Origin of the sequence: Pseudomonas sp. NPDC089996 (genome assembly GCF_044748405.1) — a bacterium.
Lineage (GTDB): Bacteria > Pseudomonadota > Gammaproteobacteria > Pseudomonadales > Pseudomonadaceae > Aquipseudomonas.
In genome coordinates this window covers 1-44,086 of sequence record NZ_JBIVGA010000026.1, presented here as the reverse complement: position 1 = coordinate 44,086, position 44,086 = coordinate 1, and the positions used below count along the sequence as shown (strand labels likewise).

Sequence of the window (44,086 nt, the reverse complement as noted above, 5' to 3'; positions counted from 1 at the left end):
CACCTGATCCCATCCCGAACTCAGCAGTGAAACGATGCATCGCCGATGGTAGTGTGGGGTTTCCCCATGTGAGAGTAGGTCATCGTCAAGATTCAAACAAAAAGCCCCTGTCTGCAGCGCAGACAGGGGCTTTTTCTTTTCCGGCTACAGCACCGCTGCCGTAGCCTTCATTGAGCGCTATCGGGTGACCTGGTTGTCCAGGTAGTGCCTGATCACTCGCGATCCATTGTTCAGGTGCTGCTCCAGCACCCTGACAGCCTCGTCGACCCGTTTATCAGCAGCGGCATCCACCAGGGCGGTATGGTCATCCTGAGTCAACTTGCCGAGCCCCATGGACGATAAATGGAAACGCAGGAAGCGCTCTTCCTCGTTCAGCTCGTTCTCGATCAGGCGCAGTAGTTTCTGATTGGATGCCTTGCCATAGAGCGCCATGTGGAACAGCCGGTTGAGGCGGCCGATTTCCGTATGGCTGGTTTCGTTCTCCAGCTGCTGGATGTAACCACGGGCGCTGGCAATGTCGTCGGCATCAAGCAATGGAATCGACTGGCGCAGCGCTTCGCTTTCGAGGAGCACGCGTAACGCATAAGTGTCGACCGCGTCCTCGCCAATCAACGGTGCGACCACCGCGCCCTTGTGCATTTCCACTTTCAGCAGCGATTGCGCCTCCAGTTGGCGCAGGGCCTCGCGCACCGGCATGCGGCTGACACCGAACAAGTCGGCGATTTCCTGCTGGCGTACGGCAGTGCCAGGCGGCAGGCGGCCATCGAGAATGGCGCTGCGCAGGCGTTCTTCGATGACGCCACGGGCCAGGTGTGCCGGCAACTGTTCGCTGGCCAGCAGATTACTCAATTTGATTTTTTTTTCGGCCAAGCGGGATGTGCCTCGACGACGAAGTTGGATCCAATAAAGCTAGTAACAGGCAAGGGGCCTTGTCAAACCGGCGATCACTCTGTGGCAAGCGCAGCAAAACCTCGATCATGGTGGATCAAGTCGCGTGTCAAAGGAAGTGATAGCCCATAGGGCTTAACCGGAAAGCGATAGCGAGCCGACCATCGGTGCCGTGATTGCAGGGTGCCATTGTCTTTTAAAGCGCCAGGCCGCACCATCGCTGCTTTCGGACGACCTGAACAGGGCTTCGCAGTGGCGATTACCTGGCTGCTCAAAACCGCCGTGCGACGTATTGGCCTTGCCCTGCTGCTGGGCAGCTTGCTGCTGGGTGCGTTGCACGCGAATTGGGACTTCGCCGAGATAAGTCGCAAGTCCCAGGCCCTGTATGGCCCGCTCGGAGCAGGCAAGGGCCGTATCGATGCCTGGCAGAACCTGATGGCCACCCAGAACCAAGGCAGCGACCTGCAGCGCCTGCAGGTCGTCAACCTGTTCTTCAATCAGCAATTGCGTTATGTCGAGGATATCGATCTGTGGCACGAGGTCGATTACTGGGCCACACCGATCCAGGCGTTGATCAAAGGAGCTGGCGACTGCGAGGACTACGCCATTGCCAAATACTTCAGCCTGCGCCGCATGGGTATACCCAGCGAGAAGCTGCGCATCACCTACGTCAAGGCCCTGCGCCAGAACCGCGCGCACATGGTCCTGACCTATTATTCAAGCCCACAGGCACAACCTCTGGTGCTCGATAGCCTAATGGATGCAATCAAGCCGGCCAGCCAGCGGACCGACCTGCTGCCGGTCTATGCCTTCAACGGTGAAGGCCTTTGGCTGACCGGTGCTGCGGGCAACAAGAAGGTCGGCGACACCAAGCGCCTGTCCCGCTGGCAGGACTTGCTGAAGAAAATGCAGGCCGAAGGGTTCCCGGGCGAACCGGTTTACTGAAGGAGCACAGATGTCACTGTTCAAACAATTGCTGTTGGCCATTTGCCTGTTCCTGGTGGTCGCGTTCAGCGGCAGCTTCATGGTCAGCCTGGAAAGCTCGCGCAGCCAGTACGTCAACCAGCTGCGTTCACACGCCCAGGATGCGGCCACTGCACTGGCATTGTCGTTGACGCCGAATATCGATGACCCGGCGATGGTCGAGTTGATGGTCAGTTCGATCTTCGACAGTGGTTATTACTCCAGCATCAAAGTTGTCGACCTTGGCTCAAACGCCGTGCTGGTTGAGCGCCATGCCGAGCCAGACCCAGGCAGCGTGCCCGCCTGGTTCATCCACCTGATTGGCCTGGGAGCCGCGGGTGGCGATGCCATCGTCAGCCGCGGCTGGCAGCAGGCTGCGCGGGTAGAGGTGATCAGCCACCCGATGTTCGCTATCGCCAAGCTCTGGCAGAGCGCGTTGGGCAGCCTGGGCTGGCTGTTGTTGTGCGGGGCGGCCAGTGCCGTGCTCGGTGCCTTGCTGTTGCGCCGCCAGCTGCGGCCGCTGGACTACATGGTTGAGCAGTCCCACGCCATTGCTCGCCGTGAGTTCCTCAGCCTGCCAGAGCTGCCACGCACGCCAGAGCTGCGCCGCGTGGTGCAGGCGATGAACCAGATGGTCGAGAAGCTCAAGGCCTTGTTCACCGAACAGGCCGAGCGCAGTGAGCGGTTGCGGGCGGAGTCGTATCAGGACAGCCTCACCGGGTTATCCAACCGGCGGTACTTCGAAATGCAATTGACAGCCCGTGTCAGCAACCTGGAAGAAGCCCGCGCCGGTTATCTGCTGCTACTGCGTGTACAGGGCCTGGCAGGCCTCAACGCACGTCTGGGTGGCCAGCGCACCGACCAGCTGCTACAGGCAGTGGGCGAGCAGCTACGGCGTACCTGCGCCAGCTTCCCGGAGACCAACGACCTGATTTCCCGCAGCCGTGGTGGTGAGTTCGCCGTGCTGGCACCGGGCATGGTCCACGAAGAGGCGGTACAGCTCGCCCAGGCACTGGAGGCGACCCTGCAGAGCCTGCACGTGACCGGTGCCAGTGATGTCGACCCGGTCGCTTGCATCGGCCTTGCGCCGTTCAGTCCCGGCGATGCACCGCAGGCTTTGCTCAAGCTGGCTGACGAGGCTCTGGCGCGTGCAGAGAATCAACCAACGCCAGGCTGGGTATGCCTTGAGCAAGGCGTGGCTGCGGTGGCTGGCGACAGCCAGCATGCCTGGCACACGCGGTTGGACGACGCCTTTGCAAAAGGGCAGTTCGAGCTGTTCTTCCAGCCTGTGGTGGATGCCAGGCAGACCCAACGGATTCTCCATCACAAAGTCATTTCACGCCTGCACGATGACCAGGGCGAGGCGTTGCCTGCGGGTCGTTTCCTGCCGTGGCTCGAGCGTTTTGGCTGGATGTCGCGGCTGGATGTGCTGGTACTGGAGAAGGTGCTGGAACACCTGCGTGGCCATGACCAGGTGCTGGCGTTCAACCTGTCGGCGGCAACGCTGGCCGACCCCAAGGCCTTGCAACGAGTTTACGAATTGCTGAGTCAGAACCCAGTGCTGGGCCCGAGGCTGATCTTCGAGATCGCCGAGGAACAGTTGCCAGACCAGGCTTCGCTGGAAAAACTGAACCGACGCCTGCACGCGCTGGGCTTCGGCCTGGCACTGCAGCGTTTTGGCGGCCGCTTCAGCATGATCGGCAACCTGGCGCATCTGGGCCTGGCGTACTTGAAAATCGATGGCAGCTATATCCGCAATATTGACCAGGAGCAGCACAAGCGGCTGTTCATCGAAGCGATCCAGCGTGCTGCGCACAGTATCGATCTGCCGCTGATCGCCGAGCGAGTGGAGACCGAAGGCGAGCACGGGGTACTGGTTGAGATGGGCGTAGGGGGTATTCAGGGGCAGCTGGTAGGTGAGCCAGCGCCCTGGCGTTGACTTCAGGCGGGCAGGGGTGCTGAGCACTGCACGGTCAGATCAGCCCACCTTCCTCTTCTTCCTCGATCAGGTTGTTCAGGCTGCCCAGTGCCTTGCGCGCGCTGGAGCGGTTGAGTAGCTTGGCCTGCGCCCCCGGCGGCAGGTCGGTGATGCTGAATACGCCCTTCGCCGTCAGCACCTCGATCAGGTCCTCAAGCACGCGGATCATGTCCAGGTCGCTCTGCTTGAGTTGCTTGAGGCTGTTTTCGACGACATCGTCGGCGAACCATTCCTGAATTTCCGCATGGTCGGCGGGCAGGATTTCCGTGTACTCGGCATAGGGCGCGGCTTCCACCCGCGCCAACTGCCCCTCGCTGTCGCGTTGCACATAGAACATGGCGTTCATCCTCGTCACGTTGAATCCTCAGGATCGACTCTGGCGCAGCATAGGCAACTTTGCCCGGCTGCGCCTGCCCGTCAGCTGTTGTTGTTGTCGATCTTGATGGTCGGGTCGGCGCCGCTGATCAATGAGTTGATCGTGGTGTTCGACCAGTTCACACCTTCCAGCTTGATCGATACGTCGGCATTGGCCAGCCCGCCGGCCGCGTTGAGCTTGCCTTCGGTACTGATCTGCAGGGTCGATTCGCCGCCCACGGTGGTGATCTTCAGGTAATTGTCGATGGTCGTGCCGCGCTCCCCCTGCAGCAGGTCGGTGAGGTCGAGGCGGTCACCTTCGCTCAGCTTGAAGTCCTTGATCACGTCCTGGCCAATGTCGCCGGCTTTCCATACGAAGGTATCGGCGCCGCTGCCACCGCTGAGGATGTCGTTGCCCTTGCCGCCGATCAGCGTGTCATTGCCGGCCCCGCCGAACAACAGGTCGTTGCCTTCGCCACCCAGCAGCGTGTCGTTGCCGGTGCCGCCGAGCAGGATGTCATTGCCCTTGCCGCCATCGATGTAGTCGTTGCCACCCTGGCCAAAGATGATGTCGTTGCCGCCCCCACCCATCAGAGTGTCGGCACCGTCGTTGGTGCGCGACAGGTCGAAATCGGTGTAATGCTCGCTGATGTACTGGTGCATCACCTTCGCATCCACCAGGCTCGCATCCACGCCCATTTTGGTCGCGACGAAGGCCTGCACCGCCTCGATGCCGCTGCCGGGTATCGAATCGAAGCTGACCAGGTCGCCGAAGATGATGTCGTGGCCATCGCCACCGTTGATCGTGTCGGCGCCGGCAATGGTCTGGTCGGTGTGGCCGAGGATCGCATCGCTGATCTTGCTCGGGTCGACATTGACCTGCGGTACGCCGTCGCTGTCGAACGGCTTCAGGTCAGTGCTACTGATGCCCGTGCCGACGCCGACTGCTTCGACCGCCGACAGTGCCGACAGCAGGGCAAAGCTGGAGGTGGCGTTGCTCAGGGTATCGCTGGATGTACTGCTGCCGGTGCCGGCCAGTTTCGATAGCTCGTAGCCGCCGTTGCCTTCGGCGTGGATCAGGCCGGTGGTCACGGCGCTCCATTTGTAGCTCAGGCTCAGCAGGTCGAAGCTGCGGGTTTCGGCAGTAAGCTTGCCGGTGGCGTCGATCGTCACCCGGTTGCTGGTATCCAGTTGGTAGTTGGTGATGGTGTCGCCCATCTTGTAGCTGATGTTCGAGAGCAAGGTGTCGAGCTTGACCGAACTGTTGGCCAGGGCCGGGTTGGTCTGCTCGCCGGTCTGGTAGTAGGTCGGCTGGCCGTCGGTGAGGAAATAGGTCTGGTTGGTGCCGGTGACGCCGGCATTCTTCAGGTTCTGGAACCAGTTGGCCGTGGTCTTGAAGGCATCCTCATAGTTGGTACCGCCGTCTGCGCTCATGCCACTCAGGGCATTGAGCAGGGTCTTGAGGCCGGCATCGTTGAGGGTGACCGCGACTGTGCTCTTGACCTGCGTGGCGAAGTCCACCAGCAGCACGTTCACCGTGCCTACCCCGGTGCCCTTGGCATCCGCCAGCAACGCCTGGAACGTGGTGGCCAGTGACGTCTTGGTCGCCTCGATGCCGGTGCTGCTCATGCTGCCCGAGGTGTCGACGATGAAGGCAAGGTTGTAGTTGGTGCCGGCGGCCATATGCAGGCCCGCGCTGTCGGCAATGATGATGTCATCGCCGTAGGTGCCGGTTGTGCTGTCGCTGGCGGTGGTCAACTGGGAAGCGGTGTAGGTGTCCGGGTACACCGTGACCTTGAGCGTACCCTCGGTGGTGGCGAAGCTGCCGCCGACCGACTCGGTGGATGTCGAGGTGACCTTCACGTCGAACTGGCCGCTGTAGTAAGACGGCGTCTTGATCGTCAGGCTGCTCAGGGACCAGCCGCTGACGTCGACCGCGGTGGCCCCCACGGTAGCGCTATGCCCGGCGCTGTCGCTTATCACCGAGCCCGCCGGGATGCCACCTAGCTTGACGCTCAGGGCCTCGGAGCCGTCGGTATCGGTCAGGCTGCTGCTGATGCCCACCAGCTTGACGCTGCCGTTCTCCGGCCCCTCGTTGAGCTTGTAACCATCGTAGTAGCCCTGGCCGCTGCTGCCGTGCAGGTCGGACAGCGTCACGCCGGCGTTGGCCAGGGCGGTGACGCTCGGGTACATCGCGATGCTGGTGCTGTTGAAGTCGCCCACCGCGCCGCTGCCAACTTTGATATTGACGTCGTAGCTGCCTGGGCCTGATTGGTTGGCGTGGTAGATCTCCAGGGTGTAGTAGCCGCTGGTGGTGGGCATGAAGCTGCCCGAAACGGCTCCCGAGCCCGTGCCCCAGGTGGCGGTGACCACGGTCTTGCCGCCGATGTTCACCAGCAGGCTGTCGTCGGCGCTGCCGCTGAAGGTGTAGGTCTTGCCGGCTTCCAGGTACACCAGGCCGGACGTCTTCGAGCCGCTCTGGGCGGCAACGCTGGCGTCGGACTGCACGTTGGTGATGGTGGTGGAAGAGGCGGCGGTGCCCGAGTTGGTGAACACCGTCTTCAGTGCGTCGCCGGTAATACCGTTGCCGTTGGTGCCCAGGCCGGTGAGGGTGGTCCAGGTTTCCTTGGTCAGGCCCAGCGAGTTGACGCTAGTGCTGCCGATGGCCAGGGTTGGCGCGTCGGCGACCGGGGTGATGTCCACTTTCAACGTGGTTTCGCTGCCCGGGGTGATGCCATCGGTGGGCTTGAACTTGATCTGCGCGTAGTCGGCCTGGTTGTTGCCCACGCCCGTGCCACCATAGCCATCGACACCCGACTGGTTGGCCAGCGGCACGAACTTGAGCTTGCCGGCGGCGATGTCGGCCTGGCTCACGGTCTGATTGAGCGTCACGTTCACCCAGGCGCTGCCGTTGTTGTATTGCAGGGTGCCGAGGGTCGGCAGTTGGGTGATGGTGATGCCCAGGCTCGAGGCCGGGCTGTCGACGTCGGTGACGTTGAAGTTGCTCCAGTTCAGCACCAGCGCGGTGTCCTCGACACCTGTGACGGCACCTCCGGTGGAAACCGGGGCATCGTTGACCGCCACCACGTTGACCGTGGTAGTGGCGGTGTTGGACACATTGACCCCGTCGGTGACCGTGACCGTGATGATTCGCGGCATGGTGCTCGGGTCTTCGCTGGTGTTGACGAACGTGATGTTCTTGATCGCCTGCAGGTAGTCGGCCAGCGAAGCGTTGCCCGTCAGGGTCAGCACCACCTTGCCGGCGGTCACGCTGGAGGTGATGGAGATGCCGTTGATGCTGCTGCCCAGGTTCAGGGCATCGCCGGCCTGGGCGTTGGTCAGGGTGACGGTAGCACCGGCCATCTGCGGGCTGTCGAAGTCGGTGATGGAGATGTCCAGGTCACTGATCGAATTGCCGCTGCCGTTTTCGGTAAAGGTGGTCTGGAAGTCGGCGCCGGTCTTGCCGCTGGAGTCGTTGGCGTCCAGGTCCAGCACTGGCGCGGGTTCGAACAGTTGGGTGGTAATGCTGCCCGCAGTGTTGCTGACCACCAGGCCTTCGAAGTTGCCGCCTGTGGCCGAGTCGATCTTGATGGTGAAGGTCTCGGTGCCCTCGGTGATGTTGTCCTTGATGGTCGGGATGCTGAAGGTTGCCGTGTTGCTGTTGGCCTTGATGGTCACGGTGGCTACGCCGGTGTAGTCGACGCCGTTGGTTGCGGTACCGCTGTAGCTCAGCTTGACCACCACGTCGGTTTGCGGCGGATTGCTCAGCGTCAGGGTGTAGGTGGCGCTGTTGCCTTCGGCCACCGCGGCCGAACCGGTGATACCGAGGGAGGTGTTGTTCAGCGTGTCGGTGACTGCAGTGACTGCTGGCACCGTGTTCACCACCAGGCTTTCGAAGTTGCCGCCGGTGGCGTTGGTGATGGTGGCGCTGACCGTGGTGGCGTCGATATAGACGTCGTCGGTCGGCGCGGCCACGGTGACGCTGCCGGAAGACTGGTTGGCGCCGATGGTGATGGTCTGGCCGTTGCTCAAGGTTACGGTCACTGCGGTCTGCGCAGGGTTGGTCAGGCTTGCGGTGTAAACGATCTGGCCGCCCTCGGTCACGCTGGGTGTGGCGGACAGGGTGACGGTAGTGGTGTCCGTCACATCGGTGACGCTGGTGCTGAGCACGGCCTTGTTGGCCACCAGGTTCTCGTAGCTGCCACCGGCAACACTGCTGATGCTGTTGGTGACGGCAGCATGGCCCTGATACACGTCGTTGGTCACGGCGCCGGTGGCGGTGCCGGAGCTCTGGCCGACCGGAATGGTGATGGTCTGGCCATTGGTCAGGGTTACGATCACTGGGGTCACGGTGACCGCAGCACTGACGGTGGCGGTGTAGATGATGGTGCCACCTTCGGCCACGGATGGCGTGGCGCTCAGGGTCACGGTGGTGGTGTCTTGCACATCGGTGACCGAGGTGCTGACGCTGGCGGTGTTCGCCACCAGGTTTTCGTAGCTGCCACCGGAGACGCTGGTGATGCTGTTGGTGACCGGTGCGTGGCCCAGATAGACGTCGTTGGTCACGCTGCCTGTCGCCGTGCCTGAACTCTGACCGACCGGAATGGTGATGGTCTGGCCGTTGGCCAGGGTCACGGTCACGGCACTGCCAGTGACCGGCGCGCCGACGGTTGCCGTGTAGGTGATCGTGCCGCCCTCGGCCACGGATGGCGTGGCGGTCAGGGTGACGGTTGTAGTGTCCTGCACATCGGTGACGGTGGTGCTGACGGCCGTCTTGTTGGCCACCAGATTCTCGTAATTGCCTCCGCTGACGGCGGTGATGCTGTTGGTGACTGGCGCATGGCCCAGATAGACGTCGTTGGTCACGGTGCCGGTTGCGGTGCCGGCGCTTTGGCCGACCGGGATGGTGATGGTCTGACCGTTGGCCAATGTCACCGTGACCGGGCTGCCCGTCACGGCGGCACTGACGGTCGCTGTGTAAACGATAGTGCCACCCTCGGCTACCGATGGTGTGGCGGTCAGCGTGACCGTCGCGGTGTCGATGGTATCGGTGACGTTCGTTACCGCAGCCGTGCCATTGATCGCCAGGTTCTCGAAGTTGCCCCCGCTGGCGCTGGTGATGCGCGCGCTGACCTGCGCGGCATCGATGTACGGGTCGTCGCCTGGTGCGGCGATAGTGATACTGCCGGTGGTCTGGTTGGCGCCGATGGTGATGCTCTGGCCGTTGCTGAGCGTGACCGTCACGGCCGTTTGCGCAGCGTTGGTCAAGGTGGCGGTGTAAGTGATCTGACCGCCTTCGGCCACGCTCGGTGTTGCCGACAGTGAGACCGTGGTGGTGTCCTGCACGTCGGTGATGCTGGTGCTGATCTGGGTCTTGTCGGCCACTAGGTTCTCGTAATTGCCGCCGGTGACGTTGCTGATGCTGTTGGTGACGGCGGTGTGACCCTGGTAGACATCATTGCTGGCAGATCCGGTTGCGGTGCCGGAGCTCTGGCCGACCGGGATGGTGATGGTCTGGCCATTAGCCAGGGTGACCACCACAGCGCTGCCGGTGACCGGCGCACCGACGGTGGCGGTGTAGAGGATGGTCCCGCCCTCGGCCACGATTGGCGTGGCGGTCAGGGTGACGGTAGTGGTGTCTTGAACATCGGTCACCGTGGTGCTGACTGGCGCCTTGTTGGCCACCAGGTTCTCGTAGTTGCCGCCCGACACATTGCTGATGCTGTTGGTGACAGCCGGATGACCTTGGTAGACGTCGTTGTTGACCGCCGCCGTAGCGGTACCGGAACTCTGCCCGACCGGAATGGTGATGGTTTGGCCGTTGGCCAGAGTCACCACTACGGCAGAGCCGGTGACGGGGGCTGTCACCGTGGCGGTGTAGACGATGGTGCCGCCTTCGGCCACCGATGGGGTGGCCGTCAGGCTCACTGTCGAAGTGTCGACCGTGTCGGAGATATTGGTCACCGCTGGCGTGCTGTTGATCGCCAGACTCTCGAAATTGCCACCGGATGCACTGGTGATGCGCGCACTGACCTGGCCGGCATCGAGGTAGGGATCATCGGCTGGCGCTGCAACAGTGATGCTGCCGGAGGTCTGGTTGGCGGCGATGGTGATGCTCTGGCCATTACTGAGCGTGACGGTCACCGCCGACTGCGCGGCATTGGTCAGGGTGGCGGTGTAAACGATCTGGCCGCCTTCGGCCACCGACGGCGTGGCTGACAGCGAGACGGTGGTGGTGTCCTGCACGTCCGTGACCGAGGTGCTGACCTGGGACTTGTTGGCCACCAGGTTCTCGTAATTGCCACCCGAGACATTGCTGATGCTGTTGGTGACCGGGGCATGGCCTTGATAGACATCGTTAGTGACTGCACCGGTTGCGGTGCCCGAACTCTGTCCGACCGCGATGTTGATGGTCTGCCCGTTGGCCAGCGTGACCACGACCGGGCTGCCGGTGACGGGGGCGCCCACAGTGGCGGTGTAGAGGATGGTGCCGCCTTCGGCCACGGACGGCGTGGCGGTCAGCGTGACGGTGGTGGTGTCCTGTACGTCCGTAACCGAGGTGCTGACTTGGGACTTGTCGGCCACCAGATTCTCGTAATTGCCACCGGTTACGTTGCTGATGCTGTTGGTGACGGTAGCGTGGCCCTGATAGACGTCGTTGCTCACCGCACCGGTTGCGGTGCCAGAACTCTGGCCAATTGGGATGGTGATGGTTTGCCCATTGGCAAGGGTGACCACGACCGGGTTGCCGGTGACGGGGGCGTCCACTGTGGCGGTATAGAGGATGGTCCCGCCTTCGGCCACACTTGGCGTGGCGGTCAGGGTAACGGTGCTGGTGTCTTGAACATCGGTCACCGTGGTGCTGACTGGCGCCTTGTTCGCCACCATGTTCTCGTAGTTGCCGCCCGACACATTACTGATGCTGTTGCTGACAGCCGGATGCCCCTGGTAGACATCGTTGGACACGGTAGCCGTAGCAGTACCGGAGCTTTGCCCGACAGGAATGGTAATGGTCTGGCCGTTGGCCAGGTTTACCACCACGGCAGAGCCGGTGACAGGTGCCGTCACTGTGGCGGTATAGACAATGGTGCCACCTTCGGCCACCGATGGCGTGGTCGTCAGGCTTACGGTCGAGGTATCGATAGTGTCGGTGACATTGGTCACCGCAGGCGTGCTGTTGACCGCCAGATTCTCGAAGTTGCCCCCCGATGCATTGGTAATACGTGCGCTGACCTGGCCGGCATCGAGGTACGGATCATCAGCTGGCGCGGCCACGGTAATGCTGCCGGAGGTCTGGTTGGCAGCGATGATGATGCTTTGGCCATTGCTCAGGGTAACAGTCACCGCCGACTGCGCAGCATTGGTCAGGGTGGCGGTGTAAACGATCTGGCCACCCTCGGCCACGCTCGGAGTAGCCGACAGCGATACGGTGGTGGTGTCTTGTACGTCCGTGACCGAGGTGCTGACCTGGGACTTGTCGGCCACCAGGTTCTCGTAATTGCCACCGGTTACGTTGCTGATGCTGTTGGTGACGGCAGCGTGGCCCTGATAGACGTCGTTGCTGACAGCGCCCGCAGCGGTGCCGGAGCTTTGGCCGACCGGGATGGTGATGGTCTGGCCGTTGGCGAGGTTCACCACGACTGCGGAACCCGTGACAGGCGCCGTCACCGTGGCGGTGTAGACAATTGTGCCGCCTTCGGCCACCGAAGGCGTGGCCGTCAGGCTCACGGTCGAGGTATCGACGGTGTCGGTGACGTTGGTCACTGCAGGCGTGCTGTTGATCGCCAGGTTCTCGAAGTTGCCGCCGGATGCATTGGTGATGCGCGCGCTGACCTGGCCAGCATCAAGGTACGGATCATCGGCTGGCGCGGCCACGGTGATGCTGCCGGAGGTCTGGTTGGCGGCGATAGTAATGCTCTGGCCATTGCTGAGCGTGACAGTTACCGCCGACTGCGCGGCATTGGTCAGGGTCGCGATGTACACGATCTGGCCGCCTTCGGCCACGCTCGGCGTAGCCGACAGCGACACGGTAGTGGTGTCCTGAACGTCAGTGACGCTGGTGCTGACTTGGGTTTTGTCGGCGACCAGGTTCTCGTAGTTGCCACCGGTGACGTTGCTGATGCTGTTGGTGACGGCAGAGTGGCCCTGATAGACGTCGTTGCTCACGGCACCGGTTGCGGTGCCAGAACTCTGGCCGACCGGGATGGTGATGGTCTGGCCGTTGGTCAGGCTGACCATCACCGGGCTGCCGGTGACTGGCGCACCCACTGTGGCGGTGTAGAGGATGGTCCCGCCTTCGGCCACGCTTGGCGTGGCGGTCAGGGTGACGGTGGTGGTGTCCTGTACGTCCGTAACCGAGGTGCTGACTTGGGACTTGTCGGCCACCAGATTCTCGTAGTTGCCGCCCGACACATTACTGATGCTGTTGCTGACAGCCGGATGGCCTTGGTAAACGTCGTTGGATACGGTAGCCGTAGCGGTACCGGAGCTTTGCCCGACAGGAATGGTAATGGTCTGGCCGTTGGCCAGGTTTACCATCAGGGCAGAGCCGGTGACAGGTGCCGTCACCGTGGCGGTATAGACAATGGTGCCTCCTTCGGCCGCCGATGGGGTGGCCGTCAGGCTCACGGTCGAGGTGTCGACCGTGTCGGAGACATTAGTCACCGCTGGCGTGCTGTTGACCGCCAGGTTTTCGAAGTTACCCCCCGATGTATTGGTGATGCGGGCACTGACCTGGCCGGCATCGAGGTACGGATTATCAGCTGGGGCCGCGAGGGTGATGCTGCCGGAGGTCTGGTTGGCAGCGATGGTGATGCTCTGACCATTGCTCAGCGTGACGGTCACTGCGGATTGCGCAGCGTTGGTCAGGGTCGCGGTGTAAACGATCTGGCCACCTTCGGCCACGCTTGGCGTAGCCGACAGCGACACAGTAGTAGTGTCCTGAACGTCAGTGACGCTGGTACTGACCTGGGTCTTGTCGGCGACCAGATTCTCATAGTTGCCGCCTGTGACGTTGCTGATGCTGTTGGTGACGGCAGCGTGGCCCTGATAGACGTCGTTGCTGACAGCGCCCGTAGCGGTGCCGGAGCTTTGCCCTACAGGAATGGTGATGGTCTGGCCGTTGGTTAGAGTGACCACCACCGGGCTGCCTGTGACAGGAGCGCCGACCGTTGCGGTGTAGATAATGGTGCCGCCTTCGGCCACCGATGGGGTGGCGGTCAGGCTCACGGTCGAGGTGTCGAGCGTGTCGGTAACGTTGGTCACCGCGGGAGTGGAATTGACCGCCAGGTTTTCGAAGTTACCCCCCGATGCATTGGTGATGCGGGCGCTGACCTGTCCAGCGTCGAGGTATGGATCATCGGCAGGCGCGGCGACGGTGATGCTGCCGGAGGTCTGGTTGGCGGCAATGGTGATGTTCTGGCCATTGCTCAGGGTAACAGTCACCGCCGACTGCGCGGCATTGGTCAGGGTCGCGGTGTAAACGATCTGGCCACCTTCAGCCACGGACGGCGTGGCCGACAGAGAGACGGTAGTGGTGTCCTGAACGTCTGTGACGCTGGTACTTACCTGGGACTTGTCGGCGACAAGATTCTCGTAATTGCCGCCGGTGACGTTGCTGATGCTGTTGGTGACGGCAGCGTGGCCCTGATAGACGTCGTTGCTGACAGCGCCCGCAGCGGTGCCGGAACTCTGGCCGACCGGGATGGTGATGGTCTGGCCGTTGGTCAGAGTGACCACCACCGGGCTGCCAGTGACTGGAGCACCCACGCTTGCCGTGTAGAGGATAGTGCCGCCTTCGGCCACGGACGGTGTGGCGGTCAGGGTGACGATGGTGGTGTCCTGTACATCATTAACGCTGGTGCTGACCTGGGTTTTGTCGGCTACCAGGTTTTCGTAATTGCCCCCGCTGACGGCGGTGATGCTGTTGGTGACTGGCGCATGGCCCAGATAGACGTCGTTGGTCACGGTGCCGGTTGCGGTGCTGGAGCTTTGACCGACCGGGATGGTGATGGTCTGGCCATTGGCCAATGTCACCGTTACCGGGCTGCCCGTCACGGCGGCACTGACGGTAGCCGTGTAGACGATAGTGCCACCCTCGGCTACAGAGGGTGTTGCGGTCAGCGTGACAGTCGCGGTGTCGATGGTATCGGTGACGTTGGTTACCGCAGCCGTGCTATTGATCGCCAGGTTCTCGAAGTTGCCCCCGCTGGCGCTGGTGATGTGCGCGCTGACCTGCGCGGCATCGATGTACGGGTCGTCGCCTGGGGCGGCGATAGTGACGCTGCCGGATGTCTGGTTGGCACCGATGGTGATGGTCTGGCCATTGCTCAGCGTGACCGTCACGGCCGTTTGCGCAGCGTTGGTCAAGGTGGCGGTGTAAGTGATCTGACCGCCTTCGGCCACGCTCGGTGTTGCCGACAGTGAGACCGTGGTGGTGTCCTGCACGTCGGTGATGCTGGTGCTGATCTGGGTCTTGTCGGCCACCAGATTCTCGTAATTGCCGCCGGTGACGTTGCTGATGCTATTGGTGACTAGTGCGTGGCCCTGATAGATGTCGTTGCTCACCGTACCGGTTGCGGTGCCGGAGTTCTGGCCGACCGGAATGGTGATGGTCTGGCCGTTGGTCAGAGTGACCACTACCGCGCTGCCGGTGACCGGCGCCCCGACGGTGGCGGTGTAGAGGATGGTGCCGCCTTCGGCTACGGAAGGGGAGGCGGTCAGGGTCACGGTGGTGGTGTCCTGAACATCGGTCACCGTGGTGCTGACAGCTGCCTTGTTCGCGACCAGGTTTTCATAGTTGCCACCACTGACGTTGGAAATGCTGTTGGTGACGGCAAGATGCCCCTGGTAGACGTCATTGGACACGGCAGCCGTGGCGGTGCCGGAACTTTGCCCGACCGGAATGGTGATGGTCTGGCCGTTGGCCAGGGTCACGACTACGGCAGAGCCTGTGACTGGGGCCGTTACCGTCGCGGTGTAGACGATGGTGCCGCCCTCGGCCACCGATGGCGTGGCCGTCAGGCTCACGGTCGAGGTGTCTAGTGTGTCGGTGACGTTGGTCACCGCAGGCGTGCTGTTGACCGCCAGATTTTCGAAGTTGCCACCCGAAGCACTGGTGATGCGTGCGCTGACCTGACCGGCATCGAGGTAGGGATCATCGGCTGGCGCGGCCACGGTGATGCTGCCGGAGGTCTGGTTGGCAGCGATGGTGATGGTCTGACCATTGCTCAGGGTGACAGTCACCGCAGTTTGCGCGGCATTGGTCAGGGTGGCGGTGTAAACGATCTGGCCGCCTTCGGCCACGCTCGGTGTAGCCGACAGCGACACGGTGGTGGTGTCCTGTACGTCCGTGACCGAGGTGCTGACCTGGGTCTTGTCGGCCACCAGGTTCTCGTAATTGCCACCGGTGACATTGCTGATGCTGTTGGTGACAGCAGCGTGGCCCTGGTAGACGTCGTTGCTCACCGCACCGGTTGCACTACCGGAGCTCTGTCCGACCGGAATGGTGATGGTTTGCCCATTGGCCAGGGTGACCACGACCGGGTTGCCGGTGACCGGCGCACCAACGGTGGCGGTGTAGAGGATGGTCCCGCCCTCGGCTACCGAAGGGGTGGCGGTCAGTGTGACGGTGGTGGTGTCCTGCACATCAGTGACGCTGGTGCTGACTTGGGTCTTGTCGGCCACCAGATTCTCGTAATTGCCGCCGGAGACATTACTGATGCTGTTGGTGACAGCCGGATGGCCCTGGTAGACGTCATTGGACACGACAGCCGTGGCGGTGGCGGAACTTTGCCCAACCGGGATAGTGATGGTCTGGCCGTTGGCCAGGGTCACGATTACGGCGGAGCCAGTTACAGGGGCCGTCACGGTGGCGGTGTAGACGATGTTGCCGCCTTCGGCCACCGATGGCGTGGCAGTCAGGCTCACGGTCGAGGTGTCGACCGTGTCGGTGACATTGGTCACCGCCGACGCACTGTTGATCGCCAGGTTCTCGAAATTGCCGCCGGATGCATTGGTTATGCGCGCACTGACCTGGCCGGCATCGAGGTACGGATCATCGGCAGGCGCTGCAACAGTGATGCTGCCGGAGGTCTGGTTGGCAGCGATGGTGATGCTCTGACCATTGCTCAGGGTGACAGTCACGGCGGTCTGCGCAGCATTGGTCAGGGTCGCGGTGTAAACGATTTGCCCGCCTTCGGCCACGCTTGGCGTGGCTGACAGCGACACGGTAGTGGTGTCCTGCACGTCAGTGACGCTGGTGCTGACCTGGGATTTGTCAGCCACCAGATTCTCGTAACTGCCGCCGGTGACATTGCTGATGCTGTTGGTGACGGCAGCGTGACCCTGATAGACGTCGTTGCTCACGGCACCTGTAGCGGTGCCAGAACTCTGGCCAACCGGGATGGTGATGTTTTGCCCGTTGGCCAAGGTGACGACCACCGGGCTGCCGGTGACCGGGGCGCCGACCGTGGCGGTGTAGAGGATGGTGCCGCCTTCGGCTACGGAAGGCGTGGCAGTCAGCGTAACGGTGGTGGTGTCCTGCACATCAGTGACGCTTGTGCTGACCTGAGTCTTGTCAGCTACCAGATTCTCGTAATTGCCCCCGCTGACATTGGAGATGCTGTTGGTGACGGCAGCGTGACCCTGGTAGACATCATTGCTGGCAGATCCGGTTGCGGTGCCGGAGCTCTGGCCGACCGGGATGGTGATGGTCTGGCCATTAGCCAGGGTGACCACCACCGGGCTGCCGGTGACCGGGTCGCCGACGGTGGCGGTGTAGAGGATGGTCCCGCCCTCGGCTACCGAAGGCGTGGCAGTCAGCGTGACGGTGGTGGTGTCCTGCACATCAGTGACGCTGGTGCTGACCTGAGTCTTGTCAGCCACCAAGCTCTCGTAATTGCCCCCGCTGACACTGGATATGCTGTTGCTGATAGCGGGATGGCCTTGGTAAACGTCGTTGCTGACCGCCGCTGTTGCGGTGCCGGAACTTTGCCCGACCGGAATGGTGATGGTCTGGCCGTTGGCCAGGGTCACGACTACGGCAGAGCCTGTGACGGGGGCGGTCACGGTGGCGGTGTAGATGATGGTCCCGCCTTCGGCCACAGACGGCGTGGCGGTCAGCGTGACCGTCGTGGTGTCCTGCACATCGGTGACGCTGGTGCTGACAGCCGTCTTGTCCGCGACCAGGTTTTCGTAATTGCCACCCGTGACATTGCTGATGCTGTTGGTGACGGCAGCGTGGCCCTGGTAGACGTCGTTGCTCACCGCACCGGTTGCGGTGCCAGAACTCTGGCCGACCGGGATGGTGATGGTTTGCCCGTTGGCCAAGGTGACGACCACCGGGTTGCCGGTGACCGGGGCGCCGACCGTGGCGGTGTAGAGGATGATGCCGCCTTCGGCCACCGATGGTGTGGCGGTCAGCGTGACCGTCGTGGTGTCCTGCACATCAGTGACGCTGGTGCTGACCTGGGTCTTGTCGGCCACCAGATTCTCGTAATTGCCACCGGTGACATTGCTGATGCTGTTGGTGACGGCAGCGTGGCCCTGATAGACGTCGTCGCTCACCGCACCGGTTGCAGTGCCGGAGCTCTGGCCGACTGGAATGGTGATGGTCTGGCCGTTGGCCAGGGTCACGACTACGGCAGAGCCTGTGACGGGGGCGGTCACGGTGGCGGTGTAGATGATGGTGCCGCCTTCGGCCACAGACGGCGTGGCGGTCAGGCTCACGGTCGATGTATCGACAGTGTCGGTGACGTTGGTCACCGCAGGCGTGCTGTTGACCGCCAGATTCTCGAAATTGCCGCCGGAGGCACTGGTAATTCGAGTGCTGACCTGGCCGGCATCGAGGTAAGGATCATCGGCTGGCGCGGCCACGGTGATGCTGCCGGAGGTCTGGTTGGCGGCGATAGTGATGCTCTGGCCGTTGCTGAGCGTGACGGTTACCGCCGACTGCGCGGCATTGGTCAGGGTGGCGGTGTAAACGATCTGGCCGCCCTCGGCCACGCTCGGCGAAGCCGACAGCGAGACGGTAGTGGTGTCTTGTACGTCCGTGACCGAGGTGCTGACCTGGGTCTTGTCGGCCACCAGGTTCTCGTAATTGCCACCGGTGACATTGCTGATGCTGTTGGTGACGGCGGCATGGCCCTCGTAGATGTCGTTGCTCACCGCACCGGTCGCAGTGCCAGAGCTCTGGCCGACCGGGATGGTGATGGTCTGCCCGTTGGCCAATGTCACTACCACGTCAGAGCCTGTGACGGGGGCCGTCACTGTCGCGGTGTAGACGATGGTGCCGCCTTCGGCCACCGATGGCGTGGCCGTTAGGCTCACGGTCGAGGTATCGGCAGTGTCGGTAACGTTGCTCACCGCGGGAGTGGAATTGACCGCCAGGTTTTCGAAGTTGCCACCCGATGCATTAGTGATGCGGGCACTGACCTGGCCGGCATCGAGGTACGGATCATTGGCCGGCGCGGCCACGGTAATGCTGCCGGAGGTCTGGTTGGCAGCGATGGTGATGCTTTGACCATTGCTCAGGGTGACGGTCACGGCGGTTTGCGCGGCATTGGTCAGGGTGGCGGTGTAAACGATCTGGCCACCCTCGGCCACGCTAGGAGTAGCCGACAGCGATACGGTGGTGGTGTCCTGTACGTCCGTGACCGAGGTGCTGACCTGGGTCTTGTCGGCCACCAGATTTTCGTAATTGCCGCCGGTGACATTGCTGATGCTATTGGTGACGGCAGCATGGCCCTCGTAGACGTCGTTGCTCACCGTACCGGTTGCGGTGCCAGAGCTCTGGCCGACCGGGATGGTGATGGTTTGCCCATTGGCAAGGGTGACCACGACTGGGCTGCCGGTGACTGGCGCACCCACAGTGGCGGTGTAGAGGATGGTCTCGCCTTCGGCCACCGATGGTGTGGCAGTCAGTGTGACGCTGGTGGTGTCCTGAACATCGGTGACGCTGGTGCTGACCTGAGACTTGTCGGCCACCAGGTTCTCGTAATTGCCACCGGTTACGTTGCTGATGCTGTTGGTGACGGCAGCGTGGCCCTGGTAAACATCATTGCTGAGAGCTTCGGTGGCGGTGCCCGAGCTTTGACCGACTGCAATGGTGATGGTCTGCCCATTGGCCAGGGTGACCACCACCGGGCTGCCGGTGACCGGGTCGCCGACGGTGGCGGTGTAGAGGATGGTGCCGCCTTCGGCCACCGATGGTGTGGCGGTCAGCGTGACGGTGGTGGTGTCCTGCACATCAGTGACGCTGGTGCTGACCTGGGTCTTGTCGGCCACCAGATTCTCGTAATTGCCACCGGTGACATTGCTGATGCTGTTGGTGACGGCAGCGTGGCCCTGATAAACGTCGTTGGTCACGGAGCCCGTGGCGGTTCCGGAACTCTGTCCGACCTCGATGGTGATGGTCTGCCCGTTGGTCAGGGTGACCACGACCGGGCTGCCGGTGACCGGTGCCCCGACGGTGGCGGTGTAGAGGATGGTCCCACCCTCGGACACGGATGGTGTAGCCGTCAGTGTGACGATGGTGGTGTCTTGCACATCAGTGACGCTGGTGCTGACCTCGGTCTTGTCAACCACCAGATTCTCGTAATTACCACCGGACACGTTGCTGATGCTGTTGGTAACCGGGGCATGGCCCTGATAGACGTCGTTGCTGACGGCGCCCGTGGCGGTGCCAGAGCTCTGGCCGACCGGGATAGTGATGGTCTGGCCGTTGGCCAGGTTCACCACGACTGCGGAACCGGTAACAGGTGCCGTCACTGTGGCGGTGTAGACAATGGTGCCGCCTTCGGTTACGGAAGGCGTGGCGGTCAGCGTGACGGTGGTGGTGTCCTGCACATCGGTGACGCTGGTGATGACTGCCGTCTTGTTCGCGACCAGGTTTTCATAATTGCCGCCACTGACGTTGGAGATGCTGTTGGTGACGGCAGGGTGCCCCTGGTAGACGTCATTGGACACGGCAGCCGTGGCGGTGCCGGAACTTTGCCCGACCGGAATGGTGATGGTCTGGCCGTTGGCCAATGTCACCACCACGGCAGAGCCTGTGACTGGGGCCGTTACCGTCGCGGTGTAGACGATGGTGCCGCCCTCGGCCACCGATGGCGTGGCCGTCAGGCTCACGGTCGAGGTGTCTAGCGTGTCGGTGACGTTGGTCACCGCAGGCGTGCTGTTGACCGCCAGATTTTCGAAGTTGCCACCCGAAGCACTGGTGATGCGTGCGCTGACCTGACCGGCATCGAGGTAGGGATCATCGGCTGGCGCGGCCACGGTGATGCTGCCGGAGGTCTGGTTGGCAGCGATGGTGATGGTCTGACCATTGCTCAGGGTGACAGTCACCGCAGTTTGCGCGGCATTGGTCAGGGTGGCGGTGTAAACGATCTGGCCGCCTTCGGCCACGCTCGGCGTAGCCGACAGCGACACGGTGGTGGTGTCCTGTACGTCCGTGACCGAGGTGCTGACCTGGGTCTTGTCGGCCACCAGGTTCTCGTAATTGCCACCGGTGACATTGCTGATGCTGTTGGTGACAGCAGCGTGGCCTTGGTAGACGTCGTTGCTCACCGCACCGGTTGCACTACCGGAGCTCTGTCCGACCGGAATGGTGATGGTTTGCCCATTGGCCAGGGTGACCACGACCGGGTTGCCGGTGACCGGCGCACCAACGGTGGCGGTGTAGAGGATGGTCCCGCCTTCGGCCACGGAAGGGGTGGCGGTCAGCGTGACGGTGGTGGTGTCCTGCACATCAGTGACGCTGGTGCTGACTTGGGTCTTGTCGGCCACCAGATTCTCGTAATTGCCGCCGGAGACATTGCTGATGCTGTTGGTGACAGCAGCGTGGCCCTGGTAGACGTCGTTGCTCACCGCACCGGTCGCGGTGCCGGAACTCTGTCCGACCGGGATAGTGATGGTCTGGCCGTTGGCCAGGGTGACCATGACCGGGCTGCCGGTGACTGGTGCGCCCACTGTGGCGGTGTAGAGAATGGTGCCGCCTTCGGCTACGGAAGGTGTGGCGGTCAGGGTAACGGTGGTGGTGTCCTGAACATCGGTCACCGTGGTACTGACGGCCGCCTTGTTCGCCACCAAGTTCTCGTAGTTGCCGCCCGACACATTACTGATGCTGTTGGTGACAGCCGGATGGCCCTGGTAGACGTCATTGGACACGGCAGCCGTGGCGGTGCCGGAACTTTGGCCGACCGGGATAGTGATGGTCTGGCCGTTGGCCAAGGTCACGATTACGGCGGAGCCAGTTACAGGGGCCGTCACGGTGGCGGTGTAGACGATGGTGCCGCCTTCGGCCACCGATGGCGTGGCAGTCAGGTTCACGGTCGAGGTGTCGACCGTGTCGGTGACATTGGTCACCGCCGACGCACTGTTGATCGCCAGATTCTCGAAATTGCCGCCGGATGCATTGGTTATACGCGCACTGATCTGGCCGGCATCGAGGTACGGATCATCGGCAGGCGCGGCCACGGTAATGCTGCCGGAAGTCTGGTTGACGGCGATGATGATGCTCTGACCATTGCTGAGCGTGACGGTTACCGCCGACTGCGCGGCATTGGTCAGGGTGGCGGTGTAAACGATCTGCCCACCTTCGGCCACGCTCGGCGAAGCCGACAGCGACACGGTGGTGGTGTCCTGTGCGTCCGTGACCGAGGTGCTGACCTGGGACTTGTCGGCGACCAGATTCTCGTAATTGCCGCCGGTGACATTGCTGATGCTGTTGGTGACAGCAGCGTGGCCCTGGTAGACGTCATTGCTCACCGCGCCCGTAGCGGTGCCGGAACTCTGGCCGACCGGGATGGTGATGGTCTGGCCGTTAGTCAAGGTGACCACCACCGGGCTGCCGGTGACCGGTGCCCCGACGGTGGCGGTGTAGAGGATGGTCCCGCCCTCGGCCACGGACGGCGTGGCGGTCAGTGTGACCGTTGTGGTGTCCTGCACATCGGTAACTGTGGTGCTGACGGTGGCCGTATTTGCCACCAGGTTCTCGTAGTTGCCGCCCGAGACATTGCTGATGCTGTTGGTGACGGCAGCGTGACCCTGATAGACGTCGTTGGACACCGCACCGTTAGCGGTGCCTGAACTCTGCCCGACCGGGATGGTGATGGTCTGCCCATTGGCCAGGCTGACCACGACCGGGCTACCAGTGACTGGCGCTCCAACGTTTGCGGTGTAGAGGATGGTCCCGCCCTCGGCCACGGATGGCGTGGCGGTCAGTGTGACCGTTGTGGTGTCCTGCACATCAGTAACGCTGGTACTGACCTGGGTTTTGTCGGCTACCAGGTTTTCATAGTTGCCGCCCGACACATTGCTGATGCTGTTGCTGACAGCCGGATGGCCCTGGTAGACGTCGTTGCTGACGACCTCAGTGACGGTACCGGCGCTCTGGCCCACCGGAATAGTGATGGTCTGTCCATTGGCCAGGTTCACCACGACTGCGGAACCAGTGACAGGCGCCGTCACGGTGGCGGTATAGACAATGGTGCCGCCTTCGGCCACCGATGGCGTGGCCGTCAGGCTCAGGGTCGAGGTATCGACGGTGTCGGTGACGTTGGTCACTGCAGGCGCACTGTTGATCGCCAGATTCTCGAAATTGCCGCCGGATGCATTGGTGATGCGCGCACTGACCTGGCCGGCATCGAGGTAGGGATCATCGGCGGGGGCGGCCACGGTAATGCTGCCGGAGGTCTGGTTGGCAGCGATGGTGATGCTCTGGCCATTGTTGAGCGTGACCGTTACCGCCGACTGCGCGGCATTGGTCAGGGTGGCGGTGTAAACGATCTGGCCGCCTTCGGCCACCGACGGCGTGGCTGACAGCGAGACGGTAGTGGTGTCCTGAACGTCAGTAACGCTGGTGCTGACCTGGGATTTGTCGGCCACCAGGTTCTCGTAATTGCCACCCGTGACATTGCTGATGCTGTTGGTGACGGCGGCGTGGCCTTGGTAGACATCGTTGGATGCCGCACCGGTTGCGGTGCCGGAGCTCTGACCGACCGGGATAGTGATGGTCTGCCCGTTGGTCAGGGTGACCACGACCGGGCTGCCGGTGACGGGCGCATCCACTGTGGCGGTATAGAGGATGGTCCCGCCTTCGGCCACGCTTGGTGTGGCAGTCAGGGTGACGGAGGTGGTGTCCTGAACATCGGTCACCGTAGTGCTGACCGGCGCCTTGTTCGCGACCAGGCTTTCATAGTTGCCGCCCGACACGTTACTGATGCTGTTGCTGACAGCCGGATGGCCCTCGTAGACATCGTTGGACACGATAGCCGTAGCGGTACCGGAGCTTTGCCCGACTGGAATGGTGATGCTCTGCCCGTTGGCCAGGTTCACCACGACTGCGGAACCATTGACCGGCGCCGTCACGGTTGCGGTGTAGACGATGGTGCCGCCCTCGGCCACGGATGGGGTAGCCGTCAGGCTCACGGTCGAAGTGTCGACCGTGTCCGAGATACTGGTCACCGCAGGCGTGCTGTTGACCGCCAGATTTTCGAAATTACCGCCCGAAGCACTGGTAATTCGCGCACTGACCTGGCCGGCGTCGAGGTATGGATCATCGGCGGGCGCGGCAACGGTGATGCTGCCGGAGGTCTGGTTGGCGGCAATGGTGATGCTCTGGCCGTTGCTGAGCGTGACGGTTACCGCCGACTGCGCGGCATTGGTCAGGGTCGCGGTGTAAACGATCTGGCCACCTTCGGCCACGCTCGGAGTAGCCGACAGCGACACGGTGGTGGTGTCGTGTACGTCCGTGACCGAGGTGCTGACCTGAGTCTTGTCGGCCACCAGGTTCTCGTAATTGCCCCCGGTGACGTTGCTGATGCTGTTGGTGACGGCGGCGTGGCCCTGGTAGACGTCGTTGGTCACGGCACCGGTTGCAGTGCCAGAGCTCTGCCCGACCGGGATGGTGATGGTTTGGCCGTTGGTCAGGGTGACCACGACCGGGCTGCCGGTGACCGGGGAGCCGACCGTGGCGGTGTAGAGGATGGTACCGCCTTCGGCCATCGATGGTGTGGCGGTCAGGGTGACGGTGGTGGTGTCGGTCACATCGGTGACGCTGGTGCTGACCTGGGTCTTGTCAGCCACCAGGTGCTCGTAATTGCCCCCGCTGACATCGGTGATGCTGTTGGTGACGGCAGCGTGGCCTTGGTAGGCGTCGTTACTCACCGCACCGGTTGCGGTGCCGGAGCTCTGGCCGACCGGGATGGTGATGGTTTGCCCATTGGCAAGGGTGACCACGACCGGAGTACCGGTAACAGGGGCCGTCACGGTTGCGGTGTAGATGATGGTGCCGCCTTCGGCCACCGATGGCGTGGCTGTGAGGCTCACGGTCGAAGTGTCGACGGTATCGTTGACATTGGTCACCGCCGGCGTGCTGTTGACCGCCAGATTCTCGAAGTTGCCGCCTGAAGCACCGGTAATACGTGTGCTGACCTGGCCGGCGTCTAGGTATGGATCATCGGATGGTGCCGCAACAGTGATACTGCCGGAGGTCTGGTTGGCGGCAATGGTGATGCTCTGGCCGTTGCTCAGCGTGACCGTCACGGCGGTTTGTGCGGCGTTGGTCAGAGTCGCGGTGTACACGATCTGGCCACCTTCGGCCACGCTCGGGGTCGCCGACAGCGACACGGTGGTGGTGTCCTGAACGTCAGTAACGCTGGTGCTGACCTGGGTCTTGTCGGCCACCAGGTTCTCGTAATTGCCACCCGTGACATTGCTGATGCTGTTGGTGACAGCGGCGTGGCCCTGATAGACATCGTTGCTCACCGCACCGGTTGCAGTGCCAGAGCTCTGCCCGACCGGGATGGTGATGGTTTGCCCATTGGCAAGGGTAATCACGACCGGAGTACCGGTAACAGGGGCCGTCACGGTTGCGGTGTAGATGATGGTTCCGCCTTCGGCCACCGATGGCGTGGCCGTCAGGCTCACGGTCGAAGTGTCAACGGTATCGGTGACATTGGTCACCGCCGGCGTGCTGTTGACCGCCAGATTCTCGAAGTTGCCGCCTGAAGCACCGGTAATGCGTGCGCTGATCTGGCCGGCGTCTAGGTAGGGATCATCGGCTGGTGCCGCAACAGTGATACTGCCGGAGGTCTGGTTGGCAGCGATGGTGATGCTCTGGCCATTGCTCAGGGTAACAGTCACCGCCGACTGCGCGGCATTGGTCAGGGTCGCGGTGTAAACGATCTGGCCACCTTCAGCCACGGACGGCGTGGCCGACAGCGACACGGTAGTGGTGTCCTGAACGTCAGTGACGCTGGTGCTGACCTGGGATTTGTCGGCCACCAGGTTCTCGTAATTGCCGCCGGTGACGCTGCTGATGCTGTTGGTGACGGCGGCATGGCCCTGATAGACATCGTTGGTTACGGCGCCGGTTGCGGTGCCAGAACTTTGCCCGACCGGGATTGTGATGGTTTGGCCGTTAGCCAGGGTCACCACTACCGCGGAGCCTGTGACGGGGGCCGTTACCGTGGCGGTGTAGACGATGGTGCCACCTTCGGCCACAGATGGCGTGGCCGTAAGGCTCACGGTCGAAGTGTCGACGGTATCGGTGACATTGGTCACCGCTGAGGTGCTGTTGATCGCCAGATTCTCGAAGTTGCCACCCGAAGCACTGGTAATGCGTGCGCTGACCTGGCCGGCATCGAGGTACGGATCATCGGCTGGTGCCGCAACGGTGATGCTGCCGGAGGTCTGGTTGGCGGCGATAGTGATGCTCTGGCCATTACTGAGCGTGACAGTTACTGCCGACTGCGCGGCATTGGTCAGCGTGGCGGTGTAAACGATCTGGCCGCCTTCGGCCACGCTTGGCGTGGCGGTCAGGCTGACAGTTGTGGTGTCCTGCACATCGGTGACGGTGGTGCTGACGGCCTTCTTGTCGGCTACCAGATTTTCGTAATTGCCGCCGGTGACGTTGTTGATGCTGTTGGTGATAGCAGCGTGGCCTTGGTAGACGTCGTTGTTGACCGTCGCCGTTGCGGTACCGGAACTTTGCCCGACCGGAATGGTGATGGTCTGGCCGTTGGCCAGGGTCACGACTACGGCGGAGCCAGTGACAGGGGCCGTCACGGCGGCGGTGTAGACGATGGTGCCACCTTCGGCCACAGATGGCGTGGCCGTCAGGCTCACGGTCGAAGTGTCGACCGTGTCGGTGACATTGGTCACCGCTGGGGTGCTGTTGACCGCCAGGTTTTCGAAGTTACCCCCCGATGCATTGGTGATGCGTGCGCTGACCTGGCCGGCATCGAGGTATGGATCATCGGCAGGCGCGGCCACGGTGATGCTGCCGGAGGTTTGGTTGGCAGCGATGGTGATGCTCTGACCATTGCTCAGCGTGACCGTCACGGCGGTTTGTGCGGCGTTGGTCAGAGTCGCGGTGTACACGATCTGGCCGCCTTCGGCCACGCTGGGTGTCGCCGACAGCGACACGGTGGTGGTGTCCTGTGCGTCCGTGACCGAGGTGCTGACCTGGGACTTGTCGGCGACCAGATTCTCGTAATTGCCGCCGGTGACATTGCTGATGCTGTTGATGACGGCAGCGTGGCCCTGGTAGACGTCATTGCTCACCGCACCGGTAGCGGTGCCAGAACTCTGACCGACCGGGATGGTAATGGACTGGCCATTGGTCAAGGTGACCACCACCGCGCTACCGGTGACAGGGGCGCCGACGGTGGCGGTGTAGAGGATGGTCCCGCCCTCGGACACGGATGGTGTGGCCGTCAGCGTGACAGTGGTGCTGTCTTGGACATCGGTCACCGTGGTGCTGACGGCCGCCTTGTTCGCCACCAGGTTTTCGTAGTTGCCGCCTGACACGTTGCTGATGCTGTTGGAGACGGCCGGATGCCCCTGATAGACGTCATTGGACACGGCAGCCGTGGCCGTGCCTGAACTTTGCCCTACCGGGATGGTGATGGTCTGGCCGTTAGCCAGAGTCACCACGACCGCGGAACCGGTGACGGGGGCCGTCACGGCGGCGGTGTAGACGATGGTGCCGCCTTCGGCCACCGATGGGGTAGCCGTCAGGCTCACGGTCGAGGTGTCGACCGTGTCGGAGACATTGGTCACCGCCGGCGTGCTGTTGACCGCCAGATTCTCGAAATTGCCACCGGATGCATTGGTGATGCGCGCACTGACCTGGCCAGCATCAAGGTATGGATCATCGGCTGGCGCGGCCACAGTGATGCTGCCGGAGGACTGGTTGGCGGCGATGGTGATGCTCTGGCCGTTGCTGAGCGTGACGGTTACCGCCGACTGCGCGGCATTGGTCAGCGTGGCGGTGTAAACGATCTGCCCACCCTCGGCCACGCTCGGCGTAGCCGACAGCGACACGGTGGTGGTGTCGTGTACGTCCGTGACCGAGGTGCTGACCTGAGTCTTGTCGGCCACCAGGTTCTCGTAATTGCCCCCGGTGACGTTGCTGATGCTGTTGGTGACGGCAGCGTGACCCTGGTAGACGTCGTTGGTCACGGCACCGGTTGCAGTGCCAGAGCTCTGCCCGACCGGGATGGTGATGGTTTGGCCGTTGGTCAGGGTGACCACGACCGGGCTGCCGGTGACCGGGGAGCCGACCGTGGCGGTGTAGAGGATGGTACCGCCTTCGGCCATCGATGGTGTGGCGGTCAGGGTGACGGTGGTGGTGTCGGTCACATCGGTGACGCTGGTGCTTACCTGGGTCTTGTCGGCCACCAGGTGCTCGTAATTGCCCCCGCTGACATCGGTGATGCTGTTGGTGACGGCAGCGTGGCCCTGATAGACATCGTTGGTGACGGCGCCGGTAGCGGTGCCAGAGCTCTGCCCGACTGGGATGGTAATGGTCTGGCCGTTAGCCAGGCTGACCACGACCGGGCTGCCAGTGACTGGCGCCCCTACGGTGGCGGTGTAGAGAATGGTGCCGCCTTCGGCTACGGAAGGCGTGGCGGTCAGCGTGACGGTGGTGGTGTCTTGAGTATCGGTCACTGTGGTGCTGACTGCCGCCTTGTTCGCCACCAAGTTCTCGTAGTTGCCGCCCGACACATTACTGATGCTGTTGCTGACAGCGGGATGGCCTTGGTAAACGTCGTTGGATACGTCAGCCGTAGCGGTACCGGAACTCTGCCCGACCGGGATTGTGATGGTCTGGCCGTTAGCCAGGGTCACCACGACGGCGGAGCCTGTGACGGGGGCCGTTACCGTGGCGGTGTAGATAATGGTGCCGCCTTCGGCCACCGATGGGGTGGCGGTCAGGCTCACGGTCGAGGTGTCGAGCGTGTCGGTAACGTTGGTCACCGCGGGAGTGGAATTGACCGCCAGGTTTTCGAAGTTACCCCCCGATGCATTGGTGATGCGTGCGCTGACCTGGCCGGCATCGAGGTATGGATCATCGGCAGGCGCGGCCACGGTGATGCTGCCGGAGGTTTGGTTGGCAGCGATGGTGATGCTCTGACCATTGCTCAGCGTGACCGTCACGGCGGTTTGTGCGGCGTTGGTCAGAGTCGCGGTGTACACGATCTGGCCACCTTCAGCCACGGACGGCGTGGCCGACAGAGAGACGGTAGTGGTGTCCTGAACGTCTGTGACGCTGGTACTTACCTGGGACTTGTCGGCGACCAGATTCTCGTAATTGCCGCCGGTGACGTTGCTGATGCTGTTGGTGACGGCAGCGTGGCCCTGATAGACGTCGTTGCTGACAGCGCACGCAGCGGTACCGGAACTCTGGCCGACCGGGATGGTGATGGTCTGCCCGTTGGTCAGGGTGACCACGACCGGGCTGCCGGTGACTGGCGCACCCACTGTGGCGGTGTAGAGGATGGTCCCGCCTTCGGCTACCGACGGCGTGGCGGTCAGCGTGACTGTGGTGGTGTCCTGTACATCGGTAACGCTGGTGCTGACCTGAGTTTTGTCAGCTACCAGATTCTCGTAATTGCCACCCGTGACATCACTGATGCTGTTGGTGACGGCAGCGTGGCCTTGGTAGACGTCGTTGCTGACCGCCGCCGTTGCGGTACCGGAACTTTGCCCGACCGGAATGGTGATGGTCTGGCCGTTGGCCAGGTTCACCACCACGGCAGAGCCAGTGACCGGCGCCGTCACCGTGGCGGTGTAGACGATGGTGCCGCCTTCGGCCACCGATGGCGTGGCCGTCAGGCTTACGGTCGAGGTATCAATGGTGTCGGTGACATTGGTCACCGCAGGTGTACTGTTGACCGCCAGATTCTCGAAGTTGCCACCGGATGCATTGGTGATGCGTGCACTGACCTGGCCGGCGTCGAGGTATGTATCATCAGTTGGCGCCGCAACGGCGATGCTGCCGGAGGTCTGGTTGGCAGCGATGGTGATGCTTTGACCATTGCTCAGGGAGACGGTCACTGCGGATTGCGCGGCATTGGTCAGCGTGGCGGTGTACACAATCTGGCCACCCTCGGCCACGCTTGGCGTCGCCGACAGCGACACGGTAGTGGTGTCCTGAACGTCAGTGACGCTGGTGCTGACTGGGTTTTTGTCGGCTACCAGGTTTTCGTAGTTACCGCCGGAGACATTGCTGATGCTGTTGGTGACGGCGGCATGGCCCTGATAGACATCGTTGGTTACGGCGCCGGTTGCGGTGCTAGAGCTCTGGCCGACCGGGATGGTGATGGTCTGGCCGTTGGCCAATGTCACCACCACGGCAGAGCCGGTGACGGGGGCCGTCACCGTGGCGGTGTAGACGATGGTGCCGCCTTCGGCCACCGATGGGGTGGCAGTCAGGCTCACGGTCGAAGTATCGACCGTGTCGGAAATATTAGTCACCGCTGGCGTGCTGTTGATCGCCAGATTCTCGAAATTACCGCCCGAAGCGCTGGTAATTCGAGTGCTGACCTGACCGGCGTCGAGGTATGGATCGTCGGCTGGTGCCGCAACAGTGATACTGCCGGAGGTCTGGTTGGCAGCGATGGTGATGCTCTGGCCATTGCTCAGGGTAACAGTCACCGCCGACTGCGCGGCATTGGTCAGGGTCGCGGTGTAAACGATCTGGCCACCTTCAGCCACGGACGGCGTGGCCGACAGCGATACGGTAGTGGTGTCCTGAACGTCAGTGACGCTGGTGCTGACCTGGGTCTTGTCCGCTACAAGGTTCTCGTAATTGCCGCCGGTGACGTTACTGATGCTGTTGGTGACGGCAGCGTGGCCCTGATAGACGTCGTTGGTCACGGAGCCCGTGGCAGTGCCGGAACTCTGACCGATTGGGATGGTGATGGTCTGGCCGTTAGTCAGAGTGACCACGACCGGGCTGTCGGTGACGGGGGCACCGACCGTGGCGGTGTAGAGGATGGTCCCGCCTTCGGTCTCGGACGCTGTGGCGGCCAGTGTTACCGTGGTGGTGTCCTGCACATCGCTGACGGTGGTGCTGACTGTGGCCGTATTGGCGACCAGGTTTTCGTAGTTCCCCCCGCTGAACCCGGTGATGCTGTTGTCGATCGGCGCATGCCCTTGGTAGGCGTCGTTATCCACAGCTGCAGTGACCGTTCCCGAACTTTGCCCGACCGGGATGGTGACGGTCTGGCCATTGGCCAGGCTGACGACCAGCGGCGCGCCAGTCACTGGTGCATTGACGGTCACGGTGTAGACGATGGTGCCGCCCTCGGCGACGTTGGGGGTTGCGGTCAACGACAGGTCGATGCTTTCCGGCACATTGGTCACACGGGTACTGACCGGCGCCTGGTCCGCAATCAGGTTTTCGAAGCTGCCGCCGCTGATGTCGGCGATGCTGTTGCTGATCGATGCATGCCCCTGGTAGGGCTCGTCGCTCACCGTGGCCGTGGCCGTGCCGACGCTTTGCCCGATGGCGATGCTGATGGTCTGCCCATTGCTGAGGGTGACCACCACCGGAGCCCCCGTCACCGGCGCGTCGAGGGTCACGGTGTAGACAATGCTTCCACCCTCGGCCACCGAAGGCGTCGCGCTCAAGGTTGCCCGCACGCTGTCCTGCACGTCGGTCACGCTGGTGCTGACCGGCGCAGGGTTGGCCACCAGGTTCTCGTAGTTGCCGCCACTGACCCCGGCAATGCTGTTGGTCACCGGGGCGTGCCCTTGGTACACGTCGTTGCTGGCGGTTCCTGTGGCTGTGCCGGCGCTCTGGCCGACCGCGATGGTGATGGTCTGCCCGTTGGCCAAGGTGATGAGCAAGGGTGAACCGGTCACCGGCGCATTCACGGTGGCGGTGTAGACGATGGTGCCGCCCTCGGCCACCGAAGGCGTCGCGCTGAGCGTCACGGTCGAAGTGTCGAGGGTATCAGTGATCGTGGTTGCCGCCGGCGTGCTGTTGATCGCCAGGTTCTCGAAGTTGCCGCCGCTGGCACTGGTGATGCGCGCGCTGACCAGCCCGCCGTCGACGTAGCGATCGTCACCCGGTGCGGCCACGCTGATGCTGCCGGACGTCTGGTTGGCCGCGATGGTGATGGTCTGGCCGCTGCTCAGGGTCACAGTGACGGCGGTCTGGCCGGGGTTGCTGAGGGTCGCGGTGTAGATGATCTGGCCACCCTCGGTCACGCTCGGGGTCGCGCTCAGGGTCACCGTGGTGGTGTCCTGCGCATCGGTGATCGAGGTGCTGACCGGGGTCGGGTTGGCGACCAGGTTTTCGAAGTTGCCACCGCTGACCGCACTGATGCTGTTATTGATGTGCCCCTCACCCTGATACACATCGTTGCCCACCGGCACGCTGACCGAGCCGACGCTTTGGCCCACTGCCACGGTGATGGTCTGGCCGTTGGCCAGGGTCACTACCACTGGCGTGCCGGTGACCGGTGCCGAGAGGCTGGCGGTGTACACGATGGTGCCGCTTTCGCTCACCGAAGGGGTGCCCGTCAGGGTAACCGTGGTGATATCGGCCGAGTCGCTGATTACCGTCAGAACGGGGGCAGGGTTGGCCTCCAGGTGCTCGAAGTTACCTCCGGTCACGGACGTGATGCTGGCGCTGAGCGTGCTCGTGCCCTTGTACACATCACTGGCCGTCTGCAGCGCCACGCTGCCGCTGGTCTGGCCCGCTGCAATGCTGATGACCTGGCCATTGGACAGGCTGACCGTGACGGCGGTCTGCGCCGGGTTGCTCAGGGTCACGGTGTAGATGATCGCTCCGCCTTCGGCCACTGTTGTGCTGGCGCTGAGGGTGGCGGTGGTGGTGTCGATGCTATCGACCACACGGGTGCTGGCCGGGGTGCCGTCGATGCTGACGGGGAGGCCGCCTCCGCTGGTGCCGGTGATGTTCACCGAGAGCTCCCGGCCATCGATGTACACCGTGTCGTTGGCGGGTACCGCGACATTCACCGAGCCACTGGTCTGCCCGGCGGCGATCACGATCACGGCACCATTGGACAAAGTCACGCTCAGTTCGCTGAGCGGGGCCTGGCCAACCGTTGCCACATAGACGATGGTGCCGCCGTTCTCGCTGATCGACGGCGTTGCGCTCAATGTCACGGCCGTGCCCGTGTCTGCAGCCACGGTGGTGTCCAGGCCGGCGAACTGCTCGAAGCGCAGGCCCTCACTGAAATTCAGCGGCCCGGTCTGGTAGCCGATTGTGGGGTCGACCCGCGCTGCAGTTTCCTCAAGCATGACGAAACTGTGCCCGCCACCGAGCGCGCCACTGCCGCTGCCAGAAGATGTCGGGCCCGCTGCCGTCGCTTCCAGTGCCGTAGTCGGGTCGACACCCGCCTGGATCGCCTGCTGCAACTGCTCCACCGACGGCGCCGCCTGGGCAGTGGCCATGCACATGTCGGTGCTGCTGTCTGGCGTGCCGGCGCTCCACTGGCTGTCGCGGCCCAGGTCCAGATAGCGCCCATCAGTCAGCTGCAGGGTGATGGCTCCCCCCACACCGGTCAGCACCTGCTCGCCTGCGTACAGGCGGTCGCCTTCTATGAGCACGCGGCGGATGCCTTCTGGGGATACCGCAATGACTTGGCCAACAATGCTTTTGACGATGGCTACTACAGTGCTCATGGGACTCTCCAGATAACTCGACCAGTGCCTTCCATACCCCTCGACAGGGCGAGCGAAATGATTTCAAAGTGCCTCTATCTTTGCAGTGTCAAACTTTCGATCGGTTGATTTGATTGCATTTTGCAAATGACGAAATATTGACTTGCGTCGACGATTTGCAAATGAGGGGCAATCTAAATTCATAACGTGAAAATCAAGATTGCCAATTCTTACTTTCGTATTAATTGAAATGTAGTTAAACGATGAAAGCTGTGGTTGTCTGCTTGTAAGCCTCGTGGCGCTTGGCTTGTTGCGTGATTTGGCAAACGCGTCATGTGGTGGTGTTTAACTTGGACATGCACGAGTAGCATCTGTCGTTAGACGTTTGTTATAGGTGTTGAGGGTGACCTGTAATTGGAAGGTCGTTACAGGCGGCAGGCATGAAACCTTCACGCGTTGTTGCCGTCTGCTACAAAGAACAACGGGCCGATGTTGATGGGGCTTTGCCTCCAACTACCGCAAGGAAGAGAGCGCCACGTGGAATCCGAAGTCAGTCGAGTTCAAGTCAGTCACGATCCGCGCAGCCAGCACGACGATCCCCTGCTGGACTGCCTGCTCACCCTCTGTGTGCTGCACCAGAAGCCCGCCAGCCGAGTGATGCTGACCACCGGGTTGCCCCTGCCCGCCCAGCGCCTCAGCCCCGAGTTGCTGCCCCGCGCAGCGGCTCGCGCCGGCCTGCAGGGCCGCTTGCTGCAACGCAAGCTGGAGCAGATCCCGAGCATCGCCATGCCGGCCATGCTGTTGCTCAAGGACGGCCGCGCCGCTGTGCTGCTCGGGTGGGAAAACGCAGACACCGCACGCATGCTGCTCAGCGAGAGCGATGGCGGTGAGGTGCTGATCAGTCGCGAGGCGCTGCTCAGCGACTACAGTGGCCGGGTGTTTTTCGCCCAGCCGCAGCACAAGTACGACGTCAACCACGGCAACCTCATTCCGCGCACCCGCTCGTGGTTCCGCGATACCTTGCTGCGCAGCAAATGGCTGTATGTCGACGCCATCGCCGCCAGCCTGGTGATCAACCTGATCGCCCTGGCCGCGCCGCTGTTCGTGATGAACGTGTATGACCGCGTGGTACCGAACCAGGCCACGGCGACCCTGTGGGTGCTAGCGGTGGGCATCACTGGCGCATATGTGTTCGATTTGATTCTCAAGGGCTTACGCAGCCTGTGCCTGGACTTGGCGGGCAAGAAGACCGACCTGATCGTGTCGGCCACGCTGTTCGAACGCATCGTCGGCATGTCGATGAAGTACCGCCCGGCGAGGGTCGGCAGCTATGCGCAGAACATCCATGAGTTCCAGGGCCTGCGCGACTTCCTTGCCTCGCTGACCCTGACCAGCCTGATCGACCTGCCATTCACCCTCATCATTCTCATGGTGATCGCCATCATCGGCGGGCACCTGGTGTGGATCCCGATCCTGGCCTTCCCGCTGGCGCTGGGTATCGGTTACGCATTGCAGAAACCGCTGATGGCGACCATGGAACGCACCATGGCACTGGCATCCGAACGCCAGTCCAGCCTGATCGAAACCCTAGCTGGCCTGGACGCGGTAAAGGTCAACAACGCCGAGAGCGAACGCCAGTACATGTGGGAGCAGACCCTCGGCACCCTCAGCCGCCTGGAGCTGCGGGTCAAGGTGCTTTCCGGGCTGGCCATGAACATCACGATGCTGATCCAGCAACTGGCCGGCGTGGCGATGATCTGCGTAGGGGTGTATCTGATCATCGATGGCAGCCTGACCATGGGCGGCCTGGTCGCCTGCTACATGCTCAGCGGCCGTGCCCTCGGCCCACTGAGCCAGCTCAATGGCCTGCTGGCGCGGTATCAACAGGCCAAGGTGACCATGGCTTCCACCGACCAGATGATGGAGCTGCCGCAGGAGCGCAACTTTGAAGAGCGCCCGCTGAGCCGCCAGGTGTTGCAGGGCGCAATCGAATTCCGTGGCGTCGACTTCACCTACCCCAATCAGCAGAACCAGGCCCTCAAGGGCATCAACCTGGTGGTCAAACCGGGCGAGAAGATCGGCATTATCGGCCGCAGCGGCTCGGGCAAGAGCTCGCTGGCCAAACTGCTGGTCGGGTTGTACGAGGCGGACAAGGGCTCGTTGCTGGTGGACGGCGTGGACATCCGCCAGATCGACGTCAGCGAACTGCGCCACAACATCGGCTACGTGCCGCAGGACATCCAGCTGCTGGCCGGCACCCTGCGTGACAACCTGGTCAGCGGTGCGCGCTACATCGAAGACGAGCTGATCCTCCAGGCAGCCGAACTGTCAGGTGTGCACGAGTTTGCCCGGCTGCACCCGGACGGCTACGAGTTGCAGGTAGGTGAGCGTGGGCAGAACCTGTCCGGTGGCCAGCGGCAGAACGTGGCCCTGGGGCGAGCGCTGCTGCTCAACCCGCAGATCCTGCTGCTGGACGAACCGACCAGCGCCATGGACAACACCGGCGAAGAGCGTCTCAAGCAGCGCCTGCAGGCGGTGATCGAGGGCAAGACCGTGTTGCTGGTCACCCACCGTGCTTCGCTGTTGTCATTGGTGGACCGCCTGATTGTCATCGATCGGGGCCAGGTGGTTGCGGACGGCCCGAAAGCCGCTGTCATGGATGCGCTGAAGAAGGGGCAGATCAGTGTCGCGTAAGCTGGATTTCGCGCAGGTCAAAGACAACCTGCGCCGCTATTTCAAAGGCTCCGAATCGCTCGCCGGCCAGCCCCTGCCCGAGGTTGGCAAGTCGCTGATCGAGGATGCGCCGCGCGTGGTGCGGCTGACCATCTGGGGTGTGATCGCGTTTTTCGTGTTCCTGATCCTCTGGGCCAGCTTCGCCGAAGTCGACGAAGTCACCCGGGGCGAGGGCAAGGCTATCCCGTCTTCCAAGGTGCAGAAGGTCCAGAACCTGGAAGGCGGCATCGTCGCGCAAATCTACGCCAAGGAAGGGGAGGTGGTCGAAGTCGGCCAGCCGCTGCTGCGCCTGGACGAAACGCGCTTTGCCTCCAACAGGGGCGAAACCGAGGCTGATCGCCAGGCCATGGCACTGCGGGTCGAGCGCTTGAGCGCCGAGGTGGAAGACCGCCCACTCAACATCGACCCCGAGTTGCGCAAGGCCGCACCAAGCCAGGCGGTTAGCGAGGCCTCCTTGTACGAGAGCCGCAAGCAGCAGTTGCATGATGAAGTTGCCGGGCTTGAAGAGCAGCTGGTGCAGCGTCAGCAGGAGCTGCGCGAGTTCAATTCCAAGCGCGCCCAGTACAGCAACAGCCTGCAGTTGTTACGCCAGGAAATCGCCATGTCCGAGCCTTTGGTGGCCAAAGGTGCGGTGTCCCAGGTAGAGATCCTGCGTTTGCGCCGTTCGGAAGTGGAAACCCGAGGTGAAGTGGATGCTACCTCGCTGGCCATCCCCCGTGCCGAAGCAGCCGTGCGCGAGGTGCAGAGCAAGATCGAAGAAACCCGTGGCAAGTTCCGCAGTGACGCCCTGACCCAGCTCAACGAGGCCCGTGCCGACCTGAACAAGGCCAATGCCACCAGCAAGGCGCTGGACGACCGCGTGCACCGCACCCTCGTCACCTCGCCGGTGCGCGGCATTGTCAAGCAGCTGCTGGTGAATACAGTCGGTGGTGTGATCCAGCCTGGCAGCGACATCGTCGAGATCGTGCCGCTGGACGACACGCTGGTGATCGAGGCGAAGATCCTGCCCAAGGACATCGCCTTCCTGCACCCGGGTCAGGAGGCTACGGTCAAGTTCACGGCCTACGACTACACCATTTATGGCGGGCTCAAGGCCAAGCTGGAGCAGATCGGCGCAGACACCATCACCGATGAAGACAAGAAGACCACGTATTACCCGATCCGGTTACGCACCGAGAGCAGCCATCTGGGCAGCGATGAAAAGCCCTTGCAGATCATTCCGGGGATGGTGGCCACGGTGGACATCATGACCGGTGAAAAGACGATCATGAGTTATCTGCTCAAACCCATCATCAAGGCGCGCACCGAAGCCCTGCGCGAGAGATAACGGCCTTGCGCAGAATATGAAAAGCCTGCGCGGTTCCTGTGGGAGCACTCGGGCTTGCCCCGCGAACACCGGCAAAGCCGGTGCCATCCACTGCATCGCCTGCTTCGCGGCTAAAGCCGCTCCCACAGGGATCACGTAGGCCTTTAAAAGCTACCGCTCGCGCAACGCCTCACTGCGGGCTTTCATGATCGGCTTGAGCAGGTAGCTCATGATGGTTTTCTCGCCGGTCATGATGTCCACCGTGGCCACCATCCCAGGGATGATCAGCAAGGGCTTTTCATCGCTGCCGAGGTGGCTGCGGTCGGTGCGCAGGCGGATGAGGTAGTAGGTGGTTTTCTTGTCCTCATCGGTGATGGTGTCGGCGCCGATCTGTTCCAGCTTGGCCTTCAGCCCGCCATAAATGGTGTAGTCGTAGGCACTGAACTTGACCGTGGCTTCCTGGCCCGGGTGCAGGAAGGCGATGTCCTTGGGCAGGATCTTCGCCTCGATCACCAGCGTATCGTCCAGCGGTACGATTTCGACGATGTCGCTACCGGGCTGGATCACGCCGCCAATGGTGTTGACCAGCAGTTGCTTGATGATGCCGCGTACCGGCGATGTCACCAGGGTACGGCTGACCCGGTCATCCAGCGCCTTGCCGGTGGCGGTGGCCTTGTTCAGTTCGGTGCGCGCCTCGTTGAGCTGGGTCAGGGCGTCACTGCGGAACTTGCCTCGGGTTTCCTCGATCTTGCTTTGCACCTCGCGGATCGCGGCCTCGGCACGGGGTATCGCCAGTGCCGTGGCGTCCATCTGGCCTCGGTTTTCCACTTCGGAACGGCGCAGGCGCAGGATCTCTACCTGGGAGACCGCACCTTGCGCCACCAGCGGCTCGGACATGGCGATTTCCTGGCGTAGCAGCTGCAGGCTATTGGCGTACTGGGCGCGCTTGGAGTTGAACTCGCGCAGCTCCTGCTGGCGCTGCACCAACTGCTGTTCGAGGCCGGCGATTTCGTCATGCAACTGCTGTTTGCGGCTCTGGTAGAGCGACTCTTCACTGGCTGTCTGGTTCGGCGCAGCCTTGCGCAATTCAGGGTCGATGTTCAGTGCGCGGTCTTCCACCTCGGCGCTCAGGCGCTCGACCCGCAGCGCCATGGCCTGTCGATCGGCCTCGGTCTCGCCAACGTTGGAGGCGAAGCGCGTTTCATCCAGGCGCAGCAACGGCTGGCCGATTTCGACGATCTGCCCTTCCTTGGCATAGATCTCGGCAACGATCCCACCTTCCAGGTTCTGGATCTTCTGCAGTTTGGACGACGGAATGGCCTTGCCCTCGCCCCGGGTGACTTCATCGACCTTGGCGAAGCTGGCCCAGAGGATCAGGAACATGAAAAACGCGATCACGCCCCAGATGGTCAGCCGCACCACGCGCGGCGCATCCTCGATCAGCGACTTGCCGACTTCGGGCAGGGGCTGGCCGGCGAACGACTCGGAGCCTTTGAAATAACGGCGCAGGTTGTCTTTGACCTGCGCGAAATCCAGCTTATGCGACACTGATCTGCCCCTTCTTCAGCGCATCCATGACAGCGGCTTTCGGGCCATCTGCGACGATCTGCCCGCGATCGATGACGATCAGGCGGTCTACCAGCGACAGCAGCGAGGCACGGTGGGTGACCAGCAACACGGTCTTGCCCTCGATGATCGGCTGCAGGCGCTGCTTGAGGCGTTCTTCACCGGTGTTGTCCATGGCGCTGGTCGGTTCGTCCAGCAGCAGGATCTGTGGGTTGAGCAGCAGCGCTCGCCCCAGGGCCACGTTCTGCCGCTGGCCACCGGACAGGTTCTGCCCACGCTCGCCAACCTGCAGCTCATAGCCATCCGGGTGCAACCGGGCAAATTCGTGCACGCCGGACAGCTCGGCGGCCTGGAGGATCAGCTCGTCTTCGATGTAACGCGCGCCGCTGACCAGGTTGTCACGCAGGGTGCCGGCCAGCAGCTGGATGTCCTGCGGTACGTAGCCGATGTTGTGGCGCAGTTCGCTGACGTCGATCTGGCGAATGTCCACGCCGTCCACCAGCAGCGAGCCTTTATCTGCCTCGTAGAGCCCCACGATCAGTTTGGCCAGCGAGCTTTTGCCCGAGCCGCTGCGGCCGATGATGCCGATCTTCTCGCCCGGCTTGACCACCAGGTTGATGCCTTTGAGGGCCTGGTTCTGCTGATTGGGGTAGGTGAACTCGACGCCGCGGAATTCGATGGCACCTTGCAGCACCTGGCGGCTCAGCGGGCGCTCTTCGAAGTTGCGTTCCTGCGGCAGTTCCATCATCTGGTCGGTGGAGACCATGGTCACCTTGGCGTGCTGGTAGCGCGCAAGCAGGCCGTTGAGCTGACCCAGCGGGCCGAGGGCACGGCCGCTGAGCATGTAGCAGGCGACCAGGCCGCCCATGGTCAGGCTGCCATCAATGATGAGGTATACCCCCACACAGATCATCGCCACACCGGCCAGTTGCTGGATCAGCATCGTGATGTTCATGGCCAGGCTCGACAGCATCTTGACCCGCAGCTCCAGGCGGCTGAGGGTGCCGAGGGTCTGCTCCCACATGTACTGGCGTTCGCTCTCGGCGTTGTTGACCTTTACCGCGTCCAGGCCAGCCAGAGTCTCGATCAGGCTCGACTGGCGCTCCGAGGCCAGTGCCATGGTGCGTTCCATGGTCGCCATCAGCGGTTTCTGCAGGGCATAGCCGATGGTCAGCGCCAACGGGAAGGCCAGCACCGGGATCCACACCAGGTGCCCGCCGATGATGGCGATCACCAGCAGAACCAGCAAGGTAAAGGGCAAGTCAATCAGGCTGGTCAGGGTCAGCGAGGCGAGGAAGTCGCGCAGGCCCTGGAATTCATGGATGTTCTGCGCGTAGCTGCCGACCCTCGCCGGGCGATACTTCATCGACATGCCGACGATGCGTTCGAACAGCGTCGCCGACACGATCAGGTCGGTCTTCTTGCCCGCCAGGTCCAGGCACAGGCTGCGCAAACCTTTGAGAATCAGGTCGAACACATACGCGCCGGTGATGCCCAGCGCGAGCACCCACAGGGTCGAGGTGGCCTGGTTGGGTACCACGCGGTCATACACGTTCATCACGAACAGCGGCGCGGCCAGGGCGATCAGGTTGATCACCAGGCTGGCGGCGATGGCGTCGACATACAGCCATTTGCTGCGCAGCAAGGTATCGCGGAACCACGAGCGGGTGCGCGGAATGAGGTTGCCGTGGTTGACGTCGTACTTGTGCTGCGGCTGGGCGAAGAACACCTTGCCGCTGTAGTCGCCCTCCAGTGCCTCCCGGCTGACCAGCACCTCGCCACCATCACTCTCGCTGAGCAGCAGGCGGGCGCTACCGTCGGTGTCCCAGCCCAGCAGAACGGCGGCGCGGCCCTCCTTGAGCAGCAGCATGGCCGGCATGGCGATACCCGGGATCTGCTCCAGCTTGCGCTGCAGCAAGCGGCCCTGCAGGCCGGCCCGGGCAGCGGCGCGTGGTAGCAGCTCCATGGTCAGGCGCTGGGCTTCCAGCGGCAGCCCGGTGGTGAGCATGGCCCGGCTGGCGGGTTTCTGATGCAGGACACACAGGGTCAGCAGGCTATCCAGTAGCGGATCGTCATGCTGACTGCGTGGATCGTTGTTGAGCTGGATTCGGCTGACTTCGGATTCCACGCGGTGCTCTCTTCAAACCAGGCGGGTGATCAGGGGGCGAGCGCCTCAGTTCATGCCTGGGAGGCTCACATTGGGTTTCATGTCATTCTGCACGACGGTTGCCATCGGGGCGACCACGCCTTGGCTCTTCAGCAGCTGGCCCATGGTCGCCTTGATGCGGTACTGCGTATACACCTGAATGTTCTTCACTTCCACCAGACGGCGCTGGGCGGTGAAGGTCTCGTTCTCACTGTCGAGCAAGTCGAGCAGTGTCCGCTCACCGAGCGTGAACTGTTGCTGGTAGGCGCTGCGCACACGGATGCTGTGATCGACGTACTGCTGGGCGATCGGCACCTGGGCATTGGCGTTTTCCAGGGCGTTCCAGGCCAGGCCCAGTTCTTCATTGAGCTGGCGCAGGGCGTTGTTGCGGATATCCAGGGCTTGGTTGGCCAGGTACGACTTCGACTCGAGGTCGGCCTTGTTGCTGCCGCCATTGTACAGGTTGAAGTTCATCCGCAGCATCGCCTGCCACTCGTTGTTATGACCTTGCACACCATCGATGTTGTTATCGGCGGTGCGGCCCAGTTCTGCATCGAAACGTGGGTAGAAAGTCGACTTGGCGGTTTCGTACTGCTTTTCCGCTGCGGCAATGTCGGCTTCGGCCGAACGCAGGATCGGGCTGTTTTCAACCAGCTGGTGGCGCGCCTCGTCGAGGTTGGCGGGCAGCAGGTCCATGAACGGCGCCGGAGCGCTCAACTCGTCCGGCATCTGGCCCACCACGCTCAGGTAGTTGGTGTTGGCGTCGGCCAGGTTGGTCTGCTCGGTGATCAGGTTGTTACGGGCCTGAGCCAGGCGCGCTTCGGCCTGATCGAGGTCGGCGTAGCGGCCAACGCCGCGGCTGGTGCGCAGCTTGATCTGGTCGAGAACGCGTTCGTGGTTGCTCAGGTTGTCCTGGGCCAGGCGCACCATCTCGCGGCGAGTCAGCACATCCAGGTAAACCTGTGCGACTTCCAGCCCAGTGCGCTCGGAGGTGCCGAGCAGCGAATAGGCACGGGAATTGACAGTGGCCTGCTGACGGCCGACTTCGTTGGAGGTGGCAAAGCCATCAAAGACCATCTGCCGCAGGTTGATGGCGGACTCACCGCGATTCAGCGTCTCCCAGCGGTTGCCGGTGCTCGGGCTGTCGGTACCTTCACGGCCATAACCGGCGGTCAGGTCGACTTTGGGCAGGTATCCACCTTTGGCTGCGCGCAGTTGATAATCCGCGGCCGTCCGGGCGTTCACGCCAGCCTGGATCTCGGGATGGACCTCGAGCGCCTTCTGCATGGCCTCAGGCAGGGTCTGGGCCTGGACGAAGCCGATGGAAAGGGCGAACGGAAGAGCAGCGAATACAGATGCACGCATGTTTTATGTTGTTCCCGAGGAATGCTTGTCGCAAATCACGGCCGAAGCCGATCCCGCCTGCTAAATGGCAACCTTGAATGACCGTAAGTGGACCGTTCCGAAGAGGTACCGCGAAAAGTACGAGGAAGGGTTACAAAGGTGAAACATATCAATGTGACATTACCCGGCCAATTGTTTAGGATGGCGGGATGAAGGTCAATACTTTGGCATAAAGTTAATTCCTTTCCGTTATAGACAGAATATTGACGTTATTTTGGCGTCAATAAAACATGCAAGCACCCCAATTTTCACAGCGCATAGCGGCGTTTGATGGCCGGCTAGGCAAGAAGCCCACTTGAGCGGCTATCCCGGAGAGTCTCCCCATGAGCAGTGTTGTTGCCATCGTCAAAAGCATTGTTGGCCAAGTCATCGCAGTATCCCCAGAAGGCATTCGTCGCGTTCTGATCGAGGGTGATCGGCTCATGGCCGGCGAGCAGGTGCTCACCGGGGTTGGCGGGGCGGTAACACTGGAACTCTCCGATGGGCGTACCCTGGACCTGGGGCGTGATACCCAATGGAGCGCGGACGCACCGGACAGCATTACCGACCTGAGCCAGGCCGCTGCCCAGGCCGCGCCTTCGGTTGAAGAGCTGCAACAGGCCATCGCTGCGGGCGCTGACCCGACCACCGAGCTGGAAGCGACCGCGGCGGGCCCGGCTGCTGCAGGTGGTGGCTCGGTCGGTGGTGGCCACTCGTTCGTGTTGCTTGAAGAAACGGCAGGTGTGGTTGACCCGACCATCGGCTTCCCGACCGGCCCGATCGGTTTCGAGACCCAGCTCGCCGAGCAGGAAGTCGGTGCGCTCGACACCAGCATCAATGACGACAACATCGTAACCACGCCGATCACCACTGGCCTTGCGCTTAGCGCCACGCCGAGCATTACCGAAGCCGGTGGCGTGATCGTCTACACCGCAACTGTGGGCCAGGCACCGCTGACTGATCTGACCATCACCTTGTCCAATGGCCAGGTGATCGTCATCAGCGCTGGCCAGACCACGGGGACCGTGAGCGTTACCATCCCGCCGAACGATACGCCGTACATCGATGGCAGCGAGATCTCCACCACCATCACGGGTACCACTGGCGGTGGCATCACCGTGAACCCGGATCCGACCCCGGCAGTGACCCAGATCGTCGACACCGTCGACACAACAACCGTGGCTGTTTCTGCCGAGCCAGCGAAGGAGGGAGACACCAACGTCACCTTCAACTTCCAGCTGAGCAATCCGCCGCAGGCCGGTACCACCGTGACCCTGACGGTCAACGTGGGTGGCACCAACTACACCGTGAATGTGGACTCCACTGGTAAAGGCACCCTCCAGGTCCCGAATCCCAACGGTGACGACGTCTATACCGATCCGTCGAAGCTGACTGCGACCGTGACGGAAGTGAATGGCGGCAACTTCGAAGCGGTCGACCTGACTGGCGCGACCACTACCGCCACTGTCGAAGATACCGTCGACACCACCACCGTGGCTGTTTCTGCCGAGCCAGCGAAGGAGGGCGACACAAACGTCACCTTCAACTTCCAGCTGAGCAACCCGCCGCAGACCGGTACCACCGTGACCCTGACGGTCAACGTGGGTGGCACCAACTACACCGTGAATGTGGACTCCACTGGTAAAGGCACCCTCCAGGTTCCGAATGCCAACGGTGACGACGTCTACACCGATCCGTCGAAGCTGACTGCGACCGTAACGGAAGTGAATGGCGGCAACTTCGAAGCTGTCGACCTGACTGGCGCGACCACTACCGCCACTGTCGAAGACACCGTCGACACCACCACCGTGGCTGTTTCTGCCGAGCCAGCGAAGGAAGGCGA

The 44,086-nt window shown here is 62.5% G+C and carries 11 protein-coding genes and 1 rRNA gene; 6 read left to right on the top strand and 6 right to left on the bottom strand.

Going from position 1 to position 44,086, the window contains the following annotated elements; translation table 11 throughout:
* Positions 1-91: ribosomal RNA gene (gene rrf / locus ACIPW4_RS26540) — 5S ribosomal RNA — on the top strand; the annotation flags it as partial.
* Positions 92-177: 86 nt separating this feature from the next.
* Here rrf and ACIPW4_RS26535 read toward each other — a convergent pair.
* Entirely contained in the window at positions 178-870 is a 693-nt protein-coding gene (locus tag ACIPW4_RS26535; protein ID WP_400663458.1) for a GntR family transcriptional regulator, read from the bottom strand.
* A 201-nt stretch (positions 871-1,071) separates the two neighbouring features.
* On the opposite strand from ACIPW4_RS26535, the gene lapG reads away from it, so the two are divergent.
* Positions 1,072-1,833, top strand: a complete 762-nt coding sequence (gene lapG / locus ACIPW4_RS26530; protein ID WP_400663455.1) for a cysteine protease LapG — start codon at positions 1,072-1,074, stop codon at positions 1,831-1,833.
* A gap of 10 nt (positions 1,834-1,843) precedes the next feature.
* Complete coding sequence (lapD, locus tag ACIPW4_RS26525) at positions 1,844-3,790, top strand: cyclic di-GMP receptor LapD (protein ID WP_400663452.1); 1,947 nt, start codon at positions 1,844-1,846, stop codon at positions 3,788-3,790.
* A gap of 34 nt (positions 3,791-3,824) precedes the next feature.
* Here lapD and ACIPW4_RS26520 read toward each other — a convergent pair whose 3' ends face one another.
* Together ACIPW4_RS26520 and ACIPW4_RS26515 are read right to left on the bottom strand one after the other, a co-directional pair.
* A complete protein-coding gene (locus ACIPW4_RS26520) occupies positions 3,825-4,166 on the bottom strand; it encodes a tryptophan synthase subunit beta (protein ID WP_400663461.1) in 342 nt (113 codons plus the stop codon).
* A gap of 80 nt (positions 4,167-4,246) precedes the next feature.
* Complete coding sequence (locus tag ACIPW4_RS26515; RefSeq protein WP_400663449.1) at positions 4,247-33,130, bottom strand: immunoglobulin-like domain-containing protein; 28,884 nt, start codon at positions 33,128-33,130, stop codon at positions 4,247-4,249.
* 516 nt (positions 33,131-33,646) lie between these two features.
* Here ACIPW4_RS26515 and ACIPW4_RS26510 point away from each other — a divergent pair.
* Both ACIPW4_RS26510 and ACIPW4_RS26505 read left to right on the top strand, forming a co-directional pair.
* Positions 33,647-35,803, top strand: a complete 2,157-nt coding sequence (locus tag ACIPW4_RS26510; RefSeq protein WP_400663447.1) for a type I secretion system permease/ATPase — start codon at positions 33,647-33,649, stop codon at positions 35,801-35,803.
* Positions 35,793-37,169: an HlyD family type I secretion periplasmic adaptor subunit gene (locus tag ACIPW4_RS26505; protein WP_400663444.1), complete on the top strand. Its 1,377-nt coding sequence runs from the start codon at positions 35,793-35,795 to the stop codon at positions 37,167-37,169. The genes ACIPW4_RS26510 and ACIPW4_RS26505 overlap by 11 nt, the downstream gene beginning before the upstream one ends.
* 150 nt (positions 37,170-37,319) lie before the next feature.
* Here ACIPW4_RS26505 and ACIPW4_RS26500 read toward each other — a convergent pair whose 3' ends face one another.
* From ACIPW4_RS26500 to ACIPW4_RS26490, 3 genes are read right to left on the bottom strand one after another with little or no spacing between them, the layout of a single operon-like run.
* Complete coding sequence (locus ACIPW4_RS26500) at positions 37,320-38,696, bottom strand: HlyD family type I secretion periplasmic adaptor subunit (RefSeq protein ID WP_400663441.1); 1,377 nt, start codon at positions 38,694-38,696, stop codon at positions 37,320-37,322.
* Complete coding sequence (locus tag ACIPW4_RS26495) at positions 38,686-40,842, bottom strand: type I secretion system permease/ATPase (protein WP_400663438.1); 2,157 nt, start codon at positions 40,840-40,842, stop codon at positions 38,686-38,688. Before ACIPW4_RS26495 ends, ACIPW4_RS26500 begins: the two co-directional genes overlap by 11 nt.
* 45 nt (positions 40,843-40,887) lie before the next feature.
* Positions 40,888-42,225 (bottom strand): TolC family outer membrane protein, encoded by a 1,338-nt coding sequence (locus ACIPW4_RS26490; RefSeq protein ID WP_400663436.1) that lies wholly within the window; start codon positions 42,223-42,225, stop codon positions 40,888-40,890.
* Between the two features lie 362 nt (positions 42,226-42,587).
* On the opposite strand from ACIPW4_RS26490, the gene ACIPW4_RS26485 reads away from it, so the two are divergent.
* Positions 42,588-44,086, top strand: a 1,499-nt coding sequence (locus ACIPW4_RS26485) for a retention module-containing protein (protein ID WP_400663433.1), incomplete at its 3' end; no start/stop codon positions are given.

What these genes read in the sequence shown, in the direction of transcription:
- lapD (WP_400663452.1), top strand. Translation starts at nt 1,844, where the DNA reads ATGTCACTGTTCAAACAATTGCTGTTGGCCATTTGCCTGTTCCTGGTG.
- ACIPW4_RS26520 (WP_400663461.1), bottom strand. Translation starts at nt 4,166, where the DNA reads ATGTTCTATGTGCAACGCGACAGCGAGGGGCAGTTGGCGCGGGTGGAA.
- ACIPW4_RS26515 (WP_400663449.1), bottom strand. Translation starts at nt 33,130, where the DNA reads ATGAGCACTGTAGTAGCCATCGTCAAAAGCATTGTTGGCCAAGTCATT.
- ACIPW4_RS26490 (WP_400663436.1), bottom strand. Translation starts at nt 42,225, where the DNA reads ATGCGTGCATCTGTATTCGCTGCTCTTCCGTTCGCCCTTTCCATCGGC.